The organism is Paraburkholderia sp. TE9906, from assembly GCF_056279605.1.
In genome coordinates this window covers 170,146-227,816 of sequence record NZ_JBWCCT010000009.1, presented here as the reverse complement: position 1 = coordinate 227,816, position 57,671 = coordinate 170,146, and the positions used below count along the sequence as shown (strand labels likewise).

The window sequence follows — 57,671 nt, the reverse complement described above, 5'->3', positions numbered from 1 at the left end:
CGGAAGCGGATGTGCCGAAATTTTCGGATCCGGCGTGGTGTCCGAAATAGCGGAGGAATTGCGTAAGAGAAAAAGATTTAAGGCGTCTGAGTACCGAAGGGCCGGGTTCTATATTGCACAGGACTCGGCCCTTTGCGTACGCCGAAAATGCCTGGATGCTAAACCTCCGCGGAGGCTGTATCAACTTGACGAGTTCAAGACGTAGACCTGGATGGGGTCGTCTCAGAATTCGGAAAAAATCGTACGCTAGCAGTTGCCGGCATGGCTGGTCGCTCGTCCGTTCAATGCTTTCTCGTCATCGTTCTAGCGCCCGGTAAAGCGTGGCCCGATGGACCCCAAGCAGGCGGGCAACCTCAGCTACAGGCTTTCCGTCTTGCTCGATAAGCTGGCGCGCGTGGACGATACGTCCAGCATCAAGTGTTGGAGTTGGGCCAAAGCGCACGCCGCGCGCTTTGGCGGCAACCCGTCGGGCGCTGGTACGTTCCACGATCAGGGAGCGCTCGAAATCCGCTATACCGGCGAACACGGTGAGGACCATGCGACCGGCCGGGGTGGTCGTGTCTGCCCACGGTTCAGCCAGCGATCGCAGACCCGCCCCGGCGTCCTTGATACGTTCCGCGATGTCCAGCAGGTCGCGCGTAGACCGGGCCAACCGATCAAGGCGGGTGACCGTCACCACGTCGCTGGCGCGGAGATGCTCAAGCAGACGGCCAAGCTCGGGCCTGTCGCGTTTCGCGCCACTGACCTTTTCTTCGAAGATCCGTGTGCAGCCGGCCTCGCGTAATGTGCTTCGCTGCTAGGCGAGTTTGAGCAGGGTGGTGAGGGCCGTGCCGCATACGGCGAGGCACTGATCACGCGTCTGGGCGCCGACCTGTCGCAGCGGGTCGGCCGTGGTTTCGGCTGGCGCAATCTTGCGCAAATGCGGGCCTTTTACCTTGCCTGGCCGACTGAACAGATTTTGTAGACGCTGTCTGCAAAATCGCCGTCTTCCCGGATTGTCCCGGCGCCGTCTGCAATTTCCGCCGGACTTCCGCATTCCGGGCCCCCTGCGCGAAACGGTCCCGAACCGGGTGCCGTCGCGCAGGCTTTTCCTTTGTCCTGGTCGGCCTATGTGCGCCTGCTTTCAGTGAAGACGGCGGCCTTTCGTGCCTTCTATGAAGCCGAAGCGCTGCGCGAAGGCTGGTCGGTGCGCCAGCTGGACCGCCAGATCAGCAGTCAGCTTTACGAACGCCTGGCGCTGTCGCGGAACAAGGCGGCCCTGCTCAGGAAAGCCGCGGATGTCCAGCCGGGTGATCGCCTCACGCCAGAAGAGGCGATTCGCGACCCGTTCGTACTCGAGTTTCTCGACATCAAGGACGAGTACTCGGAGTCGGATCTTGAGGAGGCGTTGATCCAGCATCTGGCGGATTTCCTGCTGGAGCTCGGCGACGACTTCGCTTTTATTGGCCTGCAGCGCCACCTGAGAATCGACGACACGTGGTTCAGGGTCGATCTGGTGTTTTTCCATCGACGTTTGAGATGCCTGGTCATCATCGATCTCAAGGTCGGTCGCTTCAGTTATGCGGATGCCGGGCAGATGCATCTCTATCTGAACTACGCACGCGAGCACTGGATGAAGCCTGGGGAGAATCCACCGGTCGGTCTGATCCTTTGCGCCGAAAAAGGAGCGGCTGAAGCACACTACGCGCTGGACAACCTGCCGAACAAGATTCTCGCTGCGGAATACCAGACGGTGCTCCCAGACGAGGCGACAATCGTACATGAACTGGAGCGCACGACGGCGGAACTGCAGAGGCGTACCGGGGCTTCGTCAAGTTTGAAATGACGGGATGAGAGCGAATACGAAGTTATTCATGCCTTTGGCTAGAGGCCCGTCTTCTATCCGCTCGAAGAACGGGTGGCCTCGTTACCGTTGCGGATCAACCGCGTTGCGATACATGGATGGCGAGGTTGCGCGACGCCACCGCGCCCAAGTTAGAAACTCAGGGTTTCGTGTGCCTTGACGATGTCGCCGGCCACCGTCTCGATCTGTTCGCGTTTGAGCATGGCCTTTGAGCGTAGCAGCTGATACGCATCCTCTTCAGACATGCCGCGCGAGTCCATTACGATCCGCGTGGCCTGCTGGATCACCCGACCTTTCGCCTGCTTCTGCTCGAGCCGCTCGATGTATCGCTCACGTGCGCGGGATGCCTTGAATTGCGTGAGCGCGACAGCGATGGCGGTCAATAAGCCAAACGAGCGGACCGGCGACGGGATCGTAGCGAACGCATTCAATCGCAGCACCGCTTCGATGGTGATCGGATTTTCGTAGGTCACGACGGGAATCACCGGCGGCGACATGCTGCTTCCGAGCCACGGATAGTCGACCGACAGCGCCTCGGGACGCATTGCCATGACGACGAGGCCGGTGTCGGAAGGCAAGCTGTCGAGGCGCGGCCAGCATACCTGCACGTCACAGCCGATGCGCTGAAGCTGCGCGAGCAACTCTTCGCCATCCTGATCCTGCGGATGAATCACAACGACTTTTAGCGAACGCAGGTCGCGCAGGATCGCCGGCGTCTGCGCGGTCCGCTTCATCGAACCGCTCCCGCGCGTGCGAGTTCAGGATGCACTTGCGCGGTCCACGCCGGCGTGCTGTGAGAGACGACGTAGGGGTCCGCCTTCACGCGTTCAGGCGCGCGTCCGATTATGTCGAAGCGGCCATGCGCGTCGACCCGGCCGATCAACGGATGCAGGTATGTATGGTTATTGTGCTCGTCGATACGCACGCGGCCTTGCGGCGCGTCGAACTCGAGTCCGGGCAACACTCGCAGCAACAGCGTCGGGTCGTCGGAGCCGACGCGGCGGATCGCATCCGCGAGCAGATGCATCTGGAAATAGGAGGCTTCCCAGCACATGTTGGTCGGCTGATCATCGCCGAAGCGGGCTTGATAGCGGGCGACGGCGTCGTGGTTCGCTGCTGTATCGACACTCTGGAAGTACGCGGCCGAGGTGATGTGTCCTTGTGCGAGGTCGCTTCCCATGACCGCGATTTCGGCTTCACTGGTCATGTGGCTGGCGATAGGCGTGCGGTACGGATCGAGCCCGACCTGCGCGAACGCGCGGTACAGATGCGGAATGCCTTCACCGACTACGGTGGAGAAAATGAAGTCAGGTGCCAGTTGCTTGATCCGCTTTGCGACGCGCAGATAACTCTCCCACGGTGCATCGAGCGACAGATAGGTTTCGTCCACCTTTTCTCCGCCGCGTTCGAGGATCAGATCGCTCATCACCCGATTCGATTCGTATGGGCACACATAGTCTGAACCGATCATGCTCACGCGTGAGCCGAACTGCGTGAGCATGAACCCGGCGAGCGGCAGTGTGTTCTGATTCGGTGCCGCACCCGTATAGATGACATTACGGCTGTATTCGAAGCCTTCATACGGCGTCGCATAGAACAGCAGCGCATTGTGCCGTTCGACAATCGGAATGACCGCCTTGCGCGTGCTGGACATATAACAGCCGACGATGACCCGAACCCGGTGTTCGAGGATCAGTTGTTCGGCGAGGTCGGCATAACGCCGCGGCTGACATTGCGGATCCAGACAGACGAGCTCGATCTCGCGGCCCGACACCCCGCCTGCGCGATTGATTTCCTCCACCGCAAGCATGGTGGCTTGCAGTTGAGTGAGTTCCGCGGCTGCGGTCACGCCTGAGCGTGAGTAGAGCACGCCAATTCTGATTGGGTCCGAGGTGTGGTCGGCATCAATACGGGTCATTCGTCAGAACCGATGGTCACTACGTTTGGGAAGTGCGCTGTTTGTGCACGCGGCACGCGGCTGGTGCGTATGCGCACTGTCTTTGTGCGGTGCTGAGCCAGTCAGCCGCGTAGACTGCGTTATTTATGATGCCCTCCGCTTTGACAGAAACGCAACTGATCAATTTGCATGCGCTCGCAAAAGGGTTTTGTGGCGCGCATCACGACTGACTGCAAAATCTGGCATGGCCATTGCATAGAGAGATGCGCTGACTCGCCGAGTATCACGGGGGTCTATAGCATCCATTTTGCTGTTCGAGACAAAGGCGTCTTGAGCGGCACCGGCCAAAAAAGCCCGAAACCAGCTTGTCTGGTTTCGGGCTTTTTGCGTTTGCGATTTCTAATCCATGTCGGAGTGAAGCAAATGAAAAGACGTACCTTCCTGTCGGCAGTCGGCTCCGGATTGGTGAGCGCCGCGGGCACTGCGCTACCCAAGGCTGCGTTTGCCGCGGGAGCCAGCGATCCGATCAAGCTCGGCTTGCTGTTTTCGCAATCGGGCACGATGGCCAACGGCGAGTCGCTGCTAAAAGATACGGCACTGATGACGATCGATCAGATCAACGCCAAAGGCGGCGTGCTCGGGCGCAAGCTTCAGGGGGTCGTCGTCGATCCGGCGTCGGATTGGCCGATGTATGCGCAGCTCTCGAAGCAACTGCTCCTGCGCGACAAATGCGCCGCGCTGTTCGGCTGCTGGACGTCGGTGTCGCGCAAGTCGGTGTTGCCGGTGGTCGAGTCGCAGGACAGTCTGCTGTTCTATCCGCTTCATTTCGAAGGCGAAGAGCAATCGAAGAACGTCGTCTATCTGAACTCGCCGCCGAGCAGCTCAGTGCTCCCGGCGATCGATTACCTGATGAGCGAGCAGGGCGGCGGCGCCAGGCGCTTCTATATGATCGGCAGCGACTACGTCTGGCCACGCACGATCAACAAGATGCTCAAGGGCTATCTGAAGACCAAGAACATTTCTGAGTCGGCATGGCGCGAACACTACGTTCCATTCGGGCAGTCGAACTTCCAGACCATCGTGCGCGACATCAAGGACTTCGCCGCGCAACCGGGCGGCCAGGCCATCGTCGTGATGACGGTTGTCGGAGATTCGATTCCGGCGATGTTCAAGGAAGCGATCAATCAGGGCGTGCGCGCAACCGATATTCCGATCCTTGGCCTCGATGTGGTCGACAGCGATCTGGAAGGTCTCGATACGAAGCCGCTGGTCGGCCACCTCAGCTGCTGGTGCTACTTCCAGAACGTCGTTACGCCGCAGAACACCCAATTCAAGAGCGACTGGAAGAACTACGTCAGCGCCCATAACCTGAAGCATCGCCCCGACATGGTGATCGACCCCATGGTGTCGACTTATCTCGGCATCAATCTGTGGGCGCAGGCTGTGGCGAAAGCGCAGTCCACCAGCACGGACGCTGTGCGCAAGGCGCTCGCGGGTCAATCGATGGTCGATCCGGCGGGTTACACGGTGAAGATGGACGCTTCCACGCAGTACTTGTGGCGCGGCGACATGATCGGCTCGATCAACGCGACCCAGGGCTTCGACATTATGTGGAAGTCCAAGGACATCGAGAAGCCGGTGCCATTCAGCCCGTTCATCGGCAAGGCTTGACAGCCCCTGTCGAATAGTCAGGCAGTGGTGGGATCGGCATACGCAGGCATGCCGATCCCCGTAGCAGGATCGAATGGAAACACCCATGATCAATTTCAGGCAGATCTTTTTCGCGATCGCTTGTCTGGCGCTTGTCTGGGCCACTACGGCAAGCGCAGCGCCGGCCCGCGCCGCGATGCTCACGTCGTTCTGCGCGGCCAACGGCGATAAGGCCGCTGCACTGGAGCAACTCGTCGAAGCTGGCGTGTCGGACGATGCGCGTGAGCGTGCGTGGGCGCGTCAGGTCGTCGATGCGATTCGTAACGGCGCGCTGGTGTGCGGCGCAGACGGCCAGACGACGCTGCAGGGAAACCCCGCGCTCGACGCCGCGACCCTTCAGCCGCGCGCTAACGCGCTGGCGGATTCGCCCTATGTGCCGAGCATCGTGATGATGCGCAGGCTCGCGGTGGCGTCGGCGGAAATGGACCTCTTCTCGCCGCAGCAGGACACTCGCGCGACGGCTGCGCGGCAAGTCGACAAGTTCTTTGCGTTGCTCGATCCCGCTGTTGTCGCCCGTGCGGTCAAGGCGCAGCACGACCCGGATATCGCGACCGTTCTCACGCTGGCTCTGGCTAAACGCGGGCTGAACAGCAATGTGAAGGCCGACCGTCTGGCGGCGATCAAGGCCGTCGCCGAGGTGCCGAGCGAAACCGCGCGCACCGCGCTGGCGAACTTTGCGGCGCAGGATTCCGTGCGCTCGGATCCGGATGTGCTGGCCGCAGTGCAGGACGCGATTCGCCATATGGACACGTGGCTGTCGCTCGGCAAGGGCTTGTCGATTCTGTTTAGCGGCTTGAGCTACGCCGGCGTGTTGTTGCTGACGGCGCTCGGCCTGTCGATCGTGTTCGGCCTGATGGGCGTGATCAATCTCGCGCATGGCGAATTCATCATGATCGGCGCGTACGCGACGTACCTCGTCGAACGTTTCATGCAGGCCTATCTGCCGGGCTGGTTCGACGCCTACATTTTCGTTGCGATTCCCGCGGCGTTCATGATCTGCGCAGCGTGCGGCATGTTGCTCGAATTCTTCGTCATCCGGTTTCTGTATCGCCGGCCGCTGGAGACCCTGCTCGCCACCTGGGCGGTCAGCATCGCGTTGATCAAGCTGGTTCAGGTGCTATTTGGCTCGCAGAACGTCGAGTTCATCACGCCCGGCTTTCTCAACGGCGGCATGCAGGTCGCGCCCGGCTTTTTCGTGACCTATAACCGCGTGTTTGCAATCGTGCTCGCCGTGTTGATTTTCCTCGCAACCTTTGCCGTGGTCCGCTTCACGAAGCTCGGATTGCTGATGCGCGCCACCACGCAGCTGCGCGACATGGCGCGCTGCCTCGGCGTGCCCGCCGAGCGCGTCGATCGCATCGCGTTCGGCCTGGGCGCTGGCCTCGCGGGACTGGCCGGCGTGGTGTTGACGCAGATCGCCAGCGTCAATCCGTCGATGGGCGCGGGCTTCGTCGTCGACTCATTCATGGTGGTGGTATTAGGCGGTGCGGGCAGTCTCGCCGGGACAGTCGTCTCGTCGCTCGCGCTCGGCGAAATCAACCAGTTTATCGAGCCGTTCTACGGAGCGGTTGCCGCCAAGGTCGCCGTGCTTCTGCTCATCGTGCTGATTATCCAGAAGCGCCCGCAAGGACTCTTTGCATTGAAGACCCGCGTATGAACACGTTTCCCGATCCGCGTACCAGCAGGAGATTCACCCTGTCGGCATTCGCAACGAAATGGATGGGCCAGACCGTGGAGGTCGGCATCGTTCCGATGCTGGTCCTGGTGGCGCTCTATCTGCCTTTTGCCTATTTTGTGATTCCGGAGTCGAATGCGCTGCATCTGTCGTTGTTCGGCATCAACCTGATCGGACAGATCATGTGTTTCGCGCTGCTCGCGCTGGCGCTCGATCTGGTCTGGGGCTATGCGGGCATCCTGAGCCTCGGGCACGGTATCTTCTTCGGCATAGGCGGCTATATGATGGCCATCTATCTGTTGAACGGCGCCTATGCTGAGACGCACGTATTGCCGGACTTCATGCAATACATGGGCGCGCACGAGTTTCCCGCCGCATGGACGATGCTCTCGCGGCTCGACGTGACAATCCTCGTCACGATCGTCGTCACCGTGCTGGTTGCAGGCGCGTTCGGCTTCGTCACGTTCCGCTCGCGCATCAACGGCGTGTATCTGTCGATCATCACGCAGGCGCTCACGTATGCGCTGATGCTGCTGTTGTTCATCAACGACGTCGGCCTCGGCGGCAACAACGGCATGACCGGATTCACGAGTCTCGCGGGCCGCAAGCTTGCCGATACGTCCACGCAGATCGGCCTCGCGGTATGTTCGTGCCTGCTGCTGGTGGCGGCCTATTGCGGCTTGCGGTTTCTCGCGCGCTCCAGTTTCGGCCGGGCGCTAATCGCGGTGCGCGACGACGAAGCGCGGATGCGCTTCCTGGGCTACCGCACGCATACGCTGAAGCTTTTCGCATGGTGTCTCTCGGCGGTCCTCGCCGCGTTTGCCGGAATGCTGTACGTGCCGCAGGTCGGCATCGTCAACCCGACTATCGTTTCGCCGCAACTGTCCGTCGAGATTGCCGTGTGGGTGGCCATCGGCGGGCGCGGCACCCTGATCGGCGCAATCGTCGGCGCGATCGTGGTCAACGGACTCAAGTTCTGGCTGACCGCGCAACTGCCGGCGGTGTGGCCGTTCATTCTTGCCGCCGTCACGCTCGTGATCGTCGTCTATTTCAGCAACGGCGTGTGGGGCACGCTCAAGGCCGCCGCCAGCGAAAGCAAGGGAGGTGGCCAATGACCACCCCGCAACGGGCTACGGCCATCTATATCAGCGGCCTGTCTGTCACGTTTTCCGGCTTCGCGGCGATCACCAATCTGTCGATGGAGTTCCGTTACGGCGAGATCCGCGCCATCATCGGTCCGAATGGTGCGGGCAAGACGACCTTGATGGACGTCATCACGGGCAAGACCCGCCCGGCCCGCGGCGAGGTCTTTCTGAACAAGGTCACGAACCTCGCGACGCTCGACGAAACGTCCATCGCGCGCCTGGGCATCGGCCGCAAGTTCCAGAAGCCGAGCGTGTTCGAGGCGTTGCGGGTTCGCGAAAACCTCGAACTCGCGATTCGCAACGGTCGCGGATATGCGGCGATGGTTCGCTCGCGCCTCGGTGCACAACAGAACCGGCGCATCGACGAAGTGCTCGAGACGATCGGTCTCGCCTACGAAGGGCAGCGGATGGCCGGCACGCTCTCGCACGGTCAGAAGCAGTGGCTCGAAATCGGCATGCTGCTCGTCGCCGATCCGCAAGTGATCCTGCTCGACGAACCGGTTGCCGGCATGACCGACCACGAAACCGCGCGTACCGCCGAATTGATCGCGCGGCTCAAGTCGCCCGAGCGGGCGGTCGTGGTGATCGAGCACGACATGGATTTTGTCGGCGAGATCGCGGACCTCGTCAGCGTGTTGCATGAGGGGCAGCTGCTCGGTGAGGGATCGATGGAGAGCGTGCGCAACGATCCACGCGTGATTCAGGTTTATCTCGGACGGTGAACATGCTGAAGATTTCCGCACTCAATCAGTTTTACGGCAGCAGCCACACGTTGCGCGACGTGTCGCTGAACGTGGCCGAAGGCGCCTGCACCGTCGTGCTCGGCCGTAACGGTGTGGGCAAGACGACCTTGCTGAAGTGCCTCGTCGGGTTGCTGCCGGTCAAAGGTGGCGAAATCGAACTGGCGGGCCAGCCGCTGACGCGCACGCCGTCGCATCGACGCGCGCTCGCGGGCCTTGGCTACGTACCGCAAGGACGCGAGATCTTTCCGCGACTCAGTGTCGAGGAAAACCTGCGCATCGGCGCCTACACGGGTGAGCGCAATCAGACCGCCAACGGCAAGCAATTTTCCTTCGACGACGTCTTTCATACCTTTCCTGTGCTGAAGACGATGCGCCGGCGCATTGCGGGCAATCTGTCGGGCGGACAGCAACAGCAGCTTGCGATCGGCCGTGCGCTTCTGACCAATCCAAAGCTGCTGATTCTCGACGAACCGACAGAGGGCATCCAGCCGTCGATCGTGATGGAGATCGAAGCGGTGATCCGTTCGCTGAAAGGATCGCTGTCGATCCTGCTGGTAGAGCAGTTTTTCGATTTCGCGCAGGCGGTAGCCGACGACTATGTCGTGCTGGTGCGCGGGCAAGTCGTGTCGGCGGGTTCTGGGGATCAGATGGAAACCAACAACGTCAGAGCGCTAATTTCAGTGTGATGCGGCGCCGGCGTTGCACACATTCACTTCGACAACCCACCTATGAGCGGAAACACCATGATGACATGGCTCGAACAATCGATCATGCACACGCGCGGCGTCGCACGCGGCCAGGTCCGCGAGACGCATGAACTCAGCGAAGCCCGTCAGGGCACATTCCACTACACCGTCGGACCGTACTCGGCGCCGGTGATGAATATCGCGCCGGGCGACCGGGTCGTGGTTCAGACACGCGATGCATTCGACGGCAAGATCCTCACGGAACAGGATCTGCCGAGTCAGAAATTGCGGGTACCGTTCCTGAATCCGCAAAGCGGCCCGATCATGATCGAAGGCGCCGAGAAGGGGGACGTGGTTGCGGTGTACATCGAATCGATGTTGCCGCGCGGCGACAATCCGCGCGGCACCTGCTGCCTGATTCCGCGCTTCGGCGCGCTGACCGGCACGGACTACACCGCAACGCTCAATGAGCCGCTGCCCGAGATCACCCGCAAGATCGACGTGGACGAAGAAGGCGTCTACTGGAGCAAGCGCGTCACGCTGCCGTACAAGCCGCATATCGGCACGCTGAGCCTGTCGCCGGAAATCGACTCGATCAATTCGCTCACCCCGGACAACCATGGCGGAAATATGGACGTGCCCGACATGGGCCCGGGCAGCATCACCTATTTGCCGGTACGGTCTGCCGGTGCGCGGCTCTTTATCGGCGACGCTCACGCCTGCCAGGGCGACGGCGAAGTGTGTGGCACCGCTGTCGAATTCTCCAGCACAACCACGATCCACGTCGATCTGATCAAGGGCTGGCACATCGAATGGCCTCGCCTCGAAACCGATGAGCTGCTGATGGCGATTGGCAGCGCGCGCCCGCTTGAAGACGCGACGCGCATCGCGTACCACGAACTGGTGCTGTGGATGGAAAAGGAATACGGCTTCGACCGCTGGGATGCCTACATGATGCTCAGTCAGTGCGGCAAGGTGCGGCTGGGCAATTTCGTCGATCCGAAATATTCGGTCGGCGCGGCGATCAGCAAGAAATATCTCGCACCGGCTTCCTGAGGAGACACCACCATGGATCTGAAACTCAAAGGTTTGAAGGCACTCGTCACCGGCGGCACCAAGGGTATCGGCCGCGCGATCGCGCAAACGCTGGCAGCCGAAGGCGCGGACATCGCGCTCTGCGCGCGTGACGGCGCCGCCGTCGAACAGACGGTGGCCGGCATCGTGCAGATTACGCGCGGTGCGGTCAAGGTATGCGGCGCCTCGGTCGACGTTTCGAACGGTCCGGCGTTGCAGGTCTGGACGCGCGACGCCGCCGCGCAACTGGGCGGCATCGACATCGTGGTCGCCAATGTGAGCGCGCTTTCGATCGGCAACGACCTCGAATCATGGCGCAAGGAATTCGAAACCGACCTGATGGGCACGGTCAACCTGGTCGACGCCGCGCTGCCGTTTCTGGAAGCGAGCAAGGCCGCCTCGATTATCGCGATATCGAGCGTGTCCGGCCGTGAAATCGACTTTGCCGCCGGCCCTTACGGGACCTTCAAGGCGGCGCTGATCCACTACATGCAAGGCCTCGCGTACCACCTCGCGCCGAAGGGCATTCGCGCGAACGCCGTGTCGCCGGGCAACGTCTATTTCGAAGGCGGCGTGTGGGATCACATCGAACACAACGATCCGAAGCTGTTCGCGGAAGCACTCGCGTTGAATCCCAGCGGACGCATGGCGCGACCGCAGGAGATCGCGAACGCGGTCGCGTTCGTCGCGAGTCCGGCGGCGAGCTTCGTGAGCGGGGCGAATCTTGTAGTGGATGGCGCGCTTACGCGCGGGGTGCAGCTCTAAGTGCGGCGAAGCTGCGTCACTTGAGTTGATTCGAAAGAAACCAAGGAGTCTTGACGATAATGAAAAGAATTGCTTCCCTTCTGACCGCTGGCCGCTCAGGCGGCGCGGCGGCCGCCCTGCTGGTATCGCTTTCGATGGCGAGCCACGCGGCGATGGGCGCCGATCCGATCAGGATCGGCGTGCCCGTGGGTCTGAGCGGCGCGAATAGCGTGGTTGCTCCGTCGGTGGTTCAGGCGGCGCAACTGGCTGTCGACGAGATCAATGCGAAAGGCGGCATTCTGGGACGCCAGGTCAGCCTGGAAGTGGCCGATGACGGCAGCGGCGCGGCCGGCGCACAAAAGGCGTTCGATTCGCTGATCTTCGAAAAGAAGGTCAACGCGCTCATCTCGATGGAAACGAGTGCCGCGCGCAACGCAGGCCTGCCGATCGTGACGCGCGGCAAGGTGCCGTTCATCTATACGTCGTTTTATGAAGGCCGCTCCTGCAACCGATACATGTACGTCGATGCATGGGTGCCCGACCAGCAGGTCGCGCCGATCGTCGATTACTTCATGAAGCAGCAGAAGGCGAAGACGTTCTTTCTGATCGGCAGCGACTACGCGTTCGGTCGCGGCATGCTCGACTTCACGAAGACCTACATCGAGAAGCACGGCGGCAAGGTAGTCGGCAACGAGTATCTGCCGATGGACGGTTCCGACTGGACATCGATCATCAGCAAGCTGCAGGCGGCCAGGCCCGACGCGATCATCACCTCGACCGCGGGCGGTGCGCCGAACGTCACTCTCACCAAGCAACTGCGTGCGGCGGGTGTGAAGGTTCCGTACGGTAATCTCGCCGTCGACGAGGGCACCGCCAAAAGCATGGGCGCGGACGCGCAGGGCATCTACATCTCCGGTTCGTATGTGACCAACATCGATACGCCGGCGAACCAGACGTTCCTTGCCGCGATGAAAAAACGCTTCGGCGCGGATCTGAAGACGCCGAACGATCTGTCGGTGCCGGAGTACGAGGCGATCTACCTGTACAAGGCCGCGGTGGACAAAGCCGGTTCGGTCGACACGGCGAAGGTGATTCCGGCGCTCGCCCAGGTTTCGTTCGACGGCCCGCGTGGCCGGATCCAGATGAACAAGCAGCGTCATACGCCGCTCACGATGTATCTGGGTCAGGTGCAGTCGGACGGTTCGGTGAAGGTGATCGAATCTTTCCGCAACGTCGATCCGGGGGCGCAGTGTCCGGCCTTGAATTAAGCCGTGCTAGGGAGTCCCGGCCATGTTGAATCTCGGGCTTGATGTCGTCACCACGGCGGCCATCCTGTTCATCGTTTCGGCGGGGTTGTTGATGGTCTTCGGCGTGATGAAGATCATCAACTTCTCGCATGGCGCGTTTCTGACGACGGGCGGCTATGCGAGCGTGCTCGTCGAGCACGCCGGTCTGAACTGGTGGTGGGGCGTGCCCTGCGCGCTCCTGATCGGCTTCGTGGCGGGGATGGCCGTCGAGCGGTTCATCGTTCGTCCGCTGTACGCGCGCCCGCTCGACGCGATTCTGGCGACCTGGGGGCTGGGCATCATCGTCGGCCAGCTTATCACGCTGGCGTTCGGCCGCGGCGTGCAGATGGTGGCCAGTCCGGTGGACGGCGCGATCTCGCTCGCCGGTACTCAGTACTCGGCCTACCGGCTGATTCTGGTCGGCGTGGCCGTGCTGGTTGCGCTCGCGCTCGGCTGGCTGCTCAACGGCACCCGGCTCGGCTTGCAGACCCGCGCGGTGATCATGAACGAAGCCCTCGCACGCGGGCTCGGCATCAGCAGTTCGCGGGTGCGCTTCATGACCTTCTGCACCGGCGCGGCGCTGGCGTCGGCCGCCGGCTGTCTGATTACGCCGCTTGCGAGCGTCGATCCGAATATGGGCGTGCCGTGGATCGTCGGCGCGTTCATGCTGGTGCTGGTGTCCGGTTCTTCGCTGGTCAGTCTTGCGGTGGCGAGCGTGGTGCTCGGCGGCGCGCAGGTGCTGGTCAGCACCTTCGTCAATCCCGTGCTCGGCGGTCTGACCATCGCGGTATTGGCAGCTTTGTTGTTACGCGTTAGACCGGAGGGCTTCGCACGTGGCTGATCCCGCTTCCACCCTGTCGTTTCGCACCGCGGCGGCGTCGCCATGGAAGGGGCCGGCAGTGCTCGGCGTCGTTGCGCTCGTCGTTCTGGCCATATGCAGCGTCACGTTGCCGACCTTCCTCGTCAACAACCTGATTCGCGCGTTTCTGTATGCGGCAGTCGCGTTGACCGTCGATCTGTTGTGGGGGTATACCGGCATCCTCACATTTGGGCAGTCGGCGTTCTTCGGCATCGGCGCTTACGCGGCCGGTCTGATTTTCACGCATGCGGGCTTTTCGTTTCCGCTTGCGGCGGCGGCCCTCGCCGCGGGCGTCGCCGCAGCATGGATCGTGTCGCGCGCGATTGGCTGGCTGGCGTTTTACCACGGCGCATCGCCGCTCTATGCCTCGGTTGTCACGCTCGTATTGCCGATCGTGCTGGTTCAGTGCATCTATTCGGGCGGCGAGTTTACCGGATCGAGTAGCGGCCTGTCCGGCTTCGATAGCTTCGATATTCCGCTCGAAGCCTGGTTCTTCATCGCGGGCGCCTTGCTGGTTTTGCTGGCCGTGGTGGCGTGGATGTTCGTGCGCAGCGATGCGGGGCAACTCCTGGTCGCCATCCGCGAAAACGAAGCGCGGTGCGAGTATCTCGGCATCGATGTGTCGCGCTACAAGGCGCGGCTGATGGACACGTGCGCGGTCATCGCCGCGTTCGCGGGCTTTCTGTTTGCGTGCGTGCAGATGGTGGTGGCGCCGGAATACGCCGGCTTTGTGTTCGGCACCGAGCTGGTCATCTGGGTCGCGCTCGGCGGGCGTGGATCGCTGTTCGGGCCCATTGTCGGCGCCATGCTGATCGACGTCGGCAGTGCCTATCTCAGCGGCAATCTGCCTTATGTCTGGACGCTGCTGGTGGGTGTGGCGTTCGTGGTCGTGATCGTGGCGATGCCGCGCGGGCTCGCGCCGCTCGTAGCCGGCGCAGCGCGCCAGGCGTTGCCGCGCCGCCGCCGAGCGGCGCCAGCACCGGTGACGCTGGTTGCAGCGCCGCCGCGCGCTGAGGGCATGGGGGACGACAGCCGTGTGGCGCTATCGATCAAGCAGGTGCGCAGGCATTTCGGCAGCCTCAAGGTGCTTGACGACATCAGCTTCGACGCGCGTGCCGGAGAGCTGCTCAGTCTGATCGGACCGAACGGCGCGGGCAAGAGCACGCTGATGCGCTGCATTGCGGACGGCGCGGAACGCTCGGGCGGCACGGTCGAGATCGGCGGCAAGGAGATCCGCACGCTCGCCCCGTACGACTGTGTGGCGCTTGGCGTCGGCCGCAAATTTCAGACCGCGACGGTGTTCGAATCGCTAAGCGTCGGTGAGGCGTTGCGCGTGGCGCGCTATCGGGTGGCGCCGCCGTCGAAATGGCAGCGCGACCCGGTGCTCGCGCTGCCGCAGCCGGCCCTCGACGTGCTGCGGCTGACCGGGCTCGACCGGATTCTCGATCGCGAGTGCCGCTACCTGTCGCACGGCCAGAAGCAGGCGCTCGAACTGGCGATGGTGCTCGCGCTCGAGCCGCGCACGGTGCTGCTGGACGAACCCACCGCGGGCTTGACGAAACAGGAGCGCACGCAGATCGGCGAGATTTTCATCGAGCTGTCGTCGCGCTACCGGATGTGTCTGCTGCTGGTGGAGCATGACCTCGATTTCGTCCAGCAGATCAGTTCGCGCATCGTCGTGCTGCACCAGGGGCGCATTGTGATGGACGGCGGTGTCGAGGAAGTCGTGCACTCCGAAATCGTGCGTGCGGTGTATGCGGGCGGTGCGCATGCCGCCGCCAGTCAGCCGGAGGCGGACGCATGAATGCATCGACGATTGTTCAGGTCGACGCGCTGCACAGCGGGTACGGCGAGGCAATGGTGCTCAAGGGCCTGAACCTCACGCTCGGGCGCGGCGAAGTGGTGGCGATTCTCGGCAAGAACGGCATGGGCAAATCGACATTGCTGAAAACGCTGATGGGTTTCATTCGCCCGAAGAGCGGCGACATCGCGCTGTTCGGCGAGCGGACCACGGGCGTGCCGCCGAACCGGATCGCGCGGCGCGACGTCGCGTACATCCCGCAGGAAAAGGCCTTGTTTCAGGACTTGTCCGTCGAAGATAACCTGAAGCTTGCCCTCATGCGCGATCGTGATTTCAAGCCGCTTTTCGAGCGTATCGAGGATCTTTTTCCGTTTCTGAAGGATCGCCTCAAACAGAAAGCCGGCACGCTGTCGGGCGGCGAGCAGAAGATGTTGCTGGTCGCGCGGGCGTTGATTCGCCAGCCGGAGCTGATTCTGGTCGACGAAATCACCGAGGGCATGCAGCCATCGGTGATCGAACGGCTGGTCGGCATTCTCAGCCGGGAGCGGGACACCGCCGGCACGACGATGCTGCTGGTCGAGCAGCACGTGCATTTTGCGTTTGCCGTCGCGAATCGCTATGCGGTGCTCGAACTGGGTGAGATTCCGGCGGCCGGGGACACGGCGGACAAGTCGGCGCAAGCGACGGTTTCGCGTTTCCTGTCGTTGTAACGCCAAGGGGAGAATTTGCCATGACGTTTTCCATCGTCGCGCGCTGTGCGCGGACCGGCGCGTTGGGCGTGGCGGTCAGCACGGCGGTGCCGGCGGTCGGCGCGATGTGCATGTATCTGCGCACCGGCGTGGGCGCGGTGTCGACGCAATCCTGGGTCAATCCGTATCTCGCGCTCGATGCGCTCGATTTGCTCGATCAGGGCGTGAGCGCCGAGCATGCGCTCGCGCGGGTACTGGATGGCGATGCCGCCGCGGATCTGCGGCAGCTCGGCCTGGTCGACCGCAACGGTCAAAGCGCGTGCTGGACCGGTTCGCAATGTACGGGCTGGGCGGGGCAGCGCAGCGGCACGTCCTGTACGATTCAGGGCAACATGCTGGTCGGCGCCGGGACGCTCGATGCGATGCTCACCGCGTATGAGGCGAGCGATGAGCTCGCGCTGGAGGAGCGCCTGATGCGCGCGCTCGAAGCGGGACAAGCCGCTGGCGGAGACAAGCGCGGCCGTCAATCGGCGGCGCTCAAGGTGGTGCGCAACGAGGCGTATGCCCACCTCGATTTGCGGGTCGACGAGCATCACGAGCCGGTTGCCGAATTGCGGCGCGTGTTCGAAGTGGCGCAGCGGCAGTTCGTTCCGTTGGTCGAAGGGATGCCCACACGCGGCGATCCCGGTCGTACGCCGCCAGCCGCCGTGACCGAGTTGTTGTTGACCTCGCCGCAATCGAGGCCGGGCGCAACAGGGCCGTTGGATGCCGACATGCGGGTTGCCGACATGCGGGTGCTCGGCCGGTGGCTCGGCGTCGAGTTCGCTGAGCAGCGCGTGGCGCACAACCTCGCGACCTACGCGCCGATCCTCGCGGAGATTAGCAAGTTGCGAGAACTCGATCTGTCGGAAGTGCACCCGGTGGTCGTGTTCGATCCGGCGCGCGCTTATGCGGGACCTTCCACCACGGGCGAAGCATGAACGACGATCTCACCGCCATCGCCGCGCGTATTGCATCGGGCGACGTCACGCCGGCCGACATCATGGACGCGCTGCTCACGCGCATCGCCGCGCTCGATCCGCAAGTGCTGGCTTATGAATGTCTCAATCCGGCCGCGCGCGCCGAAGCCGGGCAATGCACGGAAGAACTGAAGCGCGGTGTGCGGCGCGGTCCGCTGCATGGCGTGCCGATAGCGGTCAAGGACAACTACCTGACGGCCGGCATGCCGACCACCGCAGGCAGCCGTGCGCCGGGCTATACGTTCGCGAACGAAGACGCAGCCGCCGTTGCGCGCCTGCGGGCGGCCGGCGCGGTAGTGATCGGCAAGACCCGCACGCACGAGTTCGCGTGGGGTACGCAGACGCCGCCCACTCGCAATCCGTGGGACCCGTCGCGCATTCCCGGCGGGTCGAGCGGCGGCTCGGGCGCGGCGCTGGCCGCGCGCATGGCCTACGGCGCGCTCGGCTCGGACACCGGCGGCTCGATTCGCATTCCGGCGAGTCTGTGCGGCGTCGTGGGTCTGAAACCGACGTTCGGTCGCGTCAGCCGCGCGGGAATCGTGCCGCATAGTTGGTCGCTCGATCATGCGGGGCCGTTGACGCTGTCGGTGCGCGACGCGGCACTGCTGCTCAACGTGCTCGCCGGACACGATACGCGCGACCCCGGCAGCGTCGACGTACCGGTGCCGGATTACACCGCGTCGCTGGACGGCGGCATCGCGGGCATGCGCATCGGCGTGTGCCGCAATCACTTCTTCGGCGCCAACGAGGAGGAAGTCGAGGCACAAGTCGAGCGCGCCATTGCGGTGCTCGCCGCGCTCGGTGCGCAGGTCATCGATTTCGAGGTGCCCAATCTGCAATACGGGTTGGGTGCGATCTTCGCAATCGAACTCGCGTCGTCGAGCGCCTATCACGATCGCGGCCTGCAGCGCGGCGCGACCGCCGCGATGGCCGACGACGTGCGTACGCTCGTCGAGATCGGCCGTATGGTGTCGGCGGCGGACTATCTGAAGGCCGAACAGTTGCGCGCGTGCCTGATCGACGATTTCAAGGCGGTATTCGAGCGCGTCGACGTGGTCGTGACGCCCGCGTCGCCGGTTACCGCATGGCAGCGCGGACAGGCAACCGTGGTGACTGGGGGTAGGGAAGAAAGCCCGCTTGCGGCTTCATGGCGTCTTACCTATCCATTCAACCTGACCGGTTTGCCGGCGCTATCCCTGCCATGCGGCTTCGATTCGCGCGGCTTGCCGATCGGCCTGCAGATCGCCGGCAGACCGTTCGACGAAGCTACGATCCTGCGCGTCGCCGCGGCCTATGAAAGCGTGCACCGCTGGGACGCGGTGCGCTCGCCGATTGCGAGGAGTGTGCAGCCATGACGCCAGGTAACGAGAGCAGGGTGACGGTGGCGTGCGTGCAGATGTGCCCCGAAGTAGGGGCCAAGGTGCGTAACGTGGCGCGCTCGATCGAATTGATCGAGCAGGCGCATGCGCGCGGCGCGAACCTGATCGTGCTGCCGGAGCTATGCAATTCAGGTTATGTATTCGAGTCGCGTGAAGAGGCGTTCGCGCTGTCCGAAGCCTTGGCGGACGGCGACACGATTGGGCAATGGAGCGCGCTTGCCGCGCGTCTGGACCTCACGCTGGTGGCCGGGTATGCCGAACGCGACGGCGATTCGCTCTATAACTCGGCGGCTGTGATCGGTCCGGGAGGCGTGCTGGGCGGCTATCGGAAAATGCATTTATGGGGTGACGAGCAACTCTTTTTCGAACCGGGTAACCTCGGCATGCCTGTCTTTCATACGCCGTTTGGCCGGCTGGCTTGCGCGATCTGTTATGACATCTGGTTCCCTGAAGTTTTCCGGATGGCGGCGGCCAGGGGCGCCGATATCCTGTGCGTGCCGACCAACTGGGTACCGATGCCTGCGCAGCCGGCCGAACTGCCCGCTATGGCGAATCTGCTGGCAATGGGCGGCGCGCATTCGAACGGACTGTTCGTGGCCGCGGCGGACCGGGTCGGCGTTGAACGCGAGCAGCCGTTTCTTGGACGCAGCCTGATTGTCGACTCGCAAGGTTGGCCGGTGGCGGGTCCTGCCAGTCCCTCGGACGAAGAGATTCTACTGGCGTCGGTGAATCTGGCCGACGCGCGCCGGCACCGGCAATTGAATGCGTTCAATCACGTATTGCGGGATCGCCGTCCTGATATCTACTGAGAGGGGCGGTCAATCGTGAGCGCTCGCCCCCTCGCTTCGCTTATACGCCCGTATAAGTGGGGTGCGCTAACACGGCCTTGGCGTAGCCTACCTTGAGTAGATTCGCCCTCCGGGTCGACCTGATTCTCTCCCAGTGCCACACGCTCGCAGTTCGGGCCCACGACGACGCGACGCTTCCGGATGCGCGCAGGCGCAGTCAGTATTCAACCCCTGTCGTTTCGCGGACTGTCTGAATGATCTTCGTCTTCATGCGAAAGAACATCTCACTGTCTCTCAGGGCCAGGGAACGAGTTTTTCCCAACTGGGAGGTCACGTCGATGTCCTCGATCACCCGTGCGGGTCTTCGTGAAAACACGATGATCCTGTCAGCAAGGAAGACGGCTTCTTCGACATCGTGAGTGACAAAGATGACGGTACGCGACTCCTCACTCTGAATGCGGCGCAACTCCACCTGCAGCTGCTCGCGCCGCTGCGCGTCAAGAGCGCCAAATGGCTCATCCATCAGAAGCACTTCGGAACCCGCAGCGAGCGTCCGGGCGATCGCGACGCGCTGGCGCATGCCTCCAGAGATCCGGTTCGGGTAAGTGGCGGCGAACTCATGAAGACCGACAAGGCGAAGATAGTGGTCGGTGCGACGGCGCTTTTCGTCCTTGCCAAGGTCGACTCTGTAGCGCATGCCAAAGGCCACGTTCTGGCTGACGGTTAGCCAGGGAAACGACGAGTACGATTGAAACACCATGCCGCGTCGCTGGTCGGGTTTGCCGACCGGCTCGCCCTCAAGCCGGATTTCGCCTGTACTCGGCGTGTCGAGGCCACCCGACATTCGCATCAGCGTCGTCTTGCCGCAACCGGAGGGTCCGAGAAATACGACGAACTGGCCGCGCGGGATTGTCAGGTCGAAGGGCGTTTCCACGACTGGCAATCCGCCAAAGCGCTTGGTAACCCCGTCGAAAACAAGGTACTCGGTGGTTCGAATGTTCATCAATCAGTGCTCTTGAGATAGCGGAACAGGCGCCGATGAAATGCACGAATGAGCTGATCACTGACAAGTCCGATCATGCCGATCACAAACACGCCCGCCATGACCCGGTCTGTCTGCATGTAACGGCGTGCGTTCCAGATGACGAAGCCCAGGCCGCTGTCCGAGGCCACGATTTCAGCAATGATCAGGTAGGTCCAGCACCAGCCGAGCGTAATGCGCAGGTTGTCCACCAGGTTGGGCAGCATCGATCGCCAGGCGATATCGACAAGAATCTGGAACGGGCGGGCGCCGAGCGTACGTGCGATCTCGATGTACTCGTTGGGAACGCGGTTGGCATCGTCGACCACCAGCAAGACGAGCTGAAAGAACGTTCCGAGCCATAGCAGGAAGATCTTCGTTTCCTCTCCGACACCGAACCAGATGATAGAGATCGGCACCAGCGCCGGCGTCGGCAAGTACCGGATGAAATCCACCATCGGTTCGAGCGCGGCGTTCACTGGACGATAGCTGCTCATCAACAGGCCAATGGGAATCGCCATCGCAGCCGATAGCGCGAACGCAGCGAGAATGCGTCCGATCGAGACCAGTGCATTGCCGACGATCTGCCCTTCGAGGGTCATGGACCAAAGGCTTTGCGCGATCTCCATAGGCGAGGGGAGGAAGGTCGGATCGACCCATCCGTCCCATGACGACACCTGCCACACCAGCAAGACCGCGAAACTGGCGCCGAGGCCAATCAGAATGTTGGCTCGGCGGCTGATGCTTCCGCGAAAAGCGAAGGCGTTCGGAAGCGGCTTGTTCACTTGAGGTCGGCAGCGGAGATGGACTGCAACACCGAACGGTCGAACGAGCCGGCTGCCGACAGCGTGTGGTCCGACGCACCGTTCGCCAGATTCAGCTTCATCAGCGTGTCGAAGGTCTTGTAAATGGGGCCTGGCGAGTCGGGGGCACCAAAATAATGCTTCGCGGTATCGATCGATGTGTAGGAAAGGCTTCCATCGATGCTTGCCTTGAAGTCCTTGTCGCTCTGATTGAAGTGAGGGGCGGCAAGATGGATAAACTCAGCCGGCTTGGCGTTGTAATAGGCAATCGCCTTGTACACGCCGATCATGAAGTTCTTGTAGGCGAGCGGGTCGGCCTGGAGTTTTGACTGGTTGACGATGATTGCGTCCACAATCGTACCCGGGTAGGTCGCCGATGAAACCAGAATATGCGCGCCACGTTTCGCGTCGAGCGTAATCGCCTTGTTCATGAACGGCTGGAACGTTCCGATCGCCGCAACGCTGCGGTCTGAGAACACAGAGAGCGCGTCAGATCCCGCAGTCTGCTTGATCGTCATGTCCTTATAACTGAGCCCGGCCTTGCTCAGTTCAAGTTGAAGGAGCAGGTAGGCGGGAATATCCGTTTCCATTGCCACAACCTTTCCTTTCAGGTCGCTGACCTTCTTGATGGAACCGTCCGCTACCACGCCGTCCCCGCCGTTGGACTCGTCAATGGTGCCGATCATGACACCGGGCGTCGAGGGGCTGCGCGGGCGGCGTTGATAGTCGTCGACCGTGCGCATGTCCACTTCGATATCGCCATGGGCAATCCCTGCCAGCGCGTCCGCCTGTTCGTCGTCGAACTTGACGGAGACCTTCAGCCCCAGCTGTTTGAAGTAGCCAAGGTCGCTCGCCACGAAGACCGGCGCGAACCCGGACCAGTTATTGCATATCACGCGGATTGTCTTGTCTTCCGCGTGGGCAGCCTGTGTGGCCGCTACGAAGCCCAACGCAAACAGGGCGGCACGAGCGGCGATCTTGCGTTTGAAATGATACGGCATGCTATGTACCCCTATTTAATTAACAGAGTCAGAAGAAGAGGAGCGAAAATCAGTTGCGCGTTGGATTCGCGTCGCCAACCCAACGGTTCATACGGACATCGATATCGAGCATCTTCTGGTACATGGCGCGGTAGTGCGGCAACCACTCGGCCGCATCCCGCATCAGGGCTTCACGTTGCTCGAAGGCTGCAGCCATGATCGTGTTGGCCTCCTGCCGCAGAGCCCGCTCGTCGATGGTCAGAAGCTTTCCGTCTCGCATAACCACGCGCCCGGCGACCATCGTCATCACGACAGCCCGGCTTGCATCTGCGTATACGAGTTGCCGGGCGAGATCGTTGAGAGGGGTGAACGGCAGCGTATCCAGATCGAGCATGATCAAGTCGGCCTGGAAACCCGGCGCGATGCGCCCGAGCCTATCGGCTTGCCGCATCGCCGTGGCGCCGCCTTCGAACATGCACTTGAGGATTTCGCCGGCGACCGGCCAGCGGTCGGGATCTGGATCCCCGATCGTATGGATGAGCGCGGCGGTCTTCATGACCGACCACATGTTGGCGGAGTCGTCGGCGATGATTTCGTCCGAGCCCAGCGCAATCGAAACGCCAGCTTGCGCAAGCCGTCTGAACGGCATGACGCCGCTGCCCAGCCGAAGGTTGCTGATCGGGTTGTGGATCACCTGCGCTCGAGCCTCGGCCAGCAAACCGATATCGGTGTCGTCGATCCATACGGCATGGATGACATTCATGCGGTCCGACAGAAGCGCCAGGTCGTCGACATACTGGATAAGCGAGCGGCCGTTCAGGCACACTTCGCCGAAGACGCGCTGCAGACGGGTCTCCAGCATATGGATGTAAAACGGCAGATCATGTTGGCGGCTCAATTCGTTTAGGGCGCGAAGATAGTCGACGCTGACGCGTTGCGGGGCCGAGCACGAGACCGCGGCTCGCAGCCGTCCGTCGTCGACCTGATGCCAGTTGTCGATCAGATAGTCGTAGTGGCGCAGCAGTTCGTCCGCCTCCATCGCCGCGGGCGCTTCGAGCCGCGCTCTAAGTTCGGCCGGAACGATTTCGGCGAGGAACGGGAGTTTGGCGATTTCGGGGAGATTGGGCTGGTCGAGAGCAACCGTCGCCCGGATGCCGATATCCCGATACGCACCCATCACCGCATCGATCTCAGCGTGACTCGGGGAGGGCAGGAAGAACGCGTCATCCTGGATGGCTGTCACGCCCAGCTTGAGCATTTCCGCGGCGCCGAGCTGCGTGCGTACGTACGCGGTGCGGGCGGACACTGCGGCATCAGGGGTGCTCGGCACCTCGTAAAGCATGAAGAGTTCGAGGGGCAGGCTGTCCAGTGCGCCCTTGAGAAAATTGGTCGGCGAATGGAAGTGGGCATTGATCAAACCCGGCATCACCAGGTGACCGGCTCCATCGATGACGATGTGCTGACCACTGACGCCTCGGGACGCATCGGGTCCGATAGCGCGGATGGTTCCCCTCTCGATAACGATGTCCGCACATGCCCGTTCAGGGCATGCAGGATCCATCGTCAGCACGCGAGCGTTCTTGATGATGGTCAGTTGTGCTGTACCGTCGCTTGTCTGGGCCGAAGCAAGCTTCGCCGGCCCAACAGGGTTGTCGCGCATCGCGATCACCTTTTGCTGGACGGGCACGCCAACCCGAGATCCTCGATGAATGCGAGGAGCGCTACGTTCAACGGATGCGACGTTAAAGGAAAGTTATTTTGTCGTCAACGCCTCGTAGCTCAGTCAGTGCGTTGGCGTTCGCGCGGTCGATCCGCATCAGCACGAGCGTGCCGACTGCCTTGTCGATCGCCCGATCGATCACGGCGTGGTGCAGCGGATCAGCCGACATCAGGAAGCAGCCGAGGTAATCGGCGGTATTTTTGCTGGGCGTGTGGTGCCGCATGAGCCTGTTTCGGGTGGCAGCTTTGGCTCCCGAAATGGACGCACGGTACCCCCTTTTGCGCAAAGCTGATTTCGACGTCCGGCACTTCTGAGGCCAGCGACCCGCGCCTATAGTCGGTTCAGCTTTCGGGCGCTAACCGCAACCTTTGGGGCCCGCACCAAGCTTTCCGAATCTTAAGGAGCAGTCTATGTTGACCAGGACGTCCCCGGCGCCTCTCGCCGAACCCGCTGCCGCCACCCTCGACGCGCAATACTTCGAATATACGTCGTCAGCCAATCCGATCGGCGCGAAGCTCATCTCGCGCGTGCCGTTCCGCAGTTTCCCGCCCTCGCTCTACGCAACCGGTGCAACCCGCATCGTACCCCTCGACCTTTCCGCGGAGTTGGGTTGCGCCGGTCCCGCGACCGGTCCCGGCCTGTGCGCCAATTTCCTGCGCATCAACGCAGGGGATGCGCTGACGCTCGCCCCGAACGCAACCTCGCAGGTTAGCTACGTCATCAGCGGAACCGGCAGCGTGACTCAGGGCGAGACCCGCTTCCCGTTTGCGCAGGGCGATTTCTTCACTCTGCCAGGGGGCGAGGCTGCCGTGCTGTCCGCGGACACGGCGGCCACGCTCTACTACGTCAACGACGCGCCACTGCTCGCGTACCTCGGCACGACCGGCGTAAAGGCGCGCTTTGCACCGACGCTCTATCCGGCCGCCCAGGCTCAGGCGGAATTGCGCAAGGTCTCGGAAGAAGCCAATGCGGGTCGCCGCAACCGCATCAGCGTGCTGATGGGCAACGCCAATTTCCCCCAAACGCGAACGGTCACGCATGTCTTGTGGGCCATGTTCGGCATTGTGCCGCCCAACTCAATGCAGAAGCCGCACCGCCACCAGTCGATCGCACTCGACTTCATCGCCGGGGGCAGGCCGGGTGTCTATACGCTGGTCGGCACGGAACTGGACGAGAGCGGCAATATCGCGCATCCAACGCGCGTCGATTGGGAAGCCGGGATGGCATTCGTTACGCCGCCGGGATACTGGCATGCGCATTTCAATGAAACAAACGAGAATGCCTATGTGATTCCGATCCAGGATGCCGGCTTGCAGACCTGGTTGCGCACGCTCGATATCCGCTTCGCCCGTTAAGGCTGTAGCGCCAGCGCGAGTCCGTCATCCCAGTACGGCGGCTCGCCAATCGCCTCGGCGTAGAAGTCCACGAATGCGCGCACTTTCGACGATACGATTTTCTTCGGGGGGTAGACCGCCCAGACCGCTGGTTCGGCTCGCCCCGTGCGCGCCTCCCATTCAGGCAGCGCCTGCTGCAGGCGGCCTTCGCGCAGGGCCGTGGCTGCGAGCCATGTCGGCAGAAGAGCGAGCCCGCAGCCGGCCACAGCGAGTTCCAGTACGGCTTCAGAGTCGTCTGCGCGCAAGCGCCCTTGCAATTCCACCACCACATGCTCCGACGGCGCGTGATTATTTGCGGTGTGGATGAAAGACCATTTGTCGTCTGGCTGCAGGGACAAGCGCAGCGCATCGTGCGCGGCCAGATCTTCAGGCACACGTGGCATCCCGCTTCGCTCGAAATACGCCGGGCTGCCGCAGACGATACGGCGATGTGATGCAATGCGTCTGGCCATCAGTGACGAATCGGGCAGCACGCCGATACGGATCGCCACGTCAATCGCGGCGTCGATCATGTTGAGCGTTTCGTCGGTCGACACGATATCGAGGCCGATAGCCGGATAGCGCGTCATGAACGCCGGCAGATGCGGCACGATATGCCGGCGCCCGAATGCCGACGGCATCGTGACGCGGAGCACGCCTTGCGGTGTGCGATTCAGTGATGACGTAACCTGGCGCGCGTCATCGAGCGCCTGCAGGGCAACCACGGCGTGTTCACGAAATAGCCTGCCGCCCTCCGTCAGGACGAGCCCCCGCGTCGACCGGTTAAACAGGGCAATGCCCAGATCCTTTTCCAACTCGCTCACGTAGCGCGAGACGGTCGAGGTCTTGACCGCCATTTCACGAGCCGTCTTACTGAAGCTTTGCAGTTCAGCTGCGCAAACGAAGGCCCTTACCGCCGCAAAGTAATCCATGGTATTTCCGACGCGAATTGCGCGTCCTGCAAGAAAGCCTCTTTCCGAACGGGACTTGGGCCACCGGTGCAGACCCTGACCCGCGTGTGTCCACGCCAGTTACACCGTTACGGTGTTTGATCCGGCTGTTGCTCGATTATGCCGAACCAACCCATGCCGCGATACGTTTCATAGCCGGGTGTCAGCGCATAGCCGACAAGCGATCCTTTCGCCGTACGGTAAGTTCCGATATCAACCGTGTTCGGCGGCAGATCGAAGCGCGTACCGTCGCGCTCCGCGGTCGCGGAAGAAGCGATCACTCGACCACTTGCGTCAACGATCATGCAGCGCGTGCGATCCCGTTCTCCACGGGTCAACCGGACGCCATTTACGACAGTCGACGCCTGCTTGGCCCAATCGAAGAACACGGCCAGAACGCCGACGACCTTTCCGTTACTCGCACCGTCCTGGCGGATCGCCGTCGCATAGGTGGCAACCTGCGCGCCGTTCAATTCCGCGGCTATGTCGACGTTGGAGGTGGCGTACTCATCGCCGGAGCGCGTAGCGAGCGCCGCGGTGAACCAGCCATGTTGGGCAGCGTTCACTTTGTCGGCGACCGGAAACAGCGAAGGTCTTCCATTCGCCACGACGCAACCCTCGGTATCCAGCACCCAGATGTCGAGATATACCGTATAGCTATCCAGGATGACCGACAGCCGCTTTGCCGCATGCGCGGCAGCCGACGCCGATCGAGCCGTCATGCAATCGACAACCGCTGCATCGGTTGCCCACCAACGTACATCGCATGACCGTTCGTAAAGGTTGCGGTCAACCACGTCTATCATGTTCAACGCAAGGTCGGTCAGACGCTGGCCCTGTTGTCGCTCAAGCTCCGTCACCATGCGTTCGCTGATGCTGGCTAATTCCTTACCGAGCTCGCCGGTGAGCTGCCCGATCCGGCCGGACACGTTCTTGACCTGGTTTGCGACGACCGCAAAGCCTCGGCCTGCTTCTCCAGCACGAGCGGCTTCGATCAACGCGTTGATTGCCAGATAGGTCGCCTCGCGATTGATCAGGTCGATATCGGCGATCTTATCCCGGGATATCTTGCGCACTTCGCGGGTCAATCCGGCGATGATCGCGCCTTCGGACGATTGAGAAGCTTTTGCCTGCTCTATGGACATCTTGTGGATCCCAGTTGCGTGCGGGATGGGGAGCGCATGGCTCCTCGCTGCGTCGAAGAACTAATCGGAATTAACGGCAGCCTGAAACGGATACTTGAGGAAAAACGACCGACATAGCGGCGCTTTTGATGCGCCATTTTCGTGCGCACCGACGCCGTGCATGTTTTTGTCACCGATTGCGCTCGTCGCGAGTTCGGCCGCTGGTTTTCCACAAGGCTATGCGGCGTCGTCTGGTGAGTGCAATCGGCCAGCAAGGGACGGTCGTCATGTCGCTCCGGATGGCCGTTCATCGCCACATAGCGGTCCTTTGCATGCCGATATAGCGTCGAAAAAGTGACGTCAGCCCTGCGTGACGCTAACCTTGCGGGCCGTACGTTTTCGACGGGTGTCCGAAGTATCCGTTGCTCGCGGACCGCAACTCGCGCGCGGTTCAAACCACGTTGGAAGATAGACAGGCTCGTTCGTGCCCGGCGTTTCTGATTGCGCGAGCAACAATTCCGCCGCGCGCTTGCCGAGCAGTGCCGAATCTCGCATGACGGTCGCGATAGGAGGCTGATGGAAGCGGCCAAGCGGAACGTCGTCGCAGCACACAAGGGACAGGTCCTTCCCAAGCTGCAAACCGCGACGATGCACCACGCGCAGCGCCCCCTCGAGCAACTGATTGCCCCCGAGAATGACTGCGCTAGGAGGGACGGCGCCAGAAAGCATCTCCTCCAATGCCTCCTCCCCATGTTCCGGCGACAGTGTTCCGCGGTGAACCAGCAGGTCACGCGCGATACCCGACCCATCGTAGGCGTCTTCTACCGCACGGACCCGTTCCCTTGTGGGCCGCACGTCCCGGCCCACAACAAGTCCTATACGCCGATGTCCCGCTGCCAATAGATATCGGCTGGCATCTCCGACGCCACGGTAATGGTCCGACAGCACGTACTGCGCGCGAATGTCTGCGGGTAAGGTTCGATCGATGAGCACTATCGGCGTCTGGGTATTGCGCAGCGCGGCGAGCGTGCCGGGATCATCTTCGAGGGCAGGCAGGACGATCAATCCATCGACCTGGCGCTGCAACAGCACTTCGATGCGCTCCGCGTCCACGCTCGGAATGCCGCCTGAATTGGTCAAGAGAACCGAAAAACCCGCCAGACTCAGCACACTTTCCGCACCGCTCACGATCGAGGCAATCAACGGATTGGTAATGTCCGATCCGACGAAGCCGATTGAGCGTGTAGTGCGACGGCGCAAACCCTGCGCGAGCGCGTTGGGTGCATAACCGAGCTGCCGCGCAGCATCGAGCACGCGCTTAGTCAACTGTGGGCTCGATCCGCGCTGTCCCGATAGTACGCGTGATACCGAGGCAATGCCGACGCCGGCAAGCTCGGCCACTGCCTTGATACCAGATCGTCCACGCGTAGTGCCCGACGTGTCCTTGCTCATTGTTTCCTCGTTGATCTTGACATCACAGTTTACATCACATATCTTAGGAAACGTTTCCCGGAAACGTTTCCTAAGCTTGAGTCTGGTTACTCGACGACGGCAGGACGGCCGGCCCTCGGCGCGAAAATGGAGATTCTGGCGCCGAAGTCCGCGGAGCATCGGCCGCGGCCCTGGGGGAGAAACAGCGCGCTCCGCGTCGTCGCCTTATGGCGTCTCATGCGGCGCAATCAATTAGAAAGAGATGACTCCTGGAAAGTCAGGTGCCAGAGGTGCGGGGTGCTGTTCGCAACGCCATCTTCAGCGCGATCGTCGGCACGACAGTGGAGCAGTGCGACTGCCGCCTGTACGCCACCGCCGTTGCAATGCTGGTCGATGAAGCGCATGGGGAGCGCGAACGGTTGGCAACGGAAGTTGGATCTGCGTTTCATAGCGCGATGTTTTAGCAAAAACATCGGCGTTGACGACTGCGAGAGAAGACCAGTTCGTGGTCCTTATCAAAGGGGTGGTAGCCGATGCGCAGGCGCTTGCGGCCCATCCAATAATTAGAACAGAGGTGACCTTTGCAAAGTGCAGTCCATCAAACGTCCGAAGTCAGCCGCGCCATCCGAAACGCAATATTGAGTGCTATAGTCGGCACCGCCATGGAGTGGTACGACTACTATCTCTACGCGACCGCCGCAGCGACGCTTTTCAACAGACTTTTCTTTCCCTCCTACGATCACCTCACGGGCACGTTGCTAGCCTATGCGAGCTTTGCGATCGGCTTTTTCGTCCGGCCCGCGGGCAGCTTGCTTTTCGGGCGGATGGGGGATCGCCTTGGACGCAAGAAGGTGCTGGTAATGACGCTGCTCCTTATGGGCGGCTCCACCACGCTAATGGGATTGTTGCCCACCTACGCCATGATCGGCGCATGGGCGCCGCTGTTGCTCTGCGTGCTGCGGGCGCTGCAGGGGTTGGGCTCCGGCGCCGAATATGCGGGCGCCGTGCTCATGGTGATAGAAAATGCGCCGCCCAGGCGCCGCGGGTTATATGGGTCGATGCCGTATATCGGTGTCGCGCTCGGGCTGCTCATGTCGCTTGCGACGTTTCACCTTTCCTCGAGTATTTCCAAGGACGCATTCGAAGCGTGGGGATGGCGCATTCCATTCCTGCTGAGCGCCGTGGTGGTGGCCTTAGGCCTCATACTGCGCAGCTCGCTCAAAGAGACGCCCGTGTTCCTGCAGATGCAGAAGAAAAACACGACCATCAAAGCGCCCGTCACCGAAGTCTTCAAAACATCGCTGAGGCCCATGCTGTGCGCTTGGGGCGCGCGTCTGGGCGACAACTCGCTCGCCTACATTTACGAGTCGTTCGTGATCGTCTACTTCACGCAGCAGCTGCACATGGCGCGTGACGTGATCGTGACCGCGCTCATGGTCAGTACGGCGCTGCAGTTCGTCACCGTACCGTTGTTCGGCTGGGTGTCGGACAGGGTCGGCCGCAAACCTGTTTACATGGGCGGCGCGCTGATCTCGGGCCTATCCATTTTTCCGTTCTTCAGCATGCTCCAGACCGGCGAGCTGGTCTGGATCTACGCGGGATTGTTCCTCGTCTCGTCCATCGCGAAGACAATGATGACCTCGGCTCAAAGTCCGTGGTTCGCCGAAATGTTCCCGTCGCGAGTGCGCTACACCGGCTTTTCGCTCGCACGCGAAGTGACCTCGCCTATCTCGGGCGGCATTGCGCCGATGATCGCAGTCGCACTGCTCGCGGCCGGGCATGGGTCGCCACGATACGTAGCCTGGTATGTAGTCGGACTCGGCGTGATCACGGCGTTCTCGGTCTTCATGGGACCCGAGACGCGCGGCCGGCCTCTCGATGACGATCCCGTCGGCGCTGAAGATGTATTGCCTCGCGCGAGAAGCATTCAGGCCACGCATTAGAACCATTTGCTTTATCAGTCAGGAGTATCAATGAAAATCACCAGGGTGGAACCGCTGCACGTCGGTCAGTTCATGTTTGTCCGTGTGGACACAGACGAAGGCATCACAGGATACGGTGAGGCCGGCGCCTGGGGCCATATTGAAGCATCCGGCGCGGCAATTCGGCGTTTCGGCGAATACCTTGTCGGCAAAAACGCGTTTGAAATTGAGCATCACTGGAACGTGATGCATCGCTTTAGCTACTTCCAGGGGCTTGCGATCAACGCGGCCATTTCGGCCATTGACATCGCCTTGTGGGACATTAAGGGCCGCGCGCTGAACGCGCCGATCTACGAGTTGCTGGGTGGGCCGGTCCGTACAAAAGCGCGTATCTACGGGCACATCTACGAGAGCAGTATCGAGAAGATACTCGTGGAGTGCAAGGCGAAAATGGAAGCGGGTTTCACTGCATTCGGTCACCTGAACCCGTTCCTGGACGAAGGCAACGACCAGGTATATTTCAAGACACATATCAAGAAGATGCGCGACGCTATCGATAACGTGCACCGCATGCGCGAAGTGGTAGGCGATCGTGTGGATCTTCTGATCGAGTTGCATCGGCGGTTGACGCCGGCCGAGGCGATCGTGTTTGCACGCGGCATTGAAGACACGCATCCGATGTTCATCGAAGATCCAATTCGCCCGGAAGGCCCGGACGCAATGGCGCGCGTGGCCGAAAAGATCCACATTCCAATCGCAACGGGTGAGCGCTTCTCAACTATTTACGAATTTCAGGCGTTGATGGCTCGTGGTGGCATGGAATACGCGCGCGTGGATCTGTGTCTGTGCGGCGGCATCACCGGCGCACGCAAAGTGGCCGCAATGGCTGAAGCGCATCATGTCCAGGTGGTACCGCATAATCCGTTGTCGCCAATTGGCCTGGCCGCCTGCCTTCAACTCGATGCAGCCATTCCGAACTTTGCAATTCAGGAATACGCGACCGGGTTCGAAGCGGGGATCTTCGAATCGCGTCCAGAGCATTTGGGAACGAACATTGTCGACAAGGTGCCGTTGCCAAAGGATGGTTTTGTCGATATTCCCACGGGTCCGGGTCTCGGCATGGCGCTGTTGCCCGACGCTCAGCGCATTCGGCCACCGCTGTCCAAACCTGTCTCCATGCGGCCGCATTTCGACGGGTTCATTGTCGACCAATAAGGCGGGATTTATTCCGACGGGGCGCGTTTATCGACGAACAGCGCCCCGTTGCGAGATGCAAGCGCGTGGTTAAGGCAACAACAGGAATGCGGCACGTTAGGTGTCGCTGCACGCGTTCGCCCGTCACATCCACATAGCCGACGCAGCACGTCTAGTTCTTTCGGTTCAAGGCAATGACGGGCAAGAATAGAGATTAAGTTTTTCCTTTAGATGGCCGTTAGTACACGAGCGGGAAAAACTTACGGGGGAATAGGCGATGGGGCGGCTGGGAATTGGTGGAAAACTGTGGACTGCATTGATCATCATGTGGATTGGGCTGTTCGTGCTTGGCGGCTGGGCAGCGCTGCAAAGCCGGCGGTCGATGATGGAAGAGCGCCAGACCGGTGTTCGAAATGTCGTTGAAAGCGCGCTCAGTGTTGTGAAGGCCTACGGAGCGAAGGTCACCGATCACACCATGTCACGTGAACAGGCGCAAAGCGCAGCACTCGCGGAACTGGGATCGATCAGATTTGGAAAGGATGGCTATCTATTCGTGTTTGATTCCCGCCCGGTCGTGTTGGCAATCGGTAATGCATCGGTCAAGTCGCTAATTGGTCAAAACGTTGGCGAGCGCGCTGATCCTAACGGCAAGAAGTATTACCTCGAGTTAGCCAAGGCCGCGGCCGCTGGCGGCGGTTACGTCGACTATTTCGGCGTGGCGCCCAATACGGGCGAACGGGTTCCAAAAGTAAGCTATGCAGGCGTTTATCAGCCGTGGGGCTGGTACGTTGGATCGGGGGTGTTTCTGTCGGATATCGACGCTGCGTTCGAGGCAAACCTGGTCGGTTATCTTTTGATACTCGCGTGCATTGGTGGGGTTGTTTCCACAGTGATGCTGGTGATTATCCGCAACATCAAGCGTAGCCTTGGAGGTGAACCGGCTTATGCGGCAGGAATTGTCGAGCAAATCGCCGCGGGCGACCTGTCGGTTCGCGTGGGCGGTTCGCTTATTCACGACGGTAGTCTGCTCGCGGGTATGAATCGAATGCAGCAGAGCCTCTCAACGGCGGTGGGACTGGTGCGGCAGAGCGCGAACGCAATCGATGTCGCTTCGCGTGAGCTGGCAATCGGCAATAACAACCTATCGGCGCGTACCGAGGAACAAGCAGCCTCGCTGGAGGAAACCGCGTCCAGCATGGAACAACTGACAGCCACGGTGAAACAGAATGCGGGACATGCGCATGAGGCAAGCTTGCTGGCGCAAAATGCATCCGAACTCACGGACCGCAGTAGTGACTTTGTGGCCGACCTCGTCGCGAGCATGCATACAATAGGCGAGCAATCGAAGCATGTTGTCGACATAGTCGGCACGATCGAAAGCATTGCATTCCAGACCAACATTCTGGCTTTGAATGCGGCGGTGGAAGCGGCCCGCGCAGGTGAACAAGGACGCGGTTTCGCGGTTGTGGCAAGTGAAGTACGTATGCTTGCACAGCGCTGCGCAGCCGCTGCCAAAGAGACGCGCACCATCATCGACGCGTCTGCGGGCACGGCTTTGAGCGGCTCGAGCACGGCAGACCGTGCGGCCCATTCCATGGCTGAAGTCGTTGACGCAATCCGCCGGGTGACAGCTGTGATCACCGAAATATCGGCTGCTTCCAGCGAACAGAGCGCGGGCATTGAACAGGTGCGCCTGGCGATCGATCAGATGGACGAGGTCACGCAGCAAAACGCAGCACTGGTGGAGCAGGCGACGGCGGCGACCAATTCGTTGGCGGATCAGACGGGACAGCTACAGGCCGCGGTATCGGTGTTCAAAGTCGTCAACGCGTGACGCGGATCCGTTCCATTGAGGGACTTTTACAGACGCATCGCTGCGAGGTGGAGTGGGAACGTTGCACGGCTTAACTTCCTCGCCAGTTACTCGATCCGGGACGTCAGGAGGATTATTGCCGCGAGCATCGTGGTCGGCATCGTACTCTGGTGGATGCGACCGCGAAAGAATCCCTGCATTGACACGATGTTATTGGGCAATGCAATGGCGTCGGAGAATGCGGAGACAAGGCGACCGTCGGAACCATCGTTCACTGTCGGCCCTTGTGCCGCAAAGTAGCCTCGGGGCACAAGTCAGATTTCCCTAGCTTTTACGACTTTCGGGCCGCGTCTGCGGTTTTTTTTTTGCCGGGCATGCGCGCGACAGCTTGGGGTGCGAGTCGCCTGTGCAACCTGGTGGTGGTGAAGGACTGGCGAAACGCAAGGGCCTCGTCGTGAGGCGGGATCTGAAGGAAGCGCGTGGCACAGTCACGACCTGACGAACAGAAACCAGATAATGGGGCTTACCCGGGCGGACGAGCGAGCGAATGATCGCGAAGCCCATAATCGGCAAAGGACATGAAGGACAGCCACTCGCATCGCCCCACCGGGTGTTGATTTCCACGGAATACTGACCCACCGACTGTGCGGACGAGAACCGCGTCCCCACGCTCGATCTGAAGCAACGTCCGGGGACGAACCAGCAAGCGCTCGATCGCGCGCTGCAAAGACGGTGAAACAAGGTTCCTGTTCGCCACAATGCACGACAGTATGCGCTGCGACTTGTCGATGCACACCCGCGCAGCTGCGAGGAGATCAGCCGGCGACACTCTCCGGATAGACCGTGCCGCTATATCGAGATGACGATGGGTTTTGCTTACGCATCTCGTCAACCGTATTATTACGTATAACTAACGAAAAGTAATCAATGTAGCGGTGCCGCGTGTAGGCAGTGGCGGCTCTTATGCGTCAGATTGACGGCCCCGTGGTTCCGCTTCACAGCATGTAAGCATCGGTGTAAGAGATCCCGCTAAAATGCCGTCGGCCGAGCCGACTACAATGGTTGCTAGCCAAACGATCAATACGACCAGCCATGTATTTTCCCTCGATCCATCGCGCGCGAAAACAAACAGCCCGACCAGTCTGCAGCGCCCTGTGCATTGCGGTCCTTCTGTTGCCGCTAGCCCTCCGCGCTCAGGACCAAAAGCCGGGGATTGTCTTTTCCACGATGGAGCGCGGCGCACCACTGCCATTAGGCTGGAAGAACCTGCCGGTCGTACACGGCAAGCCCGTGACGCAATACACGCTCGTTCACGAAGGCCAGACTGCCGTCCTGCAGGCGGATGCGAACCGCTCTGCGTCTGCGCTGATGCACAATGGCAACATCGACCTCGCCCGCACACCTGTCGTGGCGTGGCGCTGGAAAGCAGAAGGACCGATCGAGGGGGCCGACAACCGCGTCGGATCAAAGGAAGACGCGCCGACGCGACCGGTGTTCTTGTTCGACGGCGACAAAAGCAAGCTATCGTTTTTCGACCGGGCCAAGCTGGATCTGGCGAAGCGCCTGGGCGGCGAAGAGCTGCCTTATGCCACGCTTATGTATATCTGGTCGACCACCGCGGCGCCAGGCACTGTCATAGCCAACCCTCACACCGATCGCGTACAGATGATCGTGGTCTCCGGTCTGCCCGGCGACGCGGGTCAGTGGCAAAGCCTGCGCCGCAATATCGTGCAAGACTACGAACGGGTCTTTCACGAACCGCCAGGACGAATCAACGGCTACGGGCTGTTGACCGACACCGACAATACCGCTACTACGACGCGCGCCTGGTACGGAGACGTCGAGTTCCTGCCCGGGCCTTGATAACGCAATGGCGGCGAACGAACTGAGTCCGTCAGTACGATGCGAGTGGCTCTCTTTCAATGCTTGCGCTGTACGCAAGCATTCTCCCTGTGGCAACGACAGCTTTGCGACGGCATTGCTCATCGAGGGCGACCGGGTAGTCTCGGCCAGTCATGTCGCCGCCCGCTGGCCGGTTCGGCGGCGACATAAGACATCCACCGCAATATCTTGCGTTCGAGGCTTGTCACTTCGGCGCGACCGTGTCCCGTAAATCGAGGATCCTGGCTGATGGGATGCCCAGCATGCATCGGAAATGTGCTCGCACGCGATCGCCGACGTTCTTTCGGATATCCGAGGTGCAGCGCGATGATCGTTACGTCATTGTTGGCGCCGGCATTTCCTGCCCCGCTGCCACCGTCTATCGAGACCCGACTTGCCGCCCGCCCAGTCACCTTCGCGTCTTTAGTCGACGATACAGCGTGCGTTCGCTCATCCCAAGGTGTTGAGCAAGCGCGCCGCGGGTCCCTGAGAACTCCTGTGCGAACCGCGCAAGCTCACGATCGGTAAGCTCGCCGCGCGACGAAAGCGAGGCTGAGCCCGAATTGTTCCTCCGATTCGCCGACTCCCTCTCCATCATGTGATCCGGCAGATGTTCGACCCGGATCACCCCGTCGTCGGCCAGCAGGCACGCCCGGTCGAGCACGTTGCGCAGTTCCCGGATATTGCCGGGCCAGGAATAGGCATGGAGCCTCGCGAGAGCGTCCGGCGTCACGCTGAACTTACGGCCTGACGTGCTGCCTGCCGCGCCTCGGGCTCTACCAATACGCTGCAGTATCGAGTCGACGAGTAGCGCGATGTCGTCGGGGCGCTCGCGCACCGCCGGCAAATGAATCGGAAATGCGCTGATGCGGTAGTAGAGATCCTGGCGGAATCGGCCATCGCCGATCATGTCACGCATGGGTTTGTGCGTCGCCGCCACCAGCCGGAAATCGGCGCGCAAGGTCTCGATTCCGCCGACCCGGCGGAATGTGCCTGATTCGAGCAGACGGAGCAGCTTGACCTGCATCGACAGCGGCACATCGCCGATTTCGTCGAGAAACAGCGTTCCGCCTTGCGCGGTTTCGACCAGACCGGGTTTGCGCGCGGCTGCGCCCGTGAATGCGCCCTTTTCATAGCCGAAGAGTTCGCTTTCGAATAAGGTCTCCGTGATACCCGAGCAGTCGACGACGACAAAAGGGTGTCGCGCGCGCTCGCTTGCCTCGTGTAGGGCGCGCGCGAACAGTTCCTTACCGGTTCCAGATTCGCCAAGCAGCAGGACCGGCAGCATCGAGGGCGCTACGCGATGCAATGCCGAGATTGCGTCGTTAAACGCGATCGAGCGGCCGACCAGACCTTCCGCGCTCGGCTTGGCGGACGCGCTGCGCACAGTGGAGAGTCGCTCGACGTAAGCTACGACCTCCCGCTGCGCATTGAATATCGGCCGCAACTCGACATCGACATGCTCAGGTCCGCGAGGCGTGTGATGAATGTGGAGCACACGGTCGGGGCCGCGCAGTTCAAATGCCCGCTTCATCGGACAGTGCTCACCCGCCTGGTCGCAAGGTACGTCGTAATGGTGAGAGACCTGGTAGCACTTGCGACCAACGTGAGGCTGGTTAGCAACGCCGAACTGACGTTGATAGGCGGTGTTGGCTGCAAGGATGCGATACCGGGGATCGAGGACGATCATCGGTTGAACGTCGTGCTCCAGATAAGACACGAGGGCGTCGACATCCGGCGCCTGAGGTGACTCGTCCGGCATCGTGACGAGGGGCGTAATGGGGATAAATGACTTGGGGGATTTCACGGCAGCGACTCCAGGAAACCTCACTATACCGCTGCACTGCGACTACTGCCACCACTGCCACCGGACTGCCAGAAGTGGCAGTATTCGGTCCCGGTGGTCCGTCTGCGAATCTGCTGCCCAGCATGGCAGATTAAAAATATTGTTAAAAATCAACGTCATATGTGACTCAATATCAAATGGGCGCGTGATGGCCCGGTTCTTGTATCAAAGGGTCGATCCTGGCGCATTGGAAGAACCGTTTGATGGAGGAGATGATGTTGAATACCACGAGCCCCATGCAGGTCGAAGGTTTCTTCGACCCCGGTACCTCGACGATTAGTTACCTTTTGCTCGATGTCCGCACGGGCGACTGTGCACTGATCGATAGCGTTCTCGACTACGACCCGAAGGCAGGCCGTACCTGCACGACGTCAGCCGACAAGCTTGTCGCTCGCGTTCACGAGCTGGGCGCGAAGGTGCAGTGGCTTCTCGAAACTCACGTGCACGCCGACCATCTGTCTGCCGCGCCTTACCTCAAGGAAAGGCTCGGCGGAAAAATCGCGATCGGCGCGCATGTGACGCGCGTGCAGGACGTGTTCGGCAGGCTCTTCAACGTCGGCGCGCGATTTGCACACGATGGCAGCCAGTTCGATCACCTGCTCGCCGATGGGGAAGGATTCGCAGTCGGAGCGTTGCAGGCCTGCGCCATCCATACCCCGGGCCATACGCCGGCTTGCATGACCTATGTGGTCAGCGATGGGGCGCAGACCGCGGCTTTTGTTGGGGACACGCTGTTCGCGCCCGACTACGGCACCGCGCGTTGTGACTTTCCCGGCGGCGACGCCCGTACGCTCTACCGGTCAATCAACAAGGTGTTGAGCCTGCCGGCGGACACGAAGCTGTACATGTGCCACGACTATCAGCTCGGCGGCCGGCCTTTACAGTTTGTCAGCACGGTAGCCGAAGAACGCGAACACAACGTCCATGTACGTAAAGGTATCAGTGAGGAATCCTTCGTTGCGATGCGCACGGCACGCGACGCGACGCTCGACATGCCGGTGCTGATGCTGCCGTCGGTGCAGGTCAACATGCGCGCCGGACATATGCCCGATCCGGAAGATAACGGCGTGCCGTATTTAAAGATTCCCCTCAACGCAATCTGAGCGTTGCACCTGGTTAGCAGAAGCGACTGGAGAAGTCGATGGACATCAAGAAACTGACGGCTGAACTGGCGGTATCACAACAGATTGCCGCATCCGACCTGCATGCGATCGCGGACGCTGGCTTTCGCGCCGTCGTCTGCAATCGCCCCGACGGCGAAGGTTCCGACCAGCCCAACTTTAGCGAGATCGAGGCGGCGGCCCGTGAACAGGGTATCGAGACCCGCTACCTGCCAATCGAGTCCGGGAAGGTCGGCGATGACGAGGCTGCGCAGTTCGGCGAACTGATGCAGGCACTGCCGAAGCCGGTGCTCGCCTATTGCCGCACCGGGATGCGCGCCGCGACGCTGTGGGCGCTGTCCGAAGCGCCCCGCCGGGCGTTGCCGGACATCGTCGCCGCTGCCAATGCAGCAGGCTATGATCTGTCCGCGCTGGCGCGGCGTATCGCCAACGGCGGCAAGGTGCCCGTCGAAGTCGCCGTGGCCAGTCACGACATTGTGATCATCGGCGCAGGCGCCGCCGGCGTGGCGGCAGCCGCGAGCCTGCTCGCGCGCGACCGCAACCTCGACATCGCCATCATCGACCCGGCCGACGTCCACTATTACCAGCCAGGTTGGACCATGGTCGGAGCCGGTGTGTTCGATCCCGAGACCACCGCCCGCGAGATGGCCGCCGTGCTCCCGCGCAAGGTGCACTGGATCAAGGCCGCGGTGGCTGCGTTTGAGCCGGAAAAGAATTCGGTTGTTCTCGAAGGATGCCGGGTGGTGAGCTACAGGCAGCTCATCGTTTGTCCGGGACTGAAGCTGGACTGGCATGCTATCGACGGGTTGCCGGAAACTCTTGGCCAGAACGGCGTGACGTCCAACTATCGCTACGACCTTGCTCCCTATACCTGGCAGCTCGTGCGCGAGCTCAGAGGTGGCCGCGCGCTGTTCACCCAGCCGCCGATGCCGATCAAATGCGCCGGGGCGCCGCAAAAGGCGATGTATCTGTCCTCGGATCACTGGCGGCGTTCAGGCCGGCTCGAGCAGATAGATGTCCAGTTCTTCAATGCCGGGGCTGTGTTGTTCGGCGTGGCCGACTATGTCCCGGCATTGATGGAGTACGTCAGGCGTTACGACATCGCGCTGAACTTCGGTTTCAACCTGAGTGCGATAGACGGGCCGGCCAGGCGCGCGACTTTCAGGCGCACACTCGAGAACGGCAGCGTGGAATCGGTGACCAGTGAGTTTGACATGATCCACGTGGTGCCGCCACAGAAGGCACCGGACTTCATCCGCGTCAGTCCGCTGGCCGATAAGGCTGGCTGGGTCGACGTCGACCAGGCGACGCTGCGCCACAAGACCTTCTCAAACGTCTTCGCGCTCGGCGATGCCGCGAACCCGCCAAATGCGAAAACCGCCGCCGCCGCGCGCAAGCAGGCACCCGTTGTCGCCCACAACGTGCTTGCCGCCCTCGGGAAGGTCCCGGGCGAGGCAGCATACGACGGTTATGGATCATGCCCGCTGACCGTCGAACGCGGCAAGATCGTGCTCGCGGAATTCCTCTATGGCGGCAAGGTCGCGCCGACGCTGCCGACCTGGCTGATCGACGGCAAGCGCCCGTCGCGACTCGCGTGGTTGCTGAAGGAGCGCATCCTGCCGCCGCTTTACTGGCAGGGGATGCTCAAGGGGCGCGAGTGGATGGCGCAGCCTGAACTCGTGGGCTAACGCAGCGGTGGCTCACAACCTATCGGATTCCTCATGCTAACTTCACTTATCCTCGGCGCCATCGTTGGGGCGGTGCTCGGCCTGACCGGCGCTGGTGGCGGCATCCTCGCAGTTCCGGCACTGGTGGCCGGCATGGGCTGGCCGATGCAGCAGGCGACGCCGGTTGCGCTGGTTGCCGTGGCAGGCAGCGCTGCGATCGGTGCGCTCGAAGCATTCCGGCGGCGGCTCGTCCGCTACCGAGCTGCGCTGTTCATGGCCGCAGCGGGTGTGCCGCTGACCTCGGTCGGCGTGCGCCTCGCGCACGCATTACCGCAACGCGTGTTAATTGCGCTGTTTGCCGCCGTCATGCTGGTGGTGGCGGGGAGGCTGCTGTCGCAGGCTTCGCGGCGCGGGCGTCCGGACCACGCGGAGTCACGGTTTTGCGTCGGCCATATCAACCCTGCCACCGGACGGCTGATCTGGTCGTGGACCACCGGGGTCGCACTCGCGGCAACCGGCGCGCTGACCGGATTGATGACCGGGCTCCTCGGCGTGGGCGGCGGCTTCATCATCGTGCCCATGCTGCGCAAAGTGACCAACGTCTCGATGCATGGCATCGTCGCTACATCGCTGATGGTGATTGCGCTGGTCGGCGTCGGCGGTATCGTTGCGACGGTCCTGCACGGCGCGCCGCTGCCGCTCGACCTGACACTGTTGTTCAGCCTGACGACAGCGGCCGGCATGGTGGCCGGGCGGTTGGCCTCGCACCGTCTCTCTGCGCAGCACGTACAGGTAGGGTTCGCAGGCGTGTTGATCTGCGTGGCGCTCGGGCTGATGGCAAAAGCTGCACTGGGTAATTGACCATCGTGCCCGTCCATCGCATACCACTTTGGTAACCGTTGCGCTACAAAATAAGCGTGGTCGCTACCCATTTCCGGATCGCCGCGTCCCGTCACTAACGGTCCGGGCGAGACTTCACCAGTCGCTCCGGTGCTTTTCTTCGGTCTCCCGGTGGCGCTCTTCGTCGGGTGTGTGAAGGTAGGGGTTGGTGCTCGTCAGCGACGCGTGACGCAGGTTGTCGCGAACTGTCCGCAGATCGGTGCCGCCGTCGGCCATGTGGGAGCCTGCGGTGTGGCGCAACCAGTGTGCGGACGCGTGATCGAGCAGATCGGCCTGTCCCTTGAACCCGTCGCCACGCAACCGGAGCCCTTCGGCCGCGCCGGCAAAGATGCCCTTGACGATTGTGTGCAGTGCGGCGCGTGTGAGCGGCTTCATCGATTTGCCCAGCGGCAGCACGAGTGGCGTGTCTTCGTGCCTTGACGGCAGGGCGGACAGGCCGCACTCGAGCCGCTAGCGCCCGAGTTCGACCATCATTTCCGCGGAGACTGGCACGAGCCCTTCCTTGTCGCCTTTGCCCATCACTTCGAGCCACCAGCGCTCATGGCCATCGGCATCGCGCCGGCAGAAGAAGCATCCCATCGTGTTGCCGCTGACCTCGGAGATACGCAGACCGCCGAGATAGAAGAGCGTGAACAGCCACCGTGCGCGCAGGTAACGCTCGCGCTCGCGTGGGTGTCGATATGGAGCTTCACTTCCTGCCATAGCTCGCGGTCGAGATAGCGCGTGATGCGCGGCTTCGTGCGGCGGGTGCGCTGCCGGGACAGCGACAGCGGATTGCCAGCCAGATAGCCTGCTTCGACCAGCCAAGCAAACAGCGCGTTGATTATCACCATCGCCTGACGCTGGCTGCTTGCGGCGAGCGCGCCGTAGAAGGGACGCCAGCGCGGATCATGGCGCGGGAATTTGCGGCCGCCTTCCGCGACCCAGTGTGGGCGCGGCTGCGGGTCCTGCAGGAATTGCCGGAACAGTTGCAGGTCTTCGTGCGTGAGCAACGACAGCGGTTTGCCCAGCTGCACGATCGCCCATAGCAGCAGCCGTTCAGCTTCCTTGCGGTAATTCTCGAAGGTGGTCTTTTTGTCGGCGACCGTAGAGCGAAGTAATATTGTCACTAGCCACTGCCCGCTGGGACGGGGCGTGAGCCTCCGAGTTGACGCATTTACTTCGTCCCGCAGCGAAGAAAAGTTGTCAATTCGCATCAGTGCGCATTAATTTCGTCAACTCACGTTCGTCCTAGACCATGAAATCCTCAGGCAGGAGGCCCGCATGGTCGGCGTTCCGCGAAGTTTCGAGCCGCTCACGCTGACTCGCCCTCGCGGCGCGCACCGTTATGGCGTGTTCAGTCCGAAACTGGGGCGACATCTGACGCTATAAAGGCGCAGCGCTTTCGAAGCATGGCTGATGCTCGAAGCGGATCCTGTTGCAAAGGCATTCTGTGAGCGGCCTGGCCTCATGGCAGTCGACCGGCAACGCTGCGTCGTAGATTTCTGGACAACGTCATGACATCCATGAATGCCTGGCACTACTATCGGAAACAACACCCGCGACGGATCGGCTGTGCGCACACCCTGATCCAGTTGATGAAGGTTGACATAGACCGGTACGAGGGCCTGGAGCCGATGCGCGATGTTTGGGATCTAAGGTGCCTACGACGCAGGCTGCAGATTCCCGCCAAGGTGTTGCGAGAGTCCCTTCTTGAGGGTGCTCCGCGAGGTGGCATCACCCGGCATTCTGATATTGCTGGCATTGCGCGCCCCTTGGTCACCACAGCGTGATACCAAATGTTCAGCGAGAATCGCTGCCATGCGCACCAGCGCACGAGCGGCTTGTCGCGTCGCCCCAATCGCTGATTACCATAGAGCGTGAATTCTCCACGGGCGATCCATCACTCGTCCGGGCGGCCGTTTTCGAACTGCTGCATCGCGGTCGCATCCAGGCGCTAGAGTTACACACTGAAAGCCTGTCGTTTCTGACGCGCTTCGTTGCAATACAGGCCCCATTATGAGCTGCCGCGGAACCGAATTTCAGACGCTGGATCTCACCTCGTGGCCCACAATCGCATGGACAAAGCTCGACGCCGCCGGGCGCAGTCGCGTCCAGAGGCATATCGACGCCATTGAGCGTTATGCCACAGATGAGCCTGTCGGAAGTATTGAGGCCGCAACTGGAGTCAACCGCAGACAGTTCTACCGGCTTCTCAACAGGGCGCTCTCGCTGCATGCCGATGGGCGGCTATACGGCTTCCGTGCCTTCCATGGCATCCGCAATGCCGAAAATGTCGCCACGTGTCTGAACGGGTACGACCAGACAGCCTATCCGGAGGGCACGCAGTGGAGCTTCACGAGGTCTTACCTGCCACAGGCGTTCGATGCAGGTTATCGACTTGTCAGCGATACTGACTCTACTCTGGAATGCCTTCGAGGCCGCGCACCACAAGGCGACCCAGCCTGGCCGTCTCGAAATACCTATGGAATCGTTTGCGCGGGCCGTCGAGATCGTGCTCAAGGATAGCGAACTCAGGGATGCTCCGGGGTATTGTCCGGACGCCTCGTCGTTGGCACCCGACAGCACCGTCGGCTACTACGTTGGCTGGAAGGAACAGTCTCTGAGCGTCTCGCGCGAATGTGCCCATGTGCCATTCTGGTTGTTCCAGCTTCCTATGAAAGAGATGTCTGCGGCGGTCCCAAGCGAATGCTCTTCGCCGTCGACGGTAGCGCTCCATCGCAGCATGCCCTTCAATACGGTTTAAAACTCGCCACGAAACAGACATCCTTGCGCATCGTAAACATTCTTGATCAGGCGGTGTCGATGAGCGATTTCGTGCCGCTTCCTTTGTTTCAAGATGCACTTGTCAAAGAGAGCAACGCAGCGCTTGCGGCGGCAGCGGAGTTGCTTGCCGGATTACGAATCGAGGTGGAATCCGCGATGATCAACACGGAAAGGACCGGCGACGATGTACCCCACGCCATCGTGAGGGAAGCCGATCATTGGAATGCCGATCTGGTCGTGGTGGGCACACACGGTCGACGTGGTCTCTCGCGCTGCTGCTGGGTAGCGTGGCGAGCCGCGTACTGCGTATCACCCATGTACCGGTGTTGCTCGTCCGCCCAATCCAAGCATGAAGCAGGCTTCGGTCGTGGCGCAACATTGGGTGAAATGATTGTACGCATGTTCCGATTCGATAAACTCGTGCCCGACCACCGGCAATCCATTACTTGGGGGTGTCATTGCGTTGAACCGGTTGCCGCAGCTGTTGCCGTGCCGCCTCTGTCTGCCATTCGCGCCACAGCGCCATCAGAACAGCCAGTATCGCGGGCCCAAGGAACAACCCGATCAGACCGAATGCGGCGAGTCCCCCAAGCACCCCAAACATGACGAGCAGAAATGGAATGCGTGCGCTGCTGCTAATGACAAACGGCCTTATCAGATTGTCTACCCAGCTTATGACCAGCATTCCCCATAGCAATAATCCGACTCCGGCCACCGTGCGGCCTGCAAATAGAAGTCCGACTGCCACCGGTACCCATACCAATGGCGTGCCAAAAGGAATCAATGCTACGAGAGCAGTGATCCCTGCCAGAGTGACGGGCGCAGCTACGCCTGCGGCCCAGTAACCCAGCCCCGCCAAGACTGCCTGCGCGATCGCTGTCAGCACAATGCCGTAGACGACGGATCGGGTCATGCTGCCGATCGCGGTGAGATAGTCGTCAAGGCGCTCACCGAGGAAAGGCCGCAAAGCCTGCCGTATCTGATTCAGGAGACTTTCTCCATCGCGGTACGCAAAAAACAGCGTCACGAGAGCAAACCCCAGCTTTGTGGCGTTTCGGGCCGCACTTCCGAGGATGTCACCGATTTCGCTTGTCCAGCGATTCGCCCATCCTGAGAGATGGGAGCGAATGGCAGGGGGATCAATCTCCACATGATCGAGAAACGCCTGCAACGAGGACCCGATCCAGGGGATGCGCGCCAGAAAATCGGGTAAGTCGCGAGGACGATCGGAGAAGTAGGCGACGATAGCCCGGCTGGCGTCCCTTAGATCTTCCGTCAACGGCTTCATCAGCCAGAGGACTGGCAGTATGCACGCACACGTCAGGAGAAGGGTCATCAGCAGCGCGCTAGTCCCCGCGCTTTCGCGGAGCAAGCGTCGCAAACGGCTGTAGGCGGGCCAGGTGACATACGAAATAATCAGCGCCCACGCGACCGGAACTAGAAAAGGGCGCAGAACCAGGAACCCCAAAGCTACCAGACCAGCCAGAAGCAGTGCTAGCACGACATGCTTTCCCGATGGCATTGAACGCTCCCGTTGGTGGATTCGGTCTTTCTGTATCTGGGCAGTGATCGCAGGCCGAAACAATGCTCCAGATGCGAGGCAGGAGACCATATGATTCGCCCCTACCCGCACGTGACTGGTTGACAAAGGTCAATCAGCGAGTCTTACCTTCACCGATACTGGCACTTGCCGCGTACATCTTCCCTGCGACGTTCGTCGACTCTCACAGAAGGATCGGTCCATGTTGACTCCGACGCGCACGATTAGCCCTGAGGCAGAAGGTTTCGACAAATGGCACGCAATGCAGGTCGCGACCGTCGCCATGCAACCGGGCACCGATAGCGATTATGGTCTGACACTGGCAGAGGCGGACCGGCGCCTCGCCAGAGACGGGCCGAACGAAATTCGTGAGCAGCGGCGCCGGAGCGTCCTTGACATGCTGATCTGTCAGTTCAAGGACTTCATGATCGTCGCTCTGTTGGCTGCGGCTCTCGTGTCGGGCCTGATCGGCGAGGCCGCGGACGCGCTCGTGATCATCTCGATCGTATTGCTTAACGCCACAGTCGGCTTCATCCAGGACTATCGCGCCGAGCGCGTGATGGCGTCGCTCGCACAACTCGCCAGGCTGCAGGCGACAGTCATTCGCGAAGGCGAATGTCAAACGGCCCCGGCATCGGGCATTGTGCAGGGCGACGTCGTTTTGCTGGATACCGGTTCTACCGTTCCCGTCGATCTTCGTCTTGCCGAGGCGTCCGGGCTGAAGATCGCCGAAGCGGTTCTCACTGGGGAGTCGGTGCCGGTAGAGAAGGGCACCGCGTCGCTTGACGACGCTTCGCTACAACTCGCCGACCGGACAAACATGGCTTTCAAGGGCACTGTTGTCACCTACGGTCGAGCACGAGGGATTGCCGTTGCTACCGGCATGGCCACCGAACTCGGCAAGATTGCCGGGGTGCTCGAAACGGCACCTGCAGTCCAGACGCCGCTGCAAAAGCGTCTTGCAGAGTTTGGGCGCCGACTGGCTACGATGATTCTTGTGATCTGCGCGATCATCTTTGCGACGGGTGTGCTGCGTGGCGAGCCAGTGCTGCTCATGCTTCTCACGAGCCTGAGTCTTGCTGTCGCCGCTATCCCTGAAGCTTTACCCGCAGTGGTGACCGCGATGCTTGCCCTTGGTGCGCGCAATATGGCACGACACAACGCCCTGGTGCGACGTTTGCCTGCGGTCGAAACCCTGGGATCCGTGAGCTGGATCTGCACCGACAAGACCGGCACATTGACCTTGAACGAGATGCGCACAACTGAACTCTACGCTGATGGCGTGCGGTTTCCAATCGCATCGTTCGATACAAAAAGGCCGCTACGAGATGCTTGCTGGAGGCATTGACGTTATGCAACAACGTTAGCCGTGCTGCGGGCGGGGAGGTCGCTGGCGATCCGACCGAGGTTGCGTTGTGGAGAGCGGCCGATGACGCTGGCTTCGACAAGAGCGCGCTCGAAGTCACGGACCCGCGTTCACTGGAGTTCCCGTTTGACTCCGATCGCAAGCGGATGACGACGATTCACCGCAACGGAACGGGATTCATTGCCTACACGAAGGGCGCACCGGAGACAGTCGTTGAACGTTGCAGCGCATGCCTCTTGGATCACGGTATAGTCGCCGTGGACCACGAACGGGTGCTGGCGGCTGCTGAGGCGATGGCGGAGAGTGGTCTTCGTGTACTCGCCGTTGCGAGCCGGAAGTGGGACAGCCTGCCTGCCGGTCACAATATCGAAGAAGTCGAATGCGGTCTCACTCTGCTTGGCCTGGCTGGCATGCGTGATCCCCCGCGGCCCGACGTCCGGCAGGCGGTTAAGGCCTGCAAATCCGCAGGAATCATTCCCGTAATGGTTACGGGGGATCATCCCGTAACCGCGTGCGCTATCGCTCGCGAACTCGGCATCCTCGTCCCCGAGGACACCGTGTTGACCGGCCGCGAACTCAGTCGCCTCACGCATGAAGCTCTGGTCGCGCAGGTGTATCCGTCAGCGCATCCCGTCTTGAACGCACGCAAGCCCGGTGCGAAGGGGTAGCCATCGTAACAACGGAGCACGGCGATGGACGACGCTACGGGAGAGACGGCTGTACCGACGGGCACCCGACGCCCCCGGCAAGGCGAAGCATTCTGGCGCGAGATGGTCATGGCATGGACCACAAGCGGACTGGGCCTTCGACGTTTCTGTCGTGAGCAGGGGCTCGCCGTCAGTACCTTCGGCCTGTGGCGCAAGAAGCTCTCTGGCGAGGCACGAGCAGGCGCGCACCCGCTCGCGGTCACCCCCGACGCGGCATTTATCGTTTCCCATCCGGACACCGCACCAGCCACTCCTGCGCCACCGTCGACGGCGGACGCTTTGTCATCTTCGCGTGATCGGGTGACGTTGTCGCTCGCCGGTGTTCGCATCGAGCTGACCGGTGCTCATGCCGAGCGCATCGTGCGTTTCGTGCTCGGACAGCTCGGAGGTAGCCGGTGCTGATCGCAGCCGGTGTTCGTGCGTATATCTGCCGTGAGCCGGTCGACATGCGCAAATCCATCGACGGCCTGTCGTATCTGGTCGAGCCACTGCTTGCCCAGAACCCTGTCTCGGGCAATCTGTTCGTGTTCGTCGGCCGGGACCGCTCGAAAGTCAAATGCCTATACTGGGATCGCACCGGTTTCGCGCTCTGGTACAAGCGCCTTGAACGGGGCCGCTTTCCATCCCCGTTGGCGCTCGCGCAACGCGGCTTCACGCTCGCCGAACTCAACGCCTGGCTCGAAGGTATTGAGATCCCGGCACGCGAGCCGCATCGCGCCGTCGCGGTGACGCGCGTGAGCTGAACGCGCTGTCGCCTGCGCAGATACAACGCTCCCCCGAGCTTGTAAACGTAGCGCGAGTTGGGCGTCATGATAGCCATGCCGCCCACCGCCATCACTGTCGCGGAATTGCCGGTCGAGCCCGACGCGCTGCAAGCCTTCGCGCTCGAACAGAACCGGCTGGCATGCGTGCTGTGGGAGCAGCTGGAAGCGCTGCAGCACCGGATTGCCCAGGCGAACCGCGCGCGCTTCGGCGTCAGTTCCGGGCGGCTGATGGGCCAGGCGGAACTGTTCGATGCCGCCACGGAGTTGCCCACTCTTCCTGAGCAGGCGCAGATTCCGGTCGCGGGCCACACCCGCAAGGGCCGTCCAGCGCTGCCGAAGGATCTGCCACGCAAGCGCGTTGAATATGATCTGAGCGACGAACAGAAGGCCGCATTCGATTCGCTCGAGCGTATCGGCGAGGAACGCAGCGAGACGCTGCACTACGAGCCGTCGAGGCTCACCGTCATTGAACATATCCGTTTCAAGTACGCGGCGAAGAAGGATGGTGAGTCGACCATCGTGGCCGCGGGTGCCCAGCCCTCGCCGCTGCCGAAGAGCAATGCGAGCGCGAGCCTGCTGGCTAACATCCTGGTCAACACCTACGTCGATCACCTGCCTTTGAACCGGCAGGAGATGCGCTATGCACGACGAGGTGTGCATCTGCCCCGAGCAACGCTGTGCGAATGGAAGCTGGCGGCAGCCGAACTGCTCGAAGTGCTGCTGCCACCGCTTCGGGCTCACCAGTTGCAGGCCGCCCGCATGCACCTAGATGACACGACGCTGCCGTTGCTCGAGAAGGGTCGCACGGCGACGCGCACCGCGCGATTATGAGGCTATCCTGGCGCCGGCCAACGCGAGGAGAACGGTGTCTGGGTCGACCACCCGCCGGCGGTCGTGTTCGAGTTCGCGGAATCGCGCTCCGGTTCGCATCCGCTGCGGTACCTGCAGAAGTACAAAGGTTACCTGCAGGCGGACGCGTACAGTGGACATGGCGCACTCTACGAAACCGGAGACATCGTCGAGGTCGGATGTTGGGCCCATTGCCGCCGACGCTTCTTCGAATTCGCGAAGGCGCAGAGCAAACCTGGACTTGCGGCGCAGGCGCTGGAGTGGATCGCCCGACTGTATGCGATCGAGTCGCGGATCCGGGACCAGACACCTGATCTCAAATATGCGGCGCGGCAAGCCGAGGCGCTGCCGGTGCTCGCACAGTTCCGGCAATGGCTGGAAGGCAACGTCATCGGTTTGCCAGCTCAGGCGCCGCTCGCAAAGGCGTTCGGCTATGCGTTACGTCATTGGCCGGCGCTCGTTCGTTACACCGAGAGCGGTATCCTGCTGCCTGATAACAATGCTCTCGAGCGTCAAATTCGCCCTATCGCCCTGGGGAGAGCCAACTGGACATTCGCGGGCTCGCCGCGTGGCGCCAGGGCCGCCGCCACGATGTACTCGCTGCTCGGCACGGCTCGACTGAATGCCTTCGAACCCTATGCATGGCTCAAGGACACACTTGAGAAGTTGCCGTCGTATCCTGTCAATCGCGTGCACGAACTGTTGCCGCTCGCCCGTTAAACGCCTACACATTCATGGACATTCTCGACTCGCTTCGGCAGGCGCCCAGCGCCGAGTTGTATCGCCTCTATCTCGCCATCGGCAAAATGCTGGACGACCCGCGTCGTATTCTCGAAGTACGTCAACGCTTGCACTTGGGAATGGAGGTCAGCTATATCGGGGGCGATCCGCTCGCACCACCTTCGCACGGAACGGTGGTGGAGCTGCGGCAAACCCAGGCGGTGATTCAGGACAACCAGAGCCGTCAGTGTTGGTCGGTACTATACGCGGCGGTTATCCCTGACACTGCGCGCGGTCCGACTCACGCGCCTCCGTCGCCGCCACCGCGAGCACAACGTGAGGAATTCTTCGTTGGCGACACCGTTGGTTTCACCGACAAACATCTGAGCGAGCGAGTCGGCATCATCGTCAGGCTCAACGCAAAAACCGCCTCCATCGCTGTTAATGATTCGGAAGGGCATTGGCGGGTCTCGTACGCCTTGCTGCGAAAGATTGTCGACATCTAACCGCGCGATACCGTCAATACGGGTTCCGCTGACGGATACTGATCTACACGGACTCCGACACACCATCACCATCATGCCCGACGCGCGCGCGAACGCGAAAACGGTCGGGCCGAGTCGCTTACGCAGACTGGCCCATGCGAGGCATTCCGCGTGTCCTGCATCTCGATAACGCAGCTGAGTTCAAGAGCAGGGCGCTCCGCAGCGGGTGTCGTGAATACGGCATTGACCTCATGTATCGTCCAGTCGGTAAGCCTCATTTTGGTGGCCATATTGAACGGTTGAACCGGACGTTGATGGAGCGCGTGCGTGGGTTGCCAGGAGCGATGGGATCGTCCGCAAAAGGACGCAAGGCTCGCCAGGCTATCTTCACCAGGCCCTTTCCCTCGTGGGCTGAATAGTAGTCCAGACCTGCCGAGCCCTGGACAATGGCGTCCACCTTCCCATCCAGCAAAGCTTGATACTCGTCGCTGGTTTGCGAAAACTCCTGCACCACTGCGTTGTGTTCCTGGAGATAAGCAAGCGGAGTGCCACCGAGGAGCGTGGCAACCCGCTTGCCGGGTAAATCTTCCGGTCCATTGATGGCGCCTCGAATCTCCTGCACGGTCAGCGTCGTCGTCAGCTGCGCAGTGTAGAACACCACGTAGACCATGCCGACAAACATCCAGAGAACTGCGAGCATCCGGCCGGGCCATGGACGCGGACTTTCGTCTCCCTGTGTCAGCATGGTCGTGGTGGCCCAGTACATCGTACGGAGGATGCCGGGATAATATTTTCGTCCGGAAATGGTGTCGTCCTTCTGCGCACGTTCGAAGATCCACATCAAGTGGGCGAGGCTACGATAAGCGCCAGCGCGACGCCAAGCCAGGTGAGGCTCGTGCGCGAAAATAGCAACGCCAGCAAGGTCCGTAACGGGGTCGCCGCCGCGGTCTGCCCGGTATCCCGCACCATGACCTGAAGGCCCACCTCCACGATCGGATAAGAGAAATCGAATTCCCGGTCACGTTCCCTGCTGTAGAACAGACCGGACACGGCGATATCAGCGTTGCCCGAGCGCAACGAATCGAACAAGCCCTTGGTGTCGGGCGTCATCTGATAGCTGGTCTTGACGCCCACCCTTGCCGCGATTTCGTTCCAGAGATCGATGCTGAACCCGGTCAGCGCCCCCCCTTGCTCCATCACGAACGGTGGCAGAACGAATGTGACGACACGCACGGGCGGGTCCAAAGGCTGTGCCCATGCGCCGGAAATCAACATCATCACCAGCGACACCGTCGAGGCCAAGCGGCTGATCATGACTGACATGCCTCTTTTTTTACTTCAACCTCGTCTGCCGGCAACTACTTCGCCCTGTTGGGCATCTTTCCTGCAGGGCATCGTCGCAACGGTCCGGCTGCTTCCGCGTGTTATTTCGTAGGGGGGCCCTGCTTCCAAGCCCCCGCGCGGCGGCTGTGCGACGACTTTCGCTCCGACGTCCCGCAACAGCCGCTGGAACTCCGGCGACGCCTTGATGATTGTTGTTGCAGCGGCCCGCAGGCGGTCGACGGCCTCGGGCGGGAGTGAGAACGACGTAGGCAGTTCGTTCAGATAGTCCTGTTCCGCCTTGTCCGTGAGCCGGTTGAACGACACGTCGATGGTGTAGATTGTAACGTCCGGTGTACGCAAATCGGCGGCCACCTGAGTATCTTTACTCCCGTTAAATGCGGGCGACGCCCGAAGCTGGCGCATGGATTCCCAATGGGCCTCGGTGTCCTTCAACAGTTCAGTTGCTTCGTATGAGTAATGGTCAATCGGAACGCCTGCGGCTTTCAGCAGAATCGGGACCGTTCCCGGCGGGGATTCCGATTTGTCCCATTGGGTCTTGGGCGAGGACAGTGAATTGACGACGAAGACGACAATCCTGTGTATGTGATCGAATGGCGTGGGCTGATCGATTGAATACAGCGTTTCCATGATTTCCAGCGCATCCAGCACGCTGCGCATCCCAAGATTGTCTGAAATGCCGCCGTCCACGAGGTGGATGTATGGCCGGCTGGCGCTGTCTTCGAACGTCGCCTGTTCCGTCATATGGCGAGTGGTGCGTGCGGCAGGCCGTGGCGGGTTGCCAGTACCGACAAACGGCTGCATCCATGCAGGAGGTTCGTAGCCACAAGTGCCGCCATAATTGTTTAGCGTAACAGGCGACAGCACCACGGGTACCGCAGACGATGCGGCCGCGGCACGCGAAAGACGTACCGCGCTCAGATCAGAGCAGAGCACATCGAAGGTGCCCTGTGCAAAAGACACGCTGGTACCTGTAGAAATGTCCGTGGCCGACGCGATGATAAGCGGGCCTTTGCCGCGATTGAGGTCGCCAAACGTCGCGCCTTTGAACAGGATCTCGTCGTATAGGTCGGCGGCCAGCTCAGACCGGCCCCAGCTCCGCGACCAGAGCGACGGCCAGCGAGCTGGGTTAAGCGTGCGCCACGTGATTTCGCCCTGCAGATTGCGCTTTAGAAAGCTCTGCTCGTAATCGTCGAACAGTTTGTCACCGTAGAGCCCGTAGGCCAGCGCTGTAAAGCTTCCACCGGACACGCCAGAAATGATGCTGACATTGTCGAGCAGGCGCGCCCTGTTGCCTCTCGGTCCAACGACTTCAGTATTGCGCAGGAACTCGAGGACGCCATACGAGAACGCCGCAGCGCGTGTGCCGCCACCCGAAAAGGCAAGGATCACGAGGTTCTCGTTGTCCGTCGAATACTGCGGGCGCGTCGCTAACCGATAGCCTGCAGCCGGATCTACGTGGGTAATCGGTGGGTTGACTGCTCGGGTCGCGCAGCCGCCGAACAGGAGCAACAGTAAAAACGCCAGCGATGTCGTGTTTGGCAATCGCATCAAGGGACCTCCTCAGCAATCCATACAGACACACTGGCGCAAGTACCATTCAGAATCTGCACGAGACGACTCTGCGGCGACGTCATCAGTCATTAGACGCCGCACGGACCGGTGGACGTTGACTTGAGTCAACCCGTTCATTCGTACGGGGCGGCCCGGCCGACATACCGCGCAGACGTGGGCGACTCGGGCGGGACTCGCGACGATTGTTCCGTCCAGTCTTTGTTGTGTCATCGGACGTACTTCCGCCACGATGACATCCTCAGCGGCGTAACTCGCGTCGGCGCCGCTCGCACTCGGCGCGATGAATACCGCACTTCAGGACGGCTGCTGACAAGTGCGGTTGCAGCCATCGCGCTTGCGCACTGCACGAACATCATTCTTAACGTGCGCTGAAGGATCGCTAGCCGTTCGGGTTCAGGTGCAGGACCGATTCACCGACTCAAGCGTGGGGCGGATTCCATCGATGAAGGCAGCCGTTTGTTGAAATCGTCCGGGCGCAGCTGATCTGAACCGTGGCTGGGATCGCACCGCCCTGATCTAGATCAAGTACGTTGAGGCCAACGGCGTCGATGCTTCTATCAAGCAGGGAAGTCGCTATTCGATCTATCGAACGACGTCAGGAGATTGGCCATGAAGAATTTGATCGTTGCAATCGCCACCGGACTTGCCTTCACTGGACAGTGGGTGCCGCTAGTAGCGGCGGCTCAGGCTTCGCAGACGAAAGAAGCGAGTTCTGCTGCCGCGCCCAACGTCGCTGAATTTGATCGGCAATTGGCCCACGTCCAGGAACTGATGAAATCGATGCAGGCGCAGATGGCCCTGATCCGCAAGACGCAGGACACGCAGGAGCGACAAAGGCTGTTACAGCAGCACCGTGCAACAATGCAAAGCGCTATGACCGCCATGCATCGACTATGGGGGCCCGGCATGATGGGCGGTCGAGGGATGACGGGCGGGGGTGGAATGATGGGCCCGGGAATGATGGGCGGTGGTTGGGGACGCATGGGCGACTATTATTCGAACCTGACTCCGGAGCAGGTTCGGCGACGCCAATACATGACCGACCAGTACCTGGACATGCAACAGCAGATGATGAACAACATGATGTGGAATCAGCAGTACTGGATGGGACCGCCTGCGCCGACCAAATAAGAGCAAGGCGTGAGAGCGCGGACGTCCCACGCTTCATCCATCGGACACGGCATATGGCGGGCGGATCGTCGGCGCGCGTTTAGCATTGATTCGACGAAGGGATGTTCAAACCAGTAGTTCAGTCACATTGACGATGACGGCTCACGGTGGGCTGAATGCTGATCGGGAGATTTCGATGATTGACCTGACCTCGTGGAGAAGGAGCCGCGTGACGGACATGGCGGGTGCCACAATCGAGCGGCATATACAAAGATTTCGCCATCCGCTGAATCCTCCACCAGATGTTCATGTCGTTCCAGGCATCTCTGACCCGGACTGTAACGGAACCGGTCCATTTCTGCATGCAGTTGGCGGAGCACCGCTACAGTCTGCACATCTGAACGCTGGGTTGCCCTTCAGGCATTCTGTGCCCGGCGAACGTGATCTCGTGGATTCCCCGCCAAAATGGTGGTCACGTGCTGCATGGCTGCGTGGACGTGACCGGGAAAAGCAACGCATGTTCGACATGAGGGTGCAATTACGGGACGCGCTGGAGATACTGCCGCTCCCAGTTATTGTGATTGACCAGCGGGACAGGATCCTCTTTGCAACCTCGATGACTACACAGCTATTCGGGTACAGGACAGAAGAACTGCTCGGCGCATCGTTCGACATTCTGTTTCCGATGCTCGGCGAGTGGGAAGGGTGGCCCGCGGTCAACGAAAGTCGTTCTTCCATCAACGGCCCACCGGGCGCGACGAACAAGTTACTGCTTGCCAGGCGGCGTAATGGCAGCGGCTTTTTCGCGGAAGCCACCATAGTTCGATCCAACGTATGTGGCCAGGTCTTGCGGATCGCGACGATATCGGATCGCAGCGCGTGCGGCGAAGCCGAACAGAACCTGACGGAACTCGCTCATCTCGCGCGCGTTTCATCGTTGGGAGAACTTGGGGGCGCGCTTGCTCATGAAATGAACCAGCCGCTCGCAGCCATTTTGAGCAATGCGCAGGCGGCACAGCGCTTCATCGAATCAGGGATGGCCGATGCGAACGAGTTGCGTGAAGCGTTGAAAGATATCGTCGCGGATAGTTGTCGGGCGAGCGAGGTTATTCAGAAGATCCGTATGTTCATCAGAAAAGGGGATATTGAGCTGAAACTTCTGGACCTCGGAGATGTGGTGCACGATGTCGCCTTGCTGGTACGTAACGATGCGCTGGTCCGTGGTATTCGAATTAGCTTCGACATCGCCAGAAATCTTGCGAACGTTTGCGGCGACAAGATCCAGCTTGAGCAGGTCGTGCTCAACCTGCTGTTGAACGCCTGTGACGCCGTCAAGGAGTGTGGCATAGCCGAACGCGCGGTTGAAACAACCGTGTGCGGAGAACCGGGTGGCGGCGTGCGCATTACCGTGAAGGATTATGGTCAAGGTTTGACGCTTGGCAACATGGACCAGATATTCAGATCGTTTTACACGACGAAACCTCAGGGGCTCGGGCTAGGCCTCTCGATCAGTCGTAGCATCGTGACCGCACATGGCGGGCGTCTTTGGGCAGAAAACAACCCGGGCAAAGGCGCAGCTTTCCACGTCACGTTGCCGTCAGGCGGCACCTCGCAGATAAGCCGCGAGCGACGGACATGATGACCCAGGCAGGGAGCCGGGTTTAAGGCGCGGGCGTCCACGTGAGGTGGCTGTGATTTCGTTTGCTCCAGATCAATCCGGGTTGGCCGACCTTGCCTTATTTATTGTCCATTGAGATATTTTGGCCGGAGTCAAGCGATGGGATTTTTCCATGGATTATTTGGGTGTCATCGGGCGCACACGGTTCCAGATCTGAGGGCCAGGGAAGCGGTTGCTCGTGTTCTTGTCATGAACCCTGGACTAAAGTACGCGCGTCACTACGAAGCGAAGCTCACCCGGGCGGTGGCTCTGTCACTGCGCTATGCAGACGATCTTGTCGCTTCGCTGCAGCCGCTGCACGATGCCAATGCCGACGCATGGTCGTCCGATCCGGCGATTCGCGCCTTCTTTGCCACGCGCGACGATCTGGCTCAAGCCTTTAGCCGGTCGGAAACCTTGCGTGCTTATTTCGAGAGACACGCGAATTTGACCGAAGCATACGCGGTCCTCGGGATGGCGATGACCGAGCGGCACATATTGGGCGTCACGATGGAAGGAAACTCTGTTCGTCATGACGTGCCACAAACTACGCTGTGCTTCAGCGACCATCGCATCAGAATCTGCAGCGATTCCGAGGCGTCGTTACGCGCAGAGATTGCCCGCCGGATGATCGATCAACTGGCCCTGGAAGGCCTTGCAGGTCTAGCCGTGAGGCGACGCGATCTGGTGAAGCAATCGCGAGCCCTGATCGAGGAACGTGTCGCGCTGCTGGAACGTCAAGGAACGGGTCTGCGGGCGGTCATCGGCGCGCCTTTAAATGACGAATCAGCCGAGCTGGATCGGCTCCAGACGCAGATCAACGAGAATACGCAAACTCTGGCCACCCTCAGGGTGCCCGGGACGCAAGCCGAGCTCGAGCTGGAGTGCGTATGCAATGTGTTCTCCACGCCTTCCGATCACCTTTACGTTCAGCGCAGACTTTTGCGGCTCGACATGATGAACGTAGTCCAGCCCGAAGGGGGCGAGGCGGGGCAGGAAATTCAGTTCGACTTCGCACGCATTCCAGGCAATCCAGCCATAGTGCGAGTCTTTGTGCTTGTGCGGTTTCCGCGTCGGGAACTGTTGCCTGGCGGCCTGAACATCGATGCGGCGATGCGAGCGATCTAAGCCGGTCGATACAATTGCAGAAGACGAAACGGTCAGGGCCGGTGTTTAACTGTGCCGGCGGCACATTCCACCTGTCGATCACACCCAGCGAGGCAAAGGGATGATCGTAAGAATCACGTTGTTGCGCCGCATGGATCAGGTCGATTAAGACACACTCCGGTCAAGTCGCTGCATCGCAGTTCACCACGTGGCTAGTTAACCGGATTGAGCACCCGCTGAAGGATCCGTAGGTTGCGGACCCGTCGATCGGAGTATTGCCGCTGGTGCGCGGCCCGTCACTGTTTCAGGAGCGTCAGTGGACATTGAGTGGGATCGATTTTCGAAAGAAAGCGTGATTCGCTGCCCTTTGTACGAGAGCGAATCATGCTGCAGAACCGCTTGAAGAATTTGTCGCTTTCCTAACTGGAAAGCGAGGCGAATCTGTTCTTCCGTGGTGTCGCCCGCGCCGAGCGATTCGCAGATCACTTCATATGAGACCGCGAACGCGCGATAGCCCCACCCGAAACCATATGCCGAAAACCAGACCGTGGATCCGTCGGACAGGTCTGGCGCTGTAATCCAGATCATGGGTTGATTCAT

General features: G+C 61.1%; 47 protein-coding genes and 6 pseudogenes (1 of these 53 running past the window's edge). 35 read left to right on the top strand and 18 right to left on the bottom strand.

The annotated features are described in order from the left end of the window. Positions 1–50: the 3' portion of an ABC transporter substrate-binding protein gene (locus tag ACZ9H4_RS25005; RefSeq protein WP_408325423.1), read on the top strand. It extends 937 nt beyond the left edge of the window; the window shows 50 of its 987 coding nt (coding positions 938–987); the start codon falls outside the window, past its left edge; its stop codon occupies positions 48–50. 245 nt (positions 51–295) lie between these two features. Here the strand turns inward: ACZ9H4_RS25005 and ACZ9H4_RS25000 are convergent, their stop codons facing one another. Then, complete coding sequence (locus tag ACZ9H4_RS25000) at positions 296–760, bottom strand: recombinase family protein (RefSeq protein ID WP_476121509.1); 465 nt, start codon at positions 758–760, stop codon at positions 296–298. Positions 761–793: 33 nt separating this feature from the next. On the opposite strand from ACZ9H4_RS25000, the pseudogene ACZ9H4_RS24995 reads away from it, so the two are divergent. Then, positions 794–1,825: pseudogene (locus ACZ9H4_RS24995) on the top strand (PDDEXK nuclease domain-containing protein). Between the two features lie 149 nt (positions 1,826–1,974). Here ACZ9H4_RS24995 and ACZ9H4_RS24990 read toward each other — a convergent pair. Next, complete coding sequence (locus tag ACZ9H4_RS24990) at positions 1,975–2,577, bottom strand: ANTAR domain-containing response regulator (RefSeq protein ID WP_408149419.1); 603 nt, start codon at positions 2,575–2,577, stop codon at positions 1,975–1,977. Beyond that, positions 2,574–3,761: a transporter substrate-binding domain-containing protein gene (locus ACZ9H4_RS24985; RefSeq protein ID WP_408149417.1), complete on the bottom strand. Its 1,188-nt coding sequence runs from the start codon at positions 3,759–3,761 to the stop codon at positions 2,574–2,576. Before ACZ9H4_RS24985 ends, ACZ9H4_RS24990 begins: the two co-directional genes overlap by 4 nt. Positions 3,762–4,163: 402 nt before the next feature. On the opposite strand from ACZ9H4_RS24985, the gene ACZ9H4_RS24980 reads away from it, so the two are divergent. From ACZ9H4_RS24980 to ACZ9H4_RS24915, 14 genes are all read left to right on the top strand, one after another. Beyond that, the gene (locus ACZ9H4_RS24980) at positions 4,164–5,411 is read left to right on the top strand and encodes an urea ABC transporter substrate-binding protein (RefSeq protein WP_408149415.1); all 1,248 of its coding nucleotides are present in this window, start codon (positions 4,164–4,166) and stop codon (positions 5,409–5,411) included. Positions 5,412–5,496: 85 nt separating this feature from the next. Next, positions 5,497–7,107, top strand: a complete 1,611-nt coding sequence (gene urtB, locus ACZ9H4_RS24975) for an urea ABC transporter permease subunit UrtB (protein WP_408149413.1) — start codon at positions 5,497–5,499, stop codon at positions 7,105–7,107. Next, the gene (gene urtC / locus ACZ9H4_RS24970; RefSeq protein ID WP_408149411.1) at positions 7,104–8,240 is read left to right on the top strand and encodes an urea ABC transporter permease subunit UrtC; all 1,137 of its coding nucleotides are present in this window, start codon (positions 7,104–7,106) and stop codon (positions 8,238–8,240) included. Before urtB ends, urtC begins: the two co-directional genes overlap by 4 nt. Beyond that, positions 8,237–8,992: an urea ABC transporter ATP-binding protein UrtD gene (gene urtD, locus ACZ9H4_RS24965; protein ID WP_408149409.1), complete on the top strand. Its 756-nt coding sequence runs from the start codon at positions 8,237–8,239 to the stop codon at positions 8,990–8,992. Before urtC ends, urtD begins: the two co-directional genes overlap by 4 nt. A gap of 2 nt (positions 8,993–8,994) precedes the next feature. Further along, positions 8,995–9,699: an urea ABC transporter ATP-binding subunit UrtE gene (urtE, locus tag ACZ9H4_RS24960; RefSeq protein ID WP_408149407.1), complete on the top strand. Its 705-nt coding sequence runs from the start codon at positions 8,995–8,997 to the stop codon at positions 9,697–9,699. 60 nt (positions 9,700–9,759) lie between these two features. Beyond that, entirely contained in the window at positions 9,760–10,755 is a 996-nt protein-coding gene (locus ACZ9H4_RS24955) for an acetamidase/formamidase family protein (protein ID WP_408149468.1), read from the top strand. 12 nt (positions 10,756–10,767) lie between these two features. Beyond that, positions 10,768–11,538, top strand: coding sequence for an SDR family NAD(P)-dependent oxidoreductase (locus ACZ9H4_RS24950; RefSeq protein ID WP_408149406.1), 771 nt, complete (start codon positions 10,768–10,770; stop codon positions 11,536–11,538). Between the two features lie 134 nt (positions 11,539–11,672). Next, positions 11,673–12,785, top strand: coding sequence for a substrate-binding protein (locus ACZ9H4_RS24945; RefSeq protein WP_408149466.1), 1,113 nt, complete (start codon positions 11,673–11,675; stop codon positions 12,783–12,785). Positions 12,786–12,810: 25 nt separating this feature from the next. Next, positions 12,811–13,644 (top strand): branched-chain amino acid ABC transporter permease, encoded by an 834-nt coding sequence (locus ACZ9H4_RS24940; protein ID WP_408149464.1) that lies wholly within the window; start codon positions 12,811–12,813, stop codon positions 13,642–13,644. Continuing rightward, entirely contained in the window at positions 13,637–15,466 is a 1,830-nt protein-coding gene (locus ACZ9H4_RS24935; RefSeq protein ID WP_408149404.1) for a branched-chain amino acid ABC transporter ATP-binding protein/permease, read from the top strand. The genes ACZ9H4_RS24940 and ACZ9H4_RS24935 overlap by 8 nt, the downstream gene beginning before the upstream one ends. Continuing rightward, positions 15,463–16,173, top strand: coding sequence for a branched-chain amino acid ABC transporter ATP-binding protein (locus ACZ9H4_RS24930; protein WP_476121462.1), 711 nt, complete (start codon positions 15,463–15,465; stop codon positions 16,171–16,173). Before ACZ9H4_RS24935 ends, ACZ9H4_RS24930 begins: the two co-directional genes overlap by 4 nt. A gap of 20 nt (positions 16,174–16,193) precedes the next feature. Continuing rightward, positions 16,194–17,132 carry a DUF1028 domain-containing protein gene (locus ACZ9H4_RS24925; protein WP_476121461.1) on the top strand — a complete coding sequence of 313 codons (939 nt, stop codon included), beginning with the start codon at positions 16,194–16,196 and terminating at the stop codon, positions 17,130–17,132. Further along, complete coding sequence (locus ACZ9H4_RS24920) at positions 17,129–18,526, top strand: amidase (RefSeq protein WP_408149399.1); 1,398 nt, start codon at positions 17,129–17,131, stop codon at positions 18,524–18,526. Before ACZ9H4_RS24925 ends, ACZ9H4_RS24920 begins: the two co-directional genes overlap by 4 nt. Beyond that, entirely contained in the window at positions 18,523–19,359 is an 837-nt protein-coding gene (locus tag ACZ9H4_RS24915) for a nitrilase family protein (protein ID WP_408149397.1), read from the top strand. Before ACZ9H4_RS24920 ends, ACZ9H4_RS24915 begins: the two co-directional genes overlap by 4 nt. Positions 19,360–19,555: 196 nt before the next feature. Here ACZ9H4_RS24915 and ACZ9H4_RS24910 read toward each other — a convergent pair whose 3' ends face one another. The 5 genes and pseudogenes from ACZ9H4_RS24910 to ACZ9H4_RS24890 all read right to left on the bottom strand — a co-directional run. Further along, entirely contained in the window at positions 19,556–20,341 is a 786-nt protein-coding gene (locus tag ACZ9H4_RS24910; protein ID WP_408325435.1) for an ABC transporter ATP-binding protein, read from the bottom strand. After that, complete coding sequence (locus ACZ9H4_RS24905; protein ID WP_408149393.1) at positions 20,341–21,144, bottom strand: ABC transporter permease; 804 nt, start codon at positions 21,142–21,144, stop codon at positions 20,341–20,343. Before ACZ9H4_RS24905 ends, ACZ9H4_RS24910 begins: the two co-directional genes overlap by 1 nt. Then, the gene (locus tag ACZ9H4_RS24900) at positions 21,141–22,163 is read right to left on the bottom strand and encodes an ABC transporter substrate-binding protein (protein ID WP_408325438.1); all 1,023 of its coding nucleotides are present in this window, start codon (positions 22,161–22,163) and stop codon (positions 21,141–21,143) included. The genes ACZ9H4_RS24905 and ACZ9H4_RS24900 overlap by 4 nt, the downstream gene beginning before the upstream one ends. A 49-nt stretch (positions 22,164–22,212) precedes the next feature. Further along, a complete protein-coding gene (locus tag ACZ9H4_RS24895) occupies positions 22,213–23,829 on the bottom strand; it encodes an amidohydrolase family protein (RefSeq protein WP_408325442.1) in 1,617 nt (538 codons plus the stop codon). Positions 23,830–23,938: 109 nt separating this feature from the next. Continuing rightward, a pseudogene (locus ACZ9H4_RS24890) lies at positions 23,939–24,031 on the bottom strand (GNAT family N-acetyltransferase); the annotation flags it as partial. Positions 24,032–24,272: 241 nt separating this feature from the next. On the opposite strand from ACZ9H4_RS24890, the gene ACZ9H4_RS24885 reads away from it, so the two are divergent. Further along, positions 24,273–25,217 (top strand): cupin domain-containing protein, encoded by a 945-nt coding sequence (locus tag ACZ9H4_RS24885; protein WP_408325444.1) that lies wholly within the window; start codon positions 24,273–24,275, stop codon positions 25,215–25,217. On the opposite strand, the gene ACZ9H4_RS24880 is transcribed toward ACZ9H4_RS24885, so the two are convergent. The 3 genes from ACZ9H4_RS24880 to ACZ9H4_RS24870 all read right to left on the bottom strand — a co-directional run bounded on the left by ACZ9H4_RS24880 (position 25,214) and on the right by ACZ9H4_RS24870 (position 28,761). Then, positions 25,214–26,167 carry a LysR family transcriptional regulator gene (locus tag ACZ9H4_RS24880; RefSeq protein WP_408325447.1) on the bottom strand — a complete coding sequence of 318 codons (954 nt, stop codon included), beginning with the start codon at positions 26,165–26,167 and terminating at the stop codon, positions 25,214–25,216. The two genes, ACZ9H4_RS24885 and ACZ9H4_RS24880, sit on opposite strands and share 4 nt — an antisense overlap. Positions 26,168–26,274: 107 nt before the next feature. Then, positions 26,275–27,330: a methyl-accepting chemotaxis protein gene (locus tag ACZ9H4_RS24875; protein ID WP_408149384.1), complete on the bottom strand. Its 1,056-nt coding sequence runs from the start codon at positions 27,328–27,330 to the stop codon at positions 26,275–26,277. Positions 27,331–27,669: 339 nt separating this feature from the next. After that, positions 27,670–28,761: a LacI family DNA-binding transcriptional regulator gene (locus tag ACZ9H4_RS24870; protein ID WP_408325450.1), complete on the bottom strand. Its 1,092-nt coding sequence runs from the start codon at positions 28,759–28,761 to the stop codon at positions 27,670–27,672. A gap of 617 nt (positions 28,762–29,378) precedes the next feature. Between ACZ9H4_RS24870 and ACZ9H4_RS24865 the strand changes: the two genes are divergently transcribed. From ACZ9H4_RS24865 to ACZ9H4_RS24850, 4 genes are all read left to right on the top strand, one after another. Then, positions 29,379–30,683 (top strand): MFS transporter, encoded by a 1,305-nt coding sequence (locus tag ACZ9H4_RS24865; protein ID WP_408325453.1) that lies wholly within the window; start codon positions 29,379–29,381, stop codon positions 30,681–30,683. A 30-nt stretch (positions 30,684–30,713) separates the two neighbouring features. Further along, positions 30,714–31,877 carry a mandelate racemase/muconate lactonizing enzyme family protein gene (locus tag ACZ9H4_RS24860; protein WP_408325456.1) on the top strand — a complete coding sequence of 388 codons (1,164 nt, stop codon included), beginning with the start codon at positions 30,714–30,716 and terminating at the stop codon, positions 31,875–31,877. A 256-nt stretch (positions 31,878–32,133) separates the two neighbouring features. After that, positions 32,134–33,690: a methyl-accepting chemotaxis protein gene (locus ACZ9H4_RS24855; RefSeq protein WP_408325459.1), complete on the top strand. Its 1,557-nt coding sequence runs from the start codon at positions 32,134–32,136 to the stop codon at positions 33,688–33,690. Positions 33,691–34,761: 1,071 nt separating this feature from the next. Beyond that, positions 34,762–35,532 carry a DUF3047 domain-containing protein gene (locus ACZ9H4_RS24850; RefSeq protein ID WP_476121454.1) on the top strand — a complete coding sequence of 257 codons (771 nt, stop codon included), beginning with the start codon at positions 34,762–34,764 and terminating at the stop codon, positions 35,530–35,532. Positions 35,533–35,959: 427 nt separating this feature from the next. Here the strand turns inward: ACZ9H4_RS24850 and ACZ9H4_RS24845 are convergent, their stop codons facing one another. Continuing rightward, a complete protein-coding gene (locus tag ACZ9H4_RS24845; RefSeq protein ID WP_408150737.1) occupies positions 35,960–37,312 on the bottom strand; it encodes a sigma-54 interaction domain-containing protein in 1,353 nt (450 codons plus the stop codon). Between the two features lie 287 nt (positions 37,313–37,599). Between ACZ9H4_RS24845 and ACZ9H4_RS24840 the strand changes: the two genes are divergently transcribed. From ACZ9H4_RS24840 to ACZ9H4_RS24830, 3 genes are read left to right on the top strand one after another with little or no spacing between them, the layout of a single operon-like run. Next, positions 37,600–38,499: an MBL fold metallo-hydrolase gene (locus ACZ9H4_RS24840; protein ID WP_408325465.1), complete on the top strand. Its 900-nt coding sequence runs from the start codon at positions 37,600–37,602 to the stop codon at positions 38,497–38,499. A 38-nt stretch (positions 38,500–38,537) separates the two neighbouring features. Beyond that, positions 38,538–40,205 (top strand): bifunctional protein tyrosine phosphatase family protein/NAD(P)/FAD-dependent oxidoreductase, encoded by a 1,668-nt coding sequence (locus ACZ9H4_RS24835; protein WP_408150729.1) that lies wholly within the window; start codon positions 38,538–38,540, stop codon positions 40,203–40,205. A gap of 33 nt (positions 40,206–40,238) precedes the next feature. Next, entirely contained in the window at positions 40,239–41,045 is an 807-nt protein-coding gene (locus tag ACZ9H4_RS24830) for a sulfite exporter TauE/SafE family protein (RefSeq protein ID WP_408150727.1), read from the top strand. 114 nt (positions 41,046–41,159) lie between these two features. On the opposite strand, the pseudogene ACZ9H4_RS24825 reads toward ACZ9H4_RS24830, so the two are convergent. After that, positions 41,160–42,169: pseudogene (locus tag ACZ9H4_RS24825) on the bottom strand (tyrosine-type recombinase/integrase); the annotation flags it as partial. A 1,159-nt stretch (positions 42,170–43,328) separates the two neighbouring features. On the opposite strand from ACZ9H4_RS24825, the pseudogene ACZ9H4_RS24820 reads away from it, so the two are divergent. Together ACZ9H4_RS24820 and ACZ9H4_RS24815 are read left to right on the top strand one after the other, a co-directional pair. Next, positions 43,329–43,626 (top strand): annotated as a pseudogene (locus tag ACZ9H4_RS24820) (ATP-binding protein); the annotation flags it as partial. A 77-nt stretch (positions 43,627–43,703) separates the two neighbouring features. Beyond that, positions 43,704–44,063 (top strand): annotated as a pseudogene (locus tag ACZ9H4_RS24815) (universal stress protein); the annotation flags it as partial. Positions 44,064–44,292: 229 nt separating this feature from the next. Here ACZ9H4_RS24815 and ACZ9H4_RS24810 read toward each other — a convergent pair. Continuing rightward, entirely contained in the window at positions 44,293–45,372 is a 1,080-nt protein-coding gene (locus ACZ9H4_RS24810; RefSeq protein WP_476121451.1) for an AI-2E family transporter, read from the bottom strand. 220 nt (positions 45,373–45,592) lie between these two features. Between ACZ9H4_RS24810 and ACZ9H4_RS24805 the strand changes: the two genes are divergently transcribed. From ACZ9H4_RS24805 to ACZ9H4_RS24780, 6 genes and pseudogenes are all read left to right on the top strand, one after another. After that, positions 45,593–46,738 (top strand): HAD-IC family P-type ATPase, encoded by a 1,146-nt coding sequence (locus ACZ9H4_RS24805; protein WP_408325470.1) that lies wholly within the window; start codon positions 45,593–45,595, stop codon positions 46,736–46,738. Next, positions 46,723–47,424, top strand: a complete 702-nt coding sequence (locus ACZ9H4_RS24800; RefSeq protein ID WP_476121448.1) for an HAD family hydrolase — start codon at positions 46,723–46,725, stop codon at positions 47,422–47,424. The genes ACZ9H4_RS24805 and ACZ9H4_RS24800 overlap by 16 nt, the downstream gene beginning before the upstream one ends. Before the next feature lie 24 nt (positions 47,425–47,448). Continuing rightward, positions 47,449–47,865, top strand: coding sequence for an IS66 family insertion sequence element accessory protein TnpA (tnpA, locus tag ACZ9H4_RS24795; RefSeq protein WP_408150721.1), 417 nt, complete (start codon positions 47,449–47,451; stop codon positions 47,863–47,865). Beyond that, positions 47,859–48,206, top strand: a complete 348-nt coding sequence (gene tnpB / locus ACZ9H4_RS24790; RefSeq protein ID WP_408325474.1) for an IS66 family insertion sequence element accessory protein TnpB — start codon at positions 47,859–47,861, stop codon at positions 48,204–48,206. The genes tnpA and tnpB overlap by 7 nt, the downstream gene beginning before the upstream one ends. 66 nt (positions 48,207–48,272) lie before the next feature. Then, a pseudogene (gene tnpC, locus ACZ9H4_RS24785) lies at positions 48,273–49,796 on the top strand (IS66 family transposase). Positions 49,797–49,810: 14 nt separating this feature from the next. Beyond that, positions 49,811–50,302: a hypothetical protein gene (locus ACZ9H4_RS24780; protein WP_408156155.1), complete on the top strand. Its 492-nt coding sequence runs from the start codon at positions 49,811–49,813 to the stop codon at positions 50,300–50,302. A gap of 253 nt (positions 50,303–50,555) precedes the next feature. Here the strand turns inward: ACZ9H4_RS24780 and ACZ9H4_RS24775 are convergent, their stop codons facing one another. From ACZ9H4_RS24775 to ACZ9H4_RS24765, 3 genes are read right to left on the bottom strand one after another with little or no spacing between them, the layout of a single operon-like run. Then, on the bottom strand, positions 50,556–51,122 hold the full coding sequence (locus ACZ9H4_RS24775; RefSeq protein ID WP_476121445.1) for an ion channel: 567 nt from the start codon (positions 51,120–51,122) through the stop codon (positions 50,556–50,558). Then, positions 51,122–51,604, bottom strand: coding sequence for a transporter substrate-binding domain-containing protein (locus ACZ9H4_RS24770; RefSeq protein WP_476121443.1), 483 nt, complete (start codon positions 51,602–51,604; stop codon positions 51,122–51,124). The genes ACZ9H4_RS24775 and ACZ9H4_RS24770 overlap by 1 nt, the downstream gene beginning before the upstream one ends. Before the next feature lie 15 nt (positions 51,605–51,619). Beyond that, a complete protein-coding gene (locus ACZ9H4_RS24765; RefSeq protein WP_408325479.1) occupies positions 51,620–53,173 on the bottom strand; it encodes a patatin-like phospholipase family protein in 1,554 nt (517 codons plus the stop codon). A gap of 633 nt (positions 53,174–53,806) precedes the next feature. Here ACZ9H4_RS24765 and ACZ9H4_RS24760 point away from each other — a divergent pair. The 3 genes from ACZ9H4_RS24760 (at position 53,807) to ACZ9H4_RS24750 (ending at position 57,092) form a co-directional block, all read left to right on the top strand. Beyond that, entirely contained in the window at positions 53,807–54,328 is a 522-nt protein-coding gene (locus ACZ9H4_RS24760) for a hypothetical protein (RefSeq protein ID WP_408325482.1), read from the top strand. A gap of 175 nt (positions 54,329–54,503) precedes the next feature. Then, positions 54,504–55,946: a sensor histidine kinase gene (locus ACZ9H4_RS24755; RefSeq protein WP_408325485.1), complete on the top strand. Its 1,443-nt coding sequence runs from the start codon at positions 54,504–54,506 to the stop codon at positions 55,944–55,946. A gap of 228 nt (positions 55,947–56,174) precedes the next feature. Continuing rightward, positions 56,175–57,092: a hypothetical protein gene (locus ACZ9H4_RS24750; RefSeq protein WP_408325488.1), complete on the top strand. Its 918-nt coding sequence runs from the start codon at positions 56,175–56,177 to the stop codon at positions 57,090–57,092. A 195-nt stretch (positions 57,093–57,287) separates the two neighbouring features. Here ACZ9H4_RS24750 and ACZ9H4_RS24745 read toward each other — a convergent pair whose 3' ends face one another. Further along, positions 57,288–57,671 carry a hypothetical protein gene (locus ACZ9H4_RS24745; protein ID WP_408325489.1) on the bottom strand — a complete coding sequence of 128 codons (384 nt, stop codon included), beginning with the start codon at positions 57,669–57,671 and terminating at the stop codon, positions 57,288–57,290.

Bases quoted from the DNA above. Each gene is read 5' to 3' on its own strand.
- ACZ9H4_RS24880 (WP_408325447.1), bottom strand. From the start codon at position 26,167: ATGGATTACTTTGCGGCGGTAAGGGCCTTCGTTTGCGCAGCTGAACTG.
- ACZ9H4_RS24885 (WP_408325444.1), top strand. From the start codon at position 24,273: ATGTTGACCAGGACGTCCCCGGCGCCTCTCGCCGAACCCGCTGCCGCC.
- ACZ9H4_RS24900 (WP_408325438.1), bottom strand. From the start codon at position 22,163: ATGCCGTATCATTTCAAACGCAAGATCGCCGCTCGTGCCGCCCTGTTT.
- ACZ9H4_RS24845 (WP_408150737.1), bottom strand. From the start codon at position 37,312: ATGCCGGACGAGTCACCTCAGGCGCCGGATGTCGACGCCCTCGTGTCT.
- ACZ9H4_RS24840 (WP_408325465.1), top strand. From the start codon at position 37,600: ATGGAGGAGATGATGTTGAATACCACGAGCCCCATGCAGGTCGAAGGT.
- ACZ9H4_RS24760 (WP_408325482.1), top strand. From the start codon at position 53,807: ATGAAGAATTTGATCGTTGCAATCGCCACCGGACTTGCCTTCACTGGA.
- ACZ9H4_RS24810 (WP_476121451.1), bottom strand. From the start codon at position 45,372: ATGCCATCGGGAAAGCATGTCGTGCTAGCACTGCTTCTGGCTGGTCTG.
- ACZ9H4_RS24805 (WP_408325470.1), top strand. From the start codon at position 45,593: ATGTTGACTCCGACGCGCACGATTAGCCCTGAGGCAGAAGGTTTCGAC.
- ACZ9H4_RS24925 (WP_476121461.1), top strand. From the start codon at position 16,194: ATGACGTTTTCCATCGTCGCGCGCTGTGCGCGGACCGGCGCGTTGGGC.
- tnpA (WP_408150721.1), top strand. From the start codon at position 47,449: ATGGACGACGCTACGGGAGAGACGGCTGTACCGACGGGCACCCGACGC.
- ACZ9H4_RS24770 (WP_476121443.1), bottom strand. From the start codon at position 51,604: ATGTCAGTCATGATCAGCCGCTTGGCCTCGACGGTGTCGCTGGTGATG.
- ACZ9H4_RS24745 (WP_408325489.1), bottom strand. From the start codon at position 57,671: ATGAATCAACCCATGATCTGGATTACAGCGCCAGACCTGTCCGACGGA.
- ACZ9H4_RS24920 (WP_408149399.1), top strand. From the start codon at position 17,129: ATGAACGACGATCTCACCGCCATCGCCGCGCGTATTGCATCGGGCGAC.
- ACZ9H4_RS24780 (WP_408156155.1), top strand. From the start codon at position 49,811: ATGGACATTCTCGACTCGCTTCGGCAGGCGCCCAGCGCCGAGTTGTAT.
- ACZ9H4_RS24750 (WP_408325488.1), top strand. From the start codon at position 56,175: ATGAACCCTGGACTAAAGTACGCGCGTCACTACGAAGCGAAGCTCACC.
- urtB (WP_408149413.1), top strand. From the start codon at position 5,497: ATGATCAATTTCAGGCAGATCTTTTTCGCGATCGCTTGTCTGGCGCTT.
- urtE (WP_408149407.1), top strand. From the start codon at position 8,995: ATGCTGAAGATTTCCGCACTCAATCAGTTTTACGGCAGCAGCCACACG.
- ACZ9H4_RS24855 (WP_408325459.1), top strand. From the start codon at position 32,134: ATGGGGCGGCTGGGAATTGGTGGAAAACTGTGGACTGCATTGATCATC.
- ACZ9H4_RS24765 (WP_408325479.1), bottom strand. From the start codon at position 53,173: ATGCGATTGCCAAACACGACATCGCTGGCGTTTTTACTGTTGCTCCTG.
- ACZ9H4_RS24755 (WP_408325485.1), top strand. From the start codon at position 54,504: ATGATTGACCTGACCTCGTGGAGAAGGAGCCGCGTGACGGACATGGCG.
- ACZ9H4_RS24980 (WP_408149415.1), top strand. From the start codon at position 4,164: ATGAAAAGACGTACCTTCCTGTCGGCAGTCGGCTCCGGATTGGTGAGC.
- ACZ9H4_RS24870 (WP_408325450.1), bottom strand. From the start codon at position 28,761: ATGAGCAAGGACACGTCGGGCACTACGCGTGGACGATCTGGTATCAAG.
- ACZ9H4_RS24830 (WP_408150727.1), top strand. From the start codon at position 40,239: ATGCTAACTTCACTTATCCTCGGCGCCATCGTTGGGGCGGTGCTCGGC.
- ACZ9H4_RS24910 (WP_408325435.1), bottom strand. From the start codon at position 20,341: ATGAACATTCGAACCACCGAGTACCTTGTTTTCGACGGGGTTACCAAG.
- ACZ9H4_RS24955 (WP_408149468.1), top strand. From the start codon at position 9,760: ATGACATGGCTCGAACAATCGATCATGCACACGCGCGGCGTCGCACGC.
- ACZ9H4_RS24945 (WP_408149466.1), top strand. From the start codon at position 11,673: ATGGCGAGCCACGCGGCGATGGGCGCCGATCCGATCAGGATCGGCGTG.
- urtC (WP_408149411.1), top strand. From the start codon at position 7,104: ATGAACACGTTTCCCGATCCGCGTACCAGCAGGAGATTCACCCTGTCG.
- ACZ9H4_RS24775 (WP_476121445.1), bottom strand. From the start codon at position 51,122: ATGTGGATCTTCGAACGTGCGCAGAAGGACGACACCATTTCCGGACGA.
- ACZ9H4_RS24860 (WP_408325456.1), top strand. From the start codon at position 30,714: ATGAAAATCACCAGGGTGGAACCGCTGCACGTCGGTCAGTTCATGTTT.
- ACZ9H4_RS24950 (WP_408149406.1), top strand. From the start codon at position 10,768: ATGGATCTGAAACTCAAAGGTTTGAAGGCACTCGTCACCGGCGGCACC.
- ACZ9H4_RS24990 (WP_408149419.1), bottom strand. From the start codon at position 2,577: ATGAAGCGGACCGCGCAGACGCCGGCGATCCTGCGCGACCTGCGTTCG.
- ACZ9H4_RS24875 (WP_408149384.1), bottom strand. From the start codon at position 27,330: ATGTCCATAGAGCAGGCAAAAGCTTCTCAATCGTCCGAAGGCGCGATC.
- ACZ9H4_RS24835 (WP_408150729.1), top strand. From the start codon at position 38,538: ATGGACATCAAGAAACTGACGGCTGAACTGGCGGTATCACAACAGATT.
- ACZ9H4_RS24915 (WP_408149397.1), top strand. From the start codon at position 18,523: ATGACGCCAGGTAACGAGAGCAGGGTGACGGTGGCGTGCGTGCAGATG.
- urtD (WP_408149409.1), top strand. From the start codon at position 8,237: ATGACCACCCCGCAACGGGCTACGGCCATCTATATCAGCGGCCTGTCT.
- ACZ9H4_RS24985 (WP_408149417.1), bottom strand. From the start codon at position 3,761: ATGACCCGTATTGATGCCGACCACACCTCGGACCCAATCAGAATTGGC.
- ACZ9H4_RS24850 (WP_476121454.1), top strand. From the start codon at position 34,762: ATGTATTTTCCCTCGATCCATCGCGCGCGAAAACAAACAGCCCGACCA.
- ACZ9H4_RS24930 (WP_476121462.1), top strand. From the start codon at position 15,463: ATGAATGCATCGACGATTGTTCAGGTCGACGCGCTGCACAGCGGGTAC.